Origin of the sequence: Streptomyces albiaxialis, assembly GCF_039530985.1 — a bacterium.
Lineage (GTDB): Bacteria > Actinomycetota > Actinomycetes > Streptomycetales > Streptomycetaceae > Streptomyces > Streptomyces albiaxialis.
Window position 1 is genome coordinate 171117 of sequence record NZ_BAAAPE010000013.1, and the last position, 57671, is coordinate 228787.

44 protein-coding genes and 1 pseudogene (2 of these 45 cut by a window edge) are annotated in these 57671 nt (G+C 73.7%); 22 read left to right on the top strand and 23 right to left on the bottom strand.

The window, feature by feature from the left end; translation table 11 throughout:
• Positions 1 to 404, top strand: partial view of an FMN reductase gene (locus ABD343_RS24380; protein ID WP_344531455.1) — the 3' portion only. 229 nt of this gene lie to the left of the window's left edge; only the last 404 of its 633 coding nucleotides appear in the window; the start codon falls outside the window, past its left edge; its stop codon occupies positions 402 to 404.
• A 94-nt stretch (positions 405 to 498) separates the two neighbouring features.
• On the opposite strand, the gene ABD343_RS24385 is transcribed toward ABD343_RS24380, so the two are convergent.
• Positions 499 to 1698: a S8 family peptidase gene (locus ABD343_RS24385; protein ID WP_344531456.1), complete on the bottom strand. Its 1200-nt coding sequence runs from the start codon at positions 1696 to 1698 to the stop codon at positions 499 to 501.
• A gap of 107 nt (positions 1699 to 1805) precedes the next feature.
• The gene (locus ABD343_RS24390) at positions 1806 to 2957 is read right to left on the bottom strand and encodes a helix-turn-helix transcriptional regulator (protein WP_344531457.1); all 1152 of its coding nucleotides are present in this window, start codon (positions 2955 to 2957) and stop codon (positions 1806 to 1808) included.
• A gap of 404 nt (positions 2958 to 3361) precedes the next feature.
• Between ABD343_RS24390 and ABD343_RS24395 the strand changes: the two genes are divergently transcribed.
• Together ABD343_RS24395 and ABD343_RS24400 are read left to right on the top strand one after the other, a co-directional pair.
• Complete coding sequence (locus ABD343_RS24395) at positions 3362 to 3781, top strand: DUF6153 family protein (protein ID WP_344531458.1); 420 nt, start codon at positions 3362 to 3364, stop codon at positions 3779 to 3781.
• Between the two features lie 55 nt (positions 3782 to 3836).
• The gene (locus ABD343_RS24400; RefSeq protein ID WP_344531459.1) at positions 3837 to 5426 is read left to right on the top strand and encodes a multicopper oxidase family protein; all 1590 of its coding nucleotides are present in this window, start codon (positions 3837 to 3839) and stop codon (positions 5424 to 5426) included.
• Here ABD343_RS24400 and ABD343_RS24405 read toward each other — a convergent pair.
• Positions 5414 to 8662 carry an AfsR/SARP family transcriptional regulator gene (locus ABD343_RS24405; RefSeq protein WP_344531460.1) on the bottom strand — a complete coding sequence of 1083 codons (3249 nt, stop codon included), beginning with the start codon at positions 8660 to 8662 and terminating at the stop codon, positions 5414 to 5416. The genes ABD343_RS24400 and ABD343_RS24405 overlap by 13 nt on opposite strands.
• Before the next feature lie 172 nt (positions 8663 to 8834).
• Between ABD343_RS24405 and ABD343_RS24410 the strand changes: the two genes are divergently transcribed.
• The 8 genes from ABD343_RS24410 to ABD343_RS24445 all read left to right on the top strand — a co-directional run bounded on the left by ABD343_RS24410 (position 8835) and on the right by ABD343_RS24445 (position 20302).
• The gene (locus ABD343_RS24410) at positions 8835 to 11408 is read left to right on the top strand and encodes an ABC transporter permease (RefSeq protein WP_344531461.1); all 2574 of its coding nucleotides are present in this window, start codon (positions 8835 to 8837) and stop codon (positions 11406 to 11408) included.
• Positions 11409 to 11546: 138 nt separating this feature from the next.
• Entirely contained in the window at positions 11547 to 12314 is a 768-nt protein-coding gene (locus tag ABD343_RS24415) for an ABC transporter ATP-binding protein (protein WP_344531462.1), read from the top strand.
• 1 nt (position 12315) lies between these two features.
• Complete coding sequence (locus ABD343_RS24420; protein WP_344531463.1) at positions 12316 to 14889, top strand: FtsX-like permease family protein; 2574 nt, start codon at positions 12316 to 12318, stop codon at positions 14887 to 14889.
• A gap of 126 nt (positions 14890 to 15015) precedes the next feature.
• A complete protein-coding gene (locus ABD343_RS24425; protein ID WP_344531464.1) occupies positions 15016 to 16119 on the top strand; it encodes a radical SAM protein in 1104 nt (367 codons plus the stop codon).
• Positions 16116 to 17093, top strand: a complete 978-nt coding sequence (locus ABD343_RS24430; protein ID WP_344531465.1) for a radical SAM protein — start codon at positions 16116 to 16118, stop codon at positions 17091 to 17093. The genes ABD343_RS24425 and ABD343_RS24430 overlap by 4 nt, the downstream gene beginning before the upstream one ends.
• A 178-nt stretch (positions 17094 to 17271) precedes the next feature.
• On the top strand, positions 17272 to 17967 hold the full coding sequence (locus ABD343_RS24435) for an iron-containing redox enzyme family protein (RefSeq protein WP_344531466.1): 696 nt from the start codon (positions 17272 to 17274) through the stop codon (positions 17965 to 17967).
• An 86-nt stretch (positions 17968 to 18053) separates the two neighbouring features.
• Positions 18054 to 18254: an aroma-sacti cluster domain-containing protein gene (locus ABD343_RS24440; protein WP_344531467.1), complete on the top strand. Its 201-nt coding sequence runs from the start codon at positions 18054 to 18056 to the stop codon at positions 18252 to 18254.
• A gap of 167 nt (positions 18255 to 18421) precedes the next feature.
• Entirely contained in the window at positions 18422 to 20302 is a 1881-nt protein-coding gene (locus ABD343_RS24445; RefSeq protein WP_344531468.1) for an AfsR/SARP family transcriptional regulator, read from the top strand.
• A gap of 145 nt (positions 20303 to 20447) precedes the next feature.
• Here the strand turns inward: ABD343_RS24445 and ABD343_RS24450 are convergent, their stop codons facing one another.
• From ABD343_RS24450 to ABD343_RS24475, 6 genes are read right to left on the bottom strand one after another with little or no spacing between them, the layout of a single operon-like run.
• Complete coding sequence (locus ABD343_RS24450; protein ID WP_344531469.1) at positions 20448 to 21095, bottom strand: GAF domain-containing protein; 648 nt, start codon at positions 21093 to 21095, stop codon at positions 20448 to 20450.
• The gene (locus tag ABD343_RS24455) at positions 21092 to 22003 is read right to left on the bottom strand and encodes a S8 family peptidase (RefSeq protein WP_425578257.1); all 912 of its coding nucleotides are present in this window, start codon (positions 22001 to 22003) and stop codon (positions 21092 to 21094) included. The genes ABD343_RS24450 and ABD343_RS24455 overlap by 4 nt, the downstream gene beginning before the upstream one ends.
• Positions 22000 to 25182 (bottom strand): adenylate/guanylate cyclase domain-containing protein, encoded by a 3183-nt coding sequence (locus ABD343_RS24460; protein ID WP_344531470.1) that lies wholly within the window; start codon positions 25180 to 25182, stop codon positions 22000 to 22002. Before ABD343_RS24460 ends, ABD343_RS24455 begins: the two co-directional genes overlap by 4 nt.
• Before the next feature lie 40 nt (positions 25183 to 25222).
• Positions 25223 to 26704, bottom strand: coding sequence for an MFS transporter (locus ABD343_RS24465; RefSeq protein ID WP_344531471.1), 1482 nt, complete (start codon positions 26702 to 26704; stop codon positions 25223 to 25225).
• Positions 26683 to 27438, bottom strand: a complete 756-nt coding sequence (locus ABD343_RS24470) for an iron-containing redox enzyme family protein (protein ID WP_344531472.1) — start codon at positions 27436 to 27438, stop codon at positions 26683 to 26685. Before ABD343_RS24470 ends, ABD343_RS24465 begins: the two co-directional genes overlap by 22 nt.
• Positions 27435 to 28565, bottom strand: coding sequence for a radical SAM protein (locus ABD343_RS24475; protein ID WP_344531473.1), 1131 nt, complete (start codon positions 28563 to 28565; stop codon positions 27435 to 27437). Before ABD343_RS24475 ends, ABD343_RS24470 begins: the two co-directional genes overlap by 4 nt.
• 198 nt (positions 28566 to 28763) lie before the next feature.
• Between ABD343_RS24475 and ABD343_RS24480 the strand changes: the two genes are divergently transcribed.
• Positions 28764 to 30515, top strand: a complete 1752-nt coding sequence (locus ABD343_RS24480; protein WP_344531474.1) for an NAD+ synthase — start codon at positions 28764 to 28766, stop codon at positions 30513 to 30515.
• A 257-nt stretch (positions 30516 to 30772) separates the two neighbouring features.
• Here ABD343_RS24480 and ABD343_RS24485 read toward each other — a convergent pair whose 3' ends face one another.
• From ABD343_RS24485 to ABD343_RS24500, 4 genes are all read right to left on the bottom strand, one after another.
• Positions 30773 to 31969 carry an MFS transporter gene (locus ABD343_RS24485; RefSeq protein WP_344531475.1) on the bottom strand — a complete coding sequence of 399 codons (1197 nt, stop codon included), beginning with the start codon at positions 31967 to 31969 and terminating at the stop codon, positions 30773 to 30775.
• Positions 31970 to 32120: 151 nt separating this feature from the next.
• Positions 32121 to 33074: an endonuclease/exonuclease/phosphatase family protein gene (locus ABD343_RS24490; RefSeq protein WP_425578291.1), complete on the bottom strand. Its 954-nt coding sequence runs from the start codon at positions 33072 to 33074 to the stop codon at positions 32121 to 32123.
• Positions 33075 to 33441: 367 nt separating this feature from the next.
• Positions 33442 to 34149 carry a TetR/AcrR family transcriptional regulator gene (locus ABD343_RS24495; protein ID WP_344531477.1) on the bottom strand — a complete coding sequence of 236 codons (708 nt, stop codon included), beginning with the start codon at positions 34147 to 34149 and terminating at the stop codon, positions 33442 to 33444.
• The gene (locus tag ABD343_RS24500) at positions 34146 to 35726 is read right to left on the bottom strand and encodes an MFS transporter (RefSeq protein WP_425578258.1); all 1581 of its coding nucleotides are present in this window, start codon (positions 35724 to 35726) and stop codon (positions 34146 to 34148) included. Before ABD343_RS24500 ends, ABD343_RS24495 begins: the two co-directional genes overlap by 4 nt.
• Positions 35727 to 35891: 165 nt before the next feature.
• Here ABD343_RS24500 and panB point away from each other — a divergent pair, with 165 nt between their 5' ends.
• Positions 35892 to 36806 (top strand): 3-methyl-2-oxobutanoate hydroxymethyltransferase, encoded by a 915-nt coding sequence (panB, locus tag ABD343_RS24505; RefSeq protein WP_344531478.1) that lies wholly within the window; start codon positions 35892 to 35894, stop codon positions 36804 to 36806.
• Between the two features lie 18 nt (positions 36807 to 36824).
• On the opposite strand, the gene ABD343_RS24510 is transcribed toward panB, so the two are convergent.
• On the bottom strand, positions 36825 to 37574 hold the full coding sequence (locus ABD343_RS24510; RefSeq protein WP_344531479.1) for an SDR family NAD(P)-dependent oxidoreductase: 750 nt from the start codon (positions 37572 to 37574) through the stop codon (positions 36825 to 36827).
• A gap of 477 nt (positions 37575 to 38051) precedes the next feature.
• On the opposite strand from ABD343_RS24510, the gene ABD343_RS24515 reads away from it, so the two are divergent.
• Complete coding sequence (locus tag ABD343_RS24515; RefSeq protein WP_344531480.1) at positions 38052 to 41483, top strand: AfsR/SARP family transcriptional regulator; 3432 nt, start codon at positions 38052 to 38054, stop codon at positions 41481 to 41483.
• Between the two features lie 23 nt (positions 41484 to 41506).
• Here ABD343_RS24515 and ABD343_RS24520 read toward each other — a convergent pair whose 3' ends face one another.
• The 3 genes from ABD343_RS24520 to ABD343_RS24530 all read right to left on the bottom strand — a co-directional run bounded on the left by ABD343_RS24520 (position 41507) and on the right by ABD343_RS24530 (position 44343).
• Positions 41507 to 42379, bottom strand: a complete 873-nt coding sequence (locus tag ABD343_RS24520; RefSeq protein ID WP_344531481.1) for an ABC transporter permease — start codon at positions 42377 to 42379, stop codon at positions 41507 to 41509.
• Entirely contained in the window at positions 42376 to 43380 is a 1005-nt protein-coding gene (locus tag ABD343_RS24525) for an ATP-binding cassette domain-containing protein (RefSeq protein WP_344531482.1), read from the bottom strand. Before ABD343_RS24525 ends, ABD343_RS24520 begins: the two co-directional genes overlap by 4 nt.
• 63 nt (positions 43381 to 43443) lie before the next feature.
• Positions 43444 to 44343: a LysR family transcriptional regulator gene (locus ABD343_RS24530; protein WP_344531483.1), complete on the bottom strand. Its 900-nt coding sequence runs from the start codon at positions 44341 to 44343 to the stop codon at positions 43444 to 43446.
• A gap of 211 nt (positions 44344 to 44554) precedes the next feature.
• On the opposite strand from ABD343_RS24530, the pseudogene ABD343_RS24535 reads away from it, so the two are divergent.
• Positions 44555 to 45526, top strand: a pseudogene (locus ABD343_RS24535) (EamA family transporter).
• 18 nt (positions 45527 to 45544) lie between these two features.
• Positions 45545 to 46348 carry a site-2 protease family protein gene (locus ABD343_RS24540; RefSeq protein WP_344531484.1) on the top strand — a complete coding sequence of 268 codons (804 nt, stop codon included), beginning with the start codon at positions 45545 to 45547 and terminating at the stop codon, positions 46346 to 46348.
• On the opposite strand, the gene ABD343_RS24545 is transcribed toward ABD343_RS24540, so the two are convergent.
• From ABD343_RS24545 to ABD343_RS24570, 6 genes are all read right to left on the bottom strand, one after another.
• Positions 46332 to 46574: a hypothetical protein gene (locus tag ABD343_RS24545; RefSeq protein WP_344531485.1), complete on the bottom strand. Its 243-nt coding sequence runs from the start codon at positions 46572 to 46574 to the stop codon at positions 46332 to 46334. The two genes, ABD343_RS24540 and ABD343_RS24545, sit on opposite strands and share 17 nt — an antisense overlap.
• A gap of 53 nt (positions 46575 to 46627) precedes the next feature.
• Positions 46628 to 48139, bottom strand: coding sequence for an MFS transporter (locus ABD343_RS24550; protein WP_344531486.1), 1512 nt, complete (start codon positions 48137 to 48139; stop codon positions 46628 to 46630).
• Between the two features lie 55 nt (positions 48140 to 48194).
• A complete protein-coding gene (npdG, locus tag ABD343_RS24555) occupies positions 48195 to 48920 on the bottom strand; it encodes an NADPH-dependent F420 reductase (RefSeq protein ID WP_344531487.1) in 726 nt (241 codons plus the stop codon).
• Between the two features lie 72 nt (positions 48921 to 48992).
• On the bottom strand, positions 48993 to 50480 hold the full coding sequence (locus ABD343_RS24560) for an MDR family MFS transporter (protein WP_344531488.1): 1488 nt from the start codon (positions 50478 to 50480) through the stop codon (positions 48993 to 48995).
• 199 nt (positions 50481 to 50679) lie between these two features.
• Positions 50680 to 51255: a Uma2 family endonuclease gene (locus ABD343_RS24565; RefSeq protein ID WP_344531489.1), complete on the bottom strand. Its 576-nt coding sequence runs from the start codon at positions 51253 to 51255 to the stop codon at positions 50680 to 50682.
• A gap of 298 nt (positions 51256 to 51553) precedes the next feature.
• Positions 51554 to 52171: a hypothetical protein gene (locus tag ABD343_RS24570; RefSeq protein ID WP_344531490.1), complete on the bottom strand. Its 618-nt coding sequence runs from the start codon at positions 52169 to 52171 to the stop codon at positions 51554 to 51556.
• A gap of 195 nt (positions 52172 to 52366) precedes the next feature.
• Here ABD343_RS24570 and ABD343_RS24575 point away from each other — a divergent pair, with 195 nt between their 5' ends.
• The 6 genes in view from ABD343_RS24575 to ABD343_RS24600 are tightly spaced (at most 43 nt apart) and all read left to right on the top strand, a layout consistent with a single transcriptional unit that may run on beyond the window.
• The gene (locus tag ABD343_RS24575) at positions 52367 to 53533 is read left to right on the top strand and encodes a sialidase family protein (RefSeq protein WP_344531491.1); all 1167 of its coding nucleotides are present in this window, start codon (positions 52367 to 52369) and stop codon (positions 53531 to 53533) included.
• Positions 53530 to 54873 (top strand): ABC transporter substrate-binding protein, encoded by a 1344-nt coding sequence (locus ABD343_RS24580; RefSeq protein WP_344531492.1) that lies wholly within the window; start codon positions 53530 to 53532, stop codon positions 54871 to 54873. Before ABD343_RS24575 ends, ABD343_RS24580 begins: the two co-directional genes overlap by 4 nt.
• A complete protein-coding gene (locus tag ABD343_RS24585; protein WP_344531493.1) occupies positions 54870 to 55850 on the top strand; it encodes a carbohydrate ABC transporter permease in 981 nt (326 codons plus the stop codon). The genes ABD343_RS24580 and ABD343_RS24585 overlap by 4 nt, the downstream gene beginning before the upstream one ends.
• Positions 55847 to 56710 (top strand): carbohydrate ABC transporter permease, encoded by an 864-nt coding sequence (locus ABD343_RS24590; protein WP_344531494.1) that lies wholly within the window; start codon positions 55847 to 55849, stop codon positions 56708 to 56710. The genes ABD343_RS24585 and ABD343_RS24590 overlap by 4 nt, the downstream gene beginning before the upstream one ends.
• Before the next feature lie 26 nt (positions 56711 to 56736).
• Entirely contained in the window at positions 56737 to 57534 is a 798-nt protein-coding gene (locus tag ABD343_RS24595) for a TrmH family RNA methyltransferase (protein WP_344531495.1), read from the top strand.
• A gap of 43 nt (positions 57535 to 57577) precedes the next feature.
• A protein-coding gene (locus tag ABD343_RS24600) for a substrate-binding domain-containing protein (protein ID WP_344531496.1) crosses the window boundary here: on the top strand, positions 57578 to 57671 show its 5' end (the start). It continues 980 nt past the right edge of the window; 94 of the gene's 1074 nt are visible here — the first part of the coding sequence; its start codon is at positions 57578 to 57580; its stop codon lies off the right edge, out of view.

A 57671-nucleotide genomic window follows, 5' to 3' on the forward strand; every position in this document is an offset into this window, starting at 1 on the left:
TGACGGAGGCGGACGGGCTGATCGCGGTGACGCCGGTCTTCACGGCGTCCTACAGCGGCCTGTTCAAGTCGTTCTTCGACGTCATGGAGAACGACGCGCTGGCCGCCAAGCCCGTGCTGCTCGCGGCGACCGGCGGCACCCCGCGCCACTCGCTCGTCCTGGAGCACGCGATGCGCCCGATGTTCGCGTATCTGCGGGCCCTGACCGCGCCCACGGCCGTGTACGCGGCCACGGACGACTGGGGCGCGGCGGACGACGGCGTGACGCCGTCCCTGCCGGGCCGTATCGCCCGCGCGGGGCGGGAGTTCGCGGGGCTGCTGGCGCCGTCCGGCATCCCGGCCGTACGGGACGCGGAGCTGGTGCCGTTCGAGCAGCAGTTGGCGGCGCTGCGTACCGAGGACTGAACGCCTGACAGCCGCGGTCCGCTGTGTGGGGCAACGGACCGCGGCTGCGGTTTTCAGGTGGTACGGATGACGCTACTGGGGAAGGCGCCGTCCGTTACTTGACGACGTTCAGCAGGAGGTTCGGCGAACCCTGGCCCGGGTTGCCGACGACGTCCTTGGACGCGCCGTCGGTCAGGGCCTTGGAGACCGCGTCCGGCTTGGCGTCCTTGTTCCCGGCGAGGTAGAGGGCCGCCACACCCGCCGCGTGCGGCGAGGCCATCGACGTGCCGGACATCGTCGCGTCGCCGCCGCCCATGCCCGCGCCGACGATGTCGACACCGGGGGCGTACAGGTCGAGGACGTCACCGTAGTTGGAGAAGTCCGCCTGGGCGTCCTTGTTGTCGGTCGCGCCGACCGTGATGGCCTCCTTCACGCGGGCCGGGGACTGGTTGTTGGCGTCCCCGCCGTCGTTGCCCGCCGCGAGGGCGTAGGTGATCCCCGCCGCGACGGAGTTCTGCACGGCCTTGTCCAGCGCCTCGTCCTGCGGGCCGCCGAGCGACATGTTGGCGACCGAGGGCGCCTTGGCGTTCTTGGTCACCCAGTCGATGCCGGCGACGACCTGCTCGGTGGTGCCCGAGCCGTTGTCGTCCAGCACGCGGACCGCGACGATGTCCGCCTTCTTGGCGACGCCGAACTTCTCGCCCGCGACGGTGGAGGCCACGTGCGTGCCGTGCCCCTGGCCGTCGGTGGCGTCGTCGTCGTTGTCGATGGTGTCCGTGCCGCTCTTGGCACGGCCGCCGAAGTCCTCGTGCTTCATGTCGACACCGGTGTCGATGATGTACGAGGTGACGCCCTCACCCGCGGTGTCCGGGTAGGTGTACTTCTTGTCCAGGTTCAGCTCGGGGGTGTCGATGCGGTCCAGACCCCAGGAGGGGGGGTCGGCCTGCTCGCCCGTCGCCTTGAACGTGTGGTTGGCGTAGACCTTGTCGACTGCCGGGTCGGCGGCCAGTTCCTTGGCCTCCTGCTCGGACATCTTGGCCGAGTAGCCGTTCAGGGCAGCGGTGAAGGTTCTCTTGACCGTGCCGCCGTGCTCGGAGATCACGGACTTGCCCTGTGCCGCGGACGACTTCACGTTCACGGCGGACTTCTTCATCGTGACGATGTAGCTGCCCTTGACGACCTTGCCCGAGTCGGCACCGACGATCTTGCCTTCGGCGGGCGCCGCGTTCGCGGGGAGCGCGGCGAACGAGCCGATGGCCGCGGCGGCCACGGCCGCCGATATCCCGACGGCAACCTTCTTGCGCGTCACTGCCATTGCGAGGGTTCCTCCTCGTCGTGGGGGGTGCGCTGTGGGGTGCGCGAGGGGAAGCTCAACACATTGACACGGGCAGGACAAGAGACCCCGGAACTCCGGCCATTGCCTTACGGCTGGACATTCAACGCGGTTCGACCACCGCCCGACTGACCGTTCGTACGGGGTTCGGCGCGGCCGTTCACGTCACCGTGCGCGTCGCCGTGCGTGCCGCCGTACGCCCCGCCGTACGGCCGCCCGTTGCCCGGCGGCTGGAGCACCCAGCCGAGGCTCGCCGCGCGCATCCCGAGCTGGAACCGGGTGGTGGCCCCGAGCCGCTCCATCAGCCCGTGCAGCCGGCGCTGGAACGTCCGGTAGCTGATGCCGAGCTGACGCGCCATCACCTGGTCCGTCATGCCCGTCGTCAGCAGCGCCAGCAGCCGCGCCTCGTCCGGCGAGGGGCCGTCGGAGGCGCCCGGCGGGCGGCCCGCGAGATAGTCCGAGATCGGCAGCGCGCGGGCCCACAGGACCTCGAAGAACGCGCACAGCACCTCCAGCAGCCCGGAGGGGTGCACGACCACGCTGCTGACCAGTTCATGCGGCGCCGCGCGCAGCGGGATGAGCGCGATACGGTCGTCCGCGATCAGCATCTTCGTCGGGGTGTCCGCCATCACCCGGGCGTCCTCGCCGAGTTCGGCGGCGGCCTCGATCTCGGTGTCCAGGCGGCGTACGGTCGCCAGCCCGGCGGTGTCGTAGATGGTGCGGTAGCCGATGCCGCGCCGCAGCATCTGCTGCTGGACCGGCATCATCCCGGTCTTCGGGTCGAGCCGGTCCGGGTCGCTGTTGGCGTACGGGGGCCGGTCGATGCCGCGTATCTCCCGGCGGGCGCTGCGCTGCAACTGGTCGACCTGGCGGATCACCGCCGCCCTGCCCGTCACGATCTCCACGAGGTCGAGCGGGTCGCGGCCCGCGGCGTTCGCCCGGAACCGGGCGGCGAGGAGCTGGATGTGGCGGCGCGTACGGTGGATCTCCTCCTCCCTCGCGAGCAGCAGCGACTCGAACGCGACCTCCGGCGCCACCGGCAGGTAGCGCTCCTCGCTCCGGCCCTGCTCGGCGGCGAACCGCCCCACGAGATTGAGCTGTTCGAGCGCCGCCAGCGCGGCCCGCACCCGGGCCGCGCTCAGCGCGAGCCCCGAGCGCAACTCGGAGACGGTGACGGCGCCGTCGACCAGCGCCTCATAGACCTGTTGCTGGACAGGGTCGAGATCCAGGGCCTCCAACATGGTGCGCATCCTGAGCGCGGTGGCGAGTTCACGTCAATGACCGAACCGTGCCAAGGGTGTGATGAGACCGGACAGTGCTTGTCCGGTGACGCGCAGTGACGGCATCTACCGGGCCGAGCAGGGGGTGCCCCCTCAGGGGCGCGAGGAACTGCGCGACAAGCCACGACGCGGGCGCAGCCCGCGAAGCACAACCCGGGGCAGCCCGTACCCGGCCCTCGTACGCGCGCACCCGGCGAAGTGGGCTGCGCTTGCCAGCCCTGCGCCTCCGCGCAGACCTCCCAAGCTTCGCGGAAGGGAGGAGCGGGGCTTGCCCCGTCAGGGGCGCGACGCAGCCTGCGGGGCAGTTCGTGCCCGGCGGAGAGGGGGGCGGATACCCCCGGCGGGCATGCCGTTAGGGTGGCGGCGTGGATGTACGGCCGTGGCGTGTGGCGAGGTGGGGCGGCAGAGCGCTCCTGCTCGCGGCTCTGCTGCTCGGCATCGTCACGATGCACACGCTCGGGCACCCGTCGCCGGACAGCGGCACCTCCGCGCCGCCGAGTCACGCCGCACCCCTGTCCGCCGCCCCCTCCGGAGAGCACGGCGGGGGTCACGGCGACAGCGGTCGGCACGACACCGGCATGGACCCGATGTCCGTGTGTCTCGCCGTGCTCGGCGTGTGGTCGGCGGCGGTCCTGCTGGGCGTCGCCGTGCTGCTGGTCGTACGGCACCGGCGTGCCGTCGACTTCCTCGCCGCCGTCCGCGCGCGGATACTCCTCGCGCTGCGGCCCCTCCCCCCGCCGCCCACGGCGGACCGTCTCGCCGCGCTGTCGGTCCTGCGGATCTAGAAGCACCTCTTTCTCGCTCCCGACACACATCACCAGCGACAAGAGGTGCTTCAGCATGCGCAATTCCTCCCTGCGATCCTCCCTTCCCTCACGCCGCGGCGTGCTCACGGCGGGCGCCGCGCTCGCGGGCGGCGGGCTGCTCGCCGCCTGTTCGGACGACGCCGGAAGCGGCTCCGCCAAGAGCGGCGGCAAGGACGGCAAGGGCTACGTCTCCCCCTCCGGCAAGGAGGTGCAGGCCGCCGAGGACAAGCGCGCGGCCGGGCGGACCGAGACCAGGAAGCTCACCGCCACCCGCGCCCGGCTCGACCTCGGCGACGGCACGACCGTCCCGACATGGGCGTACGGCGGCGAGCTGCCCGGCAAGGAGGTCCGCGTCACCGCGGGCAACACCCTCGCGCTCACCCTCGCCAACAATCTCCCCCAGGCCACGTCCCTCCACTGGCACGGGCTCGCTCTGCGCAACGACATGGACGGCGTGCCCGAGCTGACCCAGCGCGCGATCCGGCCCGGCGCGGACTTCACGTACCGCTTCCGGCTCGCGCACCCCGGCACGTACTGGTTCCACCCGCACTCCGGCGTCCAGCAGGACCGCGGGCTCTACGCGCCGCTGATCGTGGAGGACCCGAAGGAGCCGCTGGAGTACGACGAGGAGTGGGTCGTCGTCCTCGACGACTGGGTCGACGGTGTGGACGGCTCGACCCCGGACGCCGTCCTCGCCGAACTCAGCAAGGGCATGGGCGGCATGGACCACGGTGGCGGCCATGACATGCATGGGATGGGTGGTCGCACCGAGCCGAAGGACGGCAAGGGCGACGGGCCGTCCCGGATGATGATGGGCGCCACCAGCGAGCTGCTCGGCGGCGACGCGGGCGACGTGAAGTACCCGCACTACCTCGTCAACGGCCGTACGACCGCCGCCCCGCGCACCTTCCGGGCCAAGCCCGGCGACCGTATCCGCATCCGTCTCGTCAACGCGGGCGGCGACACCGCGTTCCGCGTGGCGCTCGGCGGTCACCGGATGACGGTGACGCACACGGACGGCTTCCCCGTCACCCACACGGAGACGGACGCGCTGCTGCTCGGCATGGGCGAGCGCTACGACGTCCTGGTCACCGCCAAGGACGGCGTCTTCCCGCTCACCGCCCTGGCCGAGGGCAAGAAGGAGACGGCCCGCGCCCTCCTCCGTACGGGCGGCGGCGGGGCGCCCTCCGCGAAGGCGCGCCCGAAGGAGCTGGACGGCAAGCTGGTCACGGCCGACAAGCTCCGGGCGCACGAGTCGGTACGGCTCGAACGGGCCCGTCCCGACCGCACGCTCACGCTCAAGCTGACCGGGGGCATGCAGAAGTACGACTGGGCCGTCAACGGCAAGAAGTACTCACCGGACCAGCGTTACCCGGTCCGCGCGGGCGAGCGCGTACGGCTGCGGTTCGTGAACACGACCACCATGTGGCACCCGATGCATCTGCACGGGCACACCTTCGCCCTGCCGGGCGGCGGGCCCCGCAAGGACACCGCGATCGTCCTCCCGGGCAAGAGCCTCGACGTCGACTTCGACGCCGACAACCCGGGCCTGTGGATGCTCCACTGCCACAACGTCTACCACGGCGAGGCGGGCATGATGACGGTCCTCGGCTACCGCGCCTGACCCTCCGGTACGGCCAGGTGGAAGGGGCACTCGGTGGTACGGCACGCCGAGGCGTCCCGCTGCGCGGCCGCCAGCCGGTCGCGCAGCTCCGCCGCGCCCTCGTCGTCGTGCCGCGCCTCGCGGAGCGCGACGAGGGCGCGCAGGGGCCGGATCTCGGCGTAGCGGCGGCCCGAACGGCGCGCCGTGTCCAGCGCGTTCTCCCAGCGGACCTGCGCGAGCACCTCCTCGCCGCGCTCGGCCGCGAGGGTGCCGAGCCGGGTGAGGTCGTGGGCCGCGCACTCGGGCCGGTTGGCGGCCTCGTAGCGCTCGGCGGAGCGGGCGAGGAGGGCCTCGGCGCGCTCGGGCGCGCCCCGCGCGTGCGCGATGAGGGCCCGTACGGTCTCGGCCTTGGCGAGGAAGTAGCGCTCGGTGCTCTCCCGGGCGTGGTCCTCCAGCGCGTCGGCGTGCGCCGCGGCGCCCTCCCAGTCGGCGTCGCCGACGGCGGCGCAGGCGAGGACGGCCTGGAGGTAGGCGGCCTCGTGTTCGGAGCCCAGGGCGCGCAGTTCGTCGTGCGCGGCGTGGAACGCGCGCAGGGACAGGGCGCGTTCGCCCAGCCGCTCGTAGGCCATGCCGACCATGGTCCCGGCGGTGGCCGCGGAGTGCGGGTCGAGCGGGGCCAGCAGTTCGCGCGCGGTGAGGGCCGAGGTCAGCGCCGGGGCGTGGGCGCCCTCGGCGACGAGGAGTTCGCTGTGGAAGAGCCGCCAGATGCCGGTCTCCCAGCGGTGGGCGCGCCCGTCGAGCGCGGGCCCGGTCCGCCGGGCGACGTCGCGGGCCTCGGCGAGCCGCTCCTGGCGCACGTGCGCCGTCAGGGCGAGGGCGCCGACGAGCGTCACGACCGCCGGGTCGCCCGTCTTGTCCGCGGCGGGCACGGCCCGGCGCAGCAGTTCGGCGGCCTCCTCCTCGTCCTGGCGGATGTTGACTGCGAGCCAGCCGCACCAGGCGAGGGCCTCGGGGAACCAGTCCTCGTCCCCGGCCGCGTCCTCCAGCGCCCGGCCCAGCCGCTGGTGGCCCTCCTCGCCCTGCCCCGCGGCCGACCAGTACAGCGCGAGGCGGGTGGCGGTCCGCCCGGCGAGGGCGCGGGCCGCGGCGGCGTCGGCCGGGGTCGCGGCCCCGCCGCCGTCCTGGAGCCAGTCGAGGCAGGCGGAGATCTCGGCGGACGCGGCGTCGGTCTCGGCGAACGCCGCGGCATATCCACCGGTGCGCCACGCGGCGGCGGAGCGCTCGGCGAGCGCGGCCACCCAGGAGGCGTGCCGGTGCCGCACCGGGGCCTCCTCGCCCCGCGCGGCCAGCTCGGCACGGGCGTACTGGCGCAGCGGCACGAGCATGCGGTACCGGGGCCCGGATCCTCTCGCGGGGCCCTGGGGCCGCCCCGGGTCGTAGACGACCAGCGACTTCTCGGCGAGCCGGGGCAGCGCGGCGGCGGCCGCAGGGCCCGCCACGGCCTCCGCCGCGCCCTGCGGGAAGGGCGCGGAGAAGACCGACAGGGCGCGCAGGACGGCCCGTTCCCCGTCGGTGAGCAGCCCGTAGCTCCAGTCGATGGCGGCGCGCAGCGTCAGGTGCCGGGCGTCGGCGGAGCGCAGCGGCGCGTCCAGCAGGCCGCGCTGCGAGCGGAGTTGGGCGCCGATCGCGGGCAGCGGCGCCGAGGCGGCCTTGGGCGCGACGAGTTCGATGCCGAGCGGCATCCGTCCGACCGCCTCGCAGACCTCGCGTACGTCGTCCGAGGCCGCGGCCCGCTCCGCGTCGGGGGCGAGACGCAGGAGGCGGTCGCGGAAGAGCCGTTCGGCGTCGTCGGGGCTCAGCTCGGCGAGCGGGAGGCGGGACTCGTCGGTCACGCCGAGGCTCTCCCTGCTGGTGGCCAGGATCCGCAGCCCGGGGCAGTCGGCCAGCAGCCCGACGACCAGCTCACCGACGGCGGCCACCACGTGCTCGCAGTTGTCGAGCAGCAGCAGGGGCGAGGCGGAGCGCTCGACGACCGCGCGCATCCGCTCCCGGGCCGCCTCCCCGGGGCGTACGGGTCCCGCTGAGGGGATGCGCAGCCGGGCGGCCACGGCCTCCGGTACGTCCTCGGGCGCACCGGGCGCGCAGGGCACCAGGTCGACGCGCCACACGGTCGCGCCCGCCGCCTGTGCCCGCGCGGCGGCGACGCACGCGAGCCGGGTCTTGCCGATGCCCGCGGCGCCGACCACGGTGACCAGCCTGCTCTGCTCCAACCGTGCGGAGATGTCGGCCAGTTCCGCTGACCTGCCGACGAAACTCCCGGTACGGACGTCGAGTCCGTCCGGCGGTACGGCGAGGACTTCGGGGGCGGCGGTGCGGGTCTCCGGTGCCATGTGGAGTTCCACGGCCGGGTACGGGGCGGCCGGAGGCTGGGCCGGGGGCCGCTCTGGGGACTGGGCCGGGGACTGGGCCGGTGCTGGGATCGGGGCCCGGTGCGGGCCGGTCTCCGGGCCGGTGAGGCCGTGCAGGACCGCGCGCTGGGCCTCGCGGAGTTCGGGGCCCGGCTCGATGCCCAGCCGTCCGCGCAGATACGCCCGCGCCGCCCCGTACACCTCCAGGGCCTCGGCCTGCCGTCCGCACCGGTGGAGCGCCCGGATGAGCAGCGCCTGGAGCCGTTCGCGCTGCGGCCGGGCGGCAGCGGCGGCGCGCACCGTCTCCACGAGCGCCGAGAGGTCGGCGCCCGGCGTGGGCCCCGCGGTCAGTTCCGCCTCGGCCCGGTCCTCCAGCGCGGCCAGCCAGAGGGCTTCGAGCCGGGCCCGCTCCGCCTGGACGAAGGGCAGCGCGGGGAGCCCGGCCAGCGGCTCCCCGGTCCACCGGGCGAGCGCCCCGCGCAGCAGCGCGGCGCGCTGCCCGGGGTCGGCGGTGGTACGGGCCCGCGCCACCCCCGCCTCGAACTCGTGGACGTCGAGGGTGTGCCCCTCCAGGTTCAGCCGGTATCCGGCGGGCGCGGTGACGACGAGGCCGGGGGCGTGCGGCTGGAGCGTACGGCGCAGCTTGGCCACGGTGGTGTGCAGCGCGGCCGGCGGGTTCTTGGCGGGCGCCCCCGACCACAGGTCGTCCAGGATCCGGCGGGAGCTGACCGCCGTGGGCGCGTGCAGCAACAGGAGCGCGAGGAGCAGCCGGGGCCGGGTGCCGGCGATCACGAGCGACCGGCCCGTGCCGTCCCGGACCGCCAGATCGTCCAGTAACTGAAACTCCATGGGACCAGACCACCATGTCCCGGTCGGGAATGTCTCGTTCCCGCGGCGGTCCGCCGCCCGGCCGGACAGCGCACGGACAGGATTCGGACAGCGGGGTGGGTAACGCTGGGGTGGTCGACACGCACCCGGCACACGCCGGTTCACCTCCACAGGATCAGGATGAGGAGCATCCGTGCTGCGCCTCGCATTCAGCACCCTGCGCACGCGACGTTCCCTCTTCGCGGGGTCGCTCGCGGCCGTCGTGCTCGCGCTGACGCTGCTCTCGTCCGCGGGAGTGCTGCTGGAGTCGGCGCTGCGCGGGCAGGGCGAACCGAACCGCTTCGACGCGGCCTCGCTCGTCGTCACGGGCAGCTCCGACGCGGGACTCGACGGGCGGACGCACGAGCCCGGGTTCGGGGACGTCGAGGCGCCGCTGGTGCCGCGACCGCCCGTTCCCGCGCGGCTGGTGGACCGCGTCCGCGACGTCGACGGGGTCCGTACGGCCGTGCCGGACCTGAGCTTCTACGCCCAGGCGACGGACGGCGAAGGGCGGCCCCTCGGCCCCCGCGAGGGCGAGCGCTCCTACGGCCACTCGTGGGAGAGCGCCAAGGTCACCCCGTTCGCACTGCGCGAGGGCGAACGTCCGCGCGCACGGGGCGACGTGGTGCTGGACTCCCGGACGGCCGACGAGGGCGGGCTGCGCGTGGGCGCGCGGGTGACGGTGGTCACCGGCACCGAGGGGCCTCGCACGTACCGGGTGAGCGGGATCGCGGCGGGGCCGCGCGAGGAGCTGACGAAGGACCAGGCCGCGCTGTTCTTCAGCCCGGCGACGGCCGCCGCGCTCGCCCCGCGCGGCGGCCTGGTGCACGCGGTCGCGGTGACCCTCGACAAGGGCGCGGACCGGGACGCGGTCGCCGGGCGGGTGCGGGACGCCGTGGGCCCCGACCCGACGGTGCGGGTGCTGACGGACACGTCCGAGGCCGAAGTGTCCTCCAGCGACGTGCTGTTCATCGAGACGCTGGTGTTCGTGGTGACGATGGGGTCGCTGGCCGTCTTCGTCGCGCTGTTCGCGATGGCCGGCGGATTCGCCTTCGCGATCCTCCAGCGGCACCGCGAGATCGCGCTGCTGCGGGTGGTGGGCGCGACGCCCCGCCAGGTCAAGCGGATGCTCGGCTGGGAGACGCTGCTGATCGCCGTCCTCGGCGGCGCCGTGGCGATCCCGGCGGGCGCCGCGCTGGCCGGGCCGCTGGCCGACGGCCTGGTGGGGCTCGGCGTCGCGCCGGAGGAGCTGGAGGTCACGGTCGGGCCGTGGCCGCTGTGGGGCACCGCGGCGGCGGGGATCGTCATCACCCGGCTCGCCGTGTGGTCCGCGGCGCGGCGCGCCGCGCGGGTGCGGCCCGAGGAGGCGCTGCGCGAGTCCGAGGCGCCCGCGCCCCGGATGCCGCTGCCGCGCACGGTGTCCGGGCTGTCGTTCCTCGTCTTCACCGGTCTCTTCGCGGCGTTCGGCATCGCCCAGGGCGGGGTCGAGGGGGCCGGGCTCGCGTTCGGCGGTGTGCTGACGCTGCTGATCGCCGTGGGGCTGCTGGCGCCCGCCCTCGTCCGTCCGCTCGTGCCGCCGCTGGGCGCGCTCGTACGGGCCTTCGTCCGGCGCACCGGCCCGCTGGCCGTGGCGAACAGCCTCACCGGGGCACGCCGCGTCGGCGCGGCGGCCGTGCCGATCGTCCTGATGGTCGGCTTCTCGGTCTCGGCGCTGTTCCTCCAGACGACACAGCAGTCGGTGGCGTCCGACTGGGCGGGCGAGCGGCTGACGGCCGGTCATGTGCTGCTGCCCGCGGGCGCGGAGGGGCTGCCGCCGGGCGTGGAGCGGAGGGCGGCCGAGGTGCCGGGCGTGGCCGCCGTCGCCTCCACGAGCACGTCCTGGGTGCGCGCCTCGGTGCGTAGCGACGAGGCGGAGAGCGTGACGCAGAAGGCGCTGGCCGTCACCCCGTCGGTGACCCGCGCGCTGGACATCCCCGTCGCGGACGGGAACCTGCGGGGGCTGCGGACGGGCAAGGCCGTCGCGGTGAGCGAGGAGCGGGCCGCGGAGTACGGCTGGAAGGTCGGCGGGAAGATCAGGATGCGGCTGCCGGACGGCACCCGCACCGAACTGAAGGTCGGCGCGCGGTTCGAGAAGTCGCTGGGCTTCGCCGACCTGGTGGTGCCCGCCTCCGTCGCGCGGCGGCACACCCCGGACCCGCTGCTGGACGCCGTCTACGTCGTGCCGGAACAGGGCGCCGACCGGGGCGGCCTGGAACGGGAACTGGCGAAGTTCTCGGAGGGCTGGCCCACCGCGCAGGTCGCGGCCCGCGACGCGGTCGAGGAGGCCGGCCGCGACGCCGCCGTCTCCGAGACCTGGCCCGTCTATCTGTTCACCGCGCTGATCTCCGCGTTCGCCGCGCTGGCGCTCGTCAACACGCTGGTCATGGCGACGCTGGTGCGCTCGGGGGAGTTCGCCGCGCTGCGGCTGATCGGCGCCACCCGGGGGAACGTGCTGGCGCTCGTCGCGGCGGAGTCCGCGGTGGTGGCCGGGTGCGGGCTGGTGCTGGGCGGCGCCGTGGCGGCGGTGGTGCTCTCCGCGACGAGCGCCGCGCTGACCGGGGGGATCCAGATGTCCGGCCCCCTCGTGTTCGTCCTGGGCGCGGTCGCGGCGGCGCTGGCACTGGCGCTGCTGGCAGCCGTGATCCCGGCCTGGCACATGCTGCGTTCCCGTAGGGAGAGCGCGCGATGAGTACGGGCCGACTTCGGGGCTTGCCCCGGCAGGGGCGCGGGGAACTGCGCGACCGGCCACGAAGCACCCGCAGCCCGCAACGCACCGCCAGTGGCAGCCCCTTGGCAGCCCGCCGATAACGAGGGAGAACACGGGACCATGACGCTGCCCGAGCAGCAGACGCGATCGGCTCAGGACAGCGCGCACAGCGCGCTGCGGCTGGAAGAAGTCACCCGGCGCTACGGCCGCGGCGGCGGCACCGTGCACGCCCTGCGCGGCGTCTCCGTGACGCTGCGCACCGGCTCCTTCACGTCCGTGATGGGCCCCTCCGGGTCCGGCAAGAGCACCTTCCTGCGCTGCGCCGCCGGGCTGGACCAGCCGACGTCCGGCGAGGTGCACCTCGGGGACACCCGCATCAGCGGGATGCGCGAGAAGAGGCTGACGCTGCTGCGGCGCGAGCGCGTCGGCTTCGTCTTCCAGACCTTCAACCTGGTGCCCTCGCTCACCGCGAAGGAGAACATCCTGCTGCCGTTCCGGCTCGCGGGCCGCCGTCCCGACCGCGGCTGGGTGCGGGACGTGGTGGAGCGTACGGGCCTCACCGACCGGCTGGGGCACCGTCCCGCCGAGCTGTCCGGCGGCCAGCAGCAGCGCGTCGCCGTGGCGCGGGCGCTGGCCACCAGGCCCGATGTGATCTTCGCCGACGAGCCGACCGGGGCGCTGGACCTGACGTCCGGCCAGGAGGTGCTGGCGCTGCTGCGCGAGGTGGTCTCCGTGGCGGGTCAGACGCTGGTGATGGTCACGCACGACCCGAACGCGGCCTCGTACGCGGACCATGTGCTCTTCCTCGCCGACGGCGCCATCGTGGACACGATGAGCGGGCCGACCACGGCGCGCGTGACCGAGCGCATGTCCCGGCTGGGGAGCTGACGTGCTGCGGCTGGCGCTGGGCGGGATACGGCACCACCGGTTCGGCTTCATCGGGGCGCTGACCGCCTCCGCGCTGGCCGCCGCGCTGCTCGCCGCGTGCGCGGTCCTGATCGAGTCGGGCCTGCGCGCGGCGCCGGAGACCGACCGGTTCGGGGCCACGGCCGCGGCCGTACGGATGGATCCCGACCTGGTCGTACGGACCGGGTCGGGGCAGAACGTGGACCACGAGCGCTACCCGCTGGACCAGCCGCCGCGGCTGTCGGCCGCCGCCGTCGGGAAGGTGCGGGCGGTCGAGGGCGTGGGCCGGGTCGTCACCGACACCCCGTTCTACGCGCAGGCCGTGGACAAGGACGGTGTGCCGCTCGCGGCGCCGGGCGAGGGAACGGCGCACGGGCACGCGTGGCGGGCGGCGGCGCTGACGCCGTTCACGCTGCGCTCGGGGCATCCGCCGCGGACGCCCGGCGAGGTCGTCACCGACGCCTCCGTCGCCGAGCGGGGCGGCTACCGGACCGGCGACACCCTGCGGGTGGTCACGGCCTCGGGCACCAGGACGTTCACGGTCTCCGGGATCGCCGCGCCGCGCGGCGGGAGCGAACTGCCCGACCAGTCCTCGCTGTTCTTCTCCGGGGCGACGGCCGCGAAGCTGTCCGGGACCGACGGCCGCGAGGCCGCGGTGGCCGGGGTGTTCCCGGACGAGGGCGTGCGGGACGGGGCGCTGGCCGCGCGGCTCGCCGGGGAGCTGAAGGTGAAGCGCGCCGAGGTCCTCACCGGCGACGACCGCGCCGAGGCCGGGGCTCCCGACACCGCGCGGCAACTGGAGGACGCCACGCTGCTGTTCGGGCCGATGGCCGGGATCGGGGGCTTCCTCGCGATCCTGGTGCTGGGCGGCACCGTCGCGCTCGGGGTGCTCCAGCGCACCCAGGAGATCGCGCTGCTGCGGGCCGTGGGCTCGACGCCCTGGCAGGTCCGCCGGACGGTCGCCTGGGAGACGCTGCTGGCCGCGCTCGCGGGGCTGGTGCCCGGCTGCGCGCTGGCCGTACCGCTGGCGGGGGCGGTGCTGGGGGCGCTGCGTTCGCGGGACGCGGTGCCCGCCGCGTACGAACTCGCGGTCGGGCCGCTGCCGTTCCTGCTGGCGATCGCCGCCACCCTGCTGCTGGCACTGGTGGCGGCGCTGTCCGCCGCCGCGCGGATCTCCCGGATCCGCGCGGCCGAGGCGCTGCGGGAGGCGGCCGCGCCGCGCAGGCTGATGGGCGTGACGCGCTCGGTCCTCGCGGTGCTGCTGCTCGGCGGCGGGCTGGCGCTGTTCTTCGCCACACAACGCATCGGCGGCGAGGTCGGTGTGGCCTTCCAGTACCTCGTCGTGATGCTGCTGATGGGCGCGGCCGTGCTGCTCGGCCCGCTGCTGACCCGGCTGCTGGAGCCGCCGCTGGGCTCGCTGCTCGCCTGGCTGGGCGGGGTGACGGGACGGCTGGCGCACGCCAACTCCCGTACGTCGGTGCGCCGGGTCGCCTCGGTGTCCTCGGCGCTGATGCTGACCACGACCATGGCCTGCACGGTGATCCTGGTGACCGGCTCGCTCAACCGGGTCACCGCCGAGCAGACGGAGGACCGTACGCGCGCGGATGTGGTGCTGGTCCCCCGGGAGGCGCCGGGGCTGCCGCCGGACGTGGCGCGCCAGGCGCGGAAGCTGCCGGACGCCGAGGCCGTCGCCTCGGTGCGCCCGGCCACCTTCGTGTCGTACGCGCTGGGCACGCCCGACGTGCTGGACGCGGGGGCGCTCGATCCGAAGGCCGCGGCCCGGACGCTCGACCTGGGGGTGCGGGAGGGTTCGCTGGCGAGCCTGGAGCGGGACGGCACGGTGGCGGTCAGCAGGACCCACGCCCGGGAGCGGGACGTGGAGGTCGGCGACCGGCTGCCGGGATGGCTCGGCGACGGCACCCGCGTGAAACTCACCGTGGGCGCGGTGTTCGACAGGCCGCTGGGGCTGGGCGACGTCCTGTTCTCGCAGCGGTATCTGGCGCCCCACACGCAGGAGACGCTCGACGAGACGGTGCTGCTGAAGGCCGGGCCCGGCGGCGAGGAGCGGCTGCGGAAGGCCGCGGCGGCGCTCACCCGGGACAATCCCACGGCGGGCGCGGCCGATGTCCGGGAGTACGCGGAGGACACGCGCACCGCGCTGGCGCGGAACACGACCGGAACCTATCTCGCGCTCTTCGTGCTGGTGATGTTCACGGCGGTGTCCGTGGTGAACGGCCTTCTCATGGGGACCGCGGAACGCGGGCGCGAGTTCTCGCTGCTGAGGCTGGTCGGCGCGAGCCGGGGACAAATCACGCGCATGCTCTATCTGGAGACTTTCCTGGCCGTTCTCATCGGCTGTGCGACCGGCACCGGGATTGCGTGCGCCGGGCTCGCGGGAGCCAACGGCGCGCTCACCGGATCCATGGAATTCGCAATTCCACCGCTGGACTACGGACTGGTGCTCGCCGGAGTGACCGTACTCGCCCTGCTCTCCACGGCCATTCCGGCGGCACTGGCGCTGCGCCGGCGCGCGGACGGGGCAATTCCGGCCGCGTGAATACGAAATTGCGTGACCAGAAAACCAGTTCACAACCGGGCGCAAAGTTCAAGACAAGGGCGGTCCTTCACACTGGAAGCACAAACCCGATGAGACGGCGCAGGAGGGGGATTCCTGGTGCACCTCATGGAGATCCTGCAGAGGCGGCCGATTCCGGCGGCGGCGGTATTCTTCGGAATCACCCGCCGGTGCCCGCTGACCTGCCGGCACTGCTCGACCAGCTCCCTCATGGACAGCGAGGAGTATCCGGAGGAACTCTTCCGGAAATTCGCCGCCACCCTCACTCCTGACAACCGGCCCGATTTCGTCCTCATGTCCGGCGGCGAGGCCCTGCTGAGGCCCCGGCTGGTCGAGGACATCGCGGAGCTGGCCCGTGCGGCGGGCGCCAGGTCGCAGGTGCTGTCCGGGCTCTTCTTCGCCGCCAGGCACGAGCGCGCGCACCGCATTCCGCCCCCGCTGCGGCGGGCGATCGACGCGGTCGACCACTTCTCGGCCAGCCTCGACGTCTTCCACGAGGAGGAGGTGCCCCGCGCGGCGGTCTTCCGGGTGCTGCACGAGGTGCTGGACACCGGCAAGGACGTCAGCCTCCAGATCACCGGGCTCGGCGACGACGACCCGTACCTCGCGGACCTCACGGCCGACGTGCTGGGGGAGTTCGGGGACCGGGTGCCCATGCTCGTCGTGCCGGTCAGCCCGCTGGGGCGCGCGCACAGTTGGCTGGTGCGCGAGGCGCCGCTGCCGAAGTCGGCCGTCGCGCCCGCGCCCTGCGCGGTGGCGGCCTGGCCGGTGATCGGCTTCAACGGCCAGGTGACGGCGTGCGGCAACCAGGACGTGATGGACGGCAAGGTGCCGCTCCCGGCCCATCTCTACATGGGGCACATCGCCCGGGACGACTGGTCCACCATCCGCGGGCGCGTGCTGGAGAGCCCGATGGTGCGGGCGATCCGCGCGACCGGGCCCGAGTACCTGCGGGAGCGCTACGGGACCGCGAACGGCTGCGGCAGCCCCGGATACTGCGAGTCCTGCTACGTGCTCTCCAAGGACCCCGCCCTGCCCAGGGCGGTCGCCGAGGCGGGCGCGCTGCCCACCACGCGGCTGATCGAGCGGCAGACCGAGAACCTGCTGGCCGACGCCGGTGCCGTCAGCTTCGCACGGGAGTACGGGCTCGCCTCGTACGCCGGACTGGTCGCCCTCGGCCACGCGCAGCAGCCCGCGAGGAGCGGCACATGACCCGGCTCACGCACCAGGACATCCTCGGCATCCGCCGCACCCGGGGCGCCTCCGTGCTGCTCTTCGTCACCGACCGCTGCCCGGTGGGCTGCGCGCACTGCTCGGTGGACTCACGCCCGGACAGCCCCCGCATCACCGACTTCCGGCTCTTCGAGGGGATCGTGGAGGGGATCGCCGGACTGCCCGACACCACCATGGTGGGCATCTCCGGCGGCGAACCCTTCGTGGAGCGCCGCGGGCTGGGCCTGGCGGTGCGGGGGCTGACCGAGGCGGGCAAGGACGTGGTGATCTACACCAGCGGCTTCTGGGCCCGCACCGCGCAGGCGCCGCCGTGGATCGACGAGGTGCTGGAGCGGTGCGCGGCGATCTACCTGAGCACCGACGCGCACCATGTGGCGGGCCAGGGCCCCGAGCGGTTCGGCAACGCGGCCCGCGTGATCGCCGGACACGGGATCCCGATCGTCGTGCAGGCCATCGACGAGGGCGACACCCTGGAGCGGGCCCGCGAGGCGCTGGCCGCCGCGCTGGGACCCCGCTGGGAACGCCACGCCGAACTGGTGCCCACCCACGGCGTCGCCCACGGCCGGGGTGCGCGGCTCTACGGCCCGGGCGGGAGGCTGGCCGGACGCGAGTTCGGGCCGTGCGACATCGTGGACGCCACCGTGATCCGCTACGACGGCCGCGTGACCGTCTGCTGCAACGAGTCCGTGATCATGGGCGCGGGGCCTCCGGGACTGAGCCGGAACTGCGCCGACGCGGCCGAGGTCCGCCAGGCCGTCGAGGACTTCCGGGCCGACGACTTCTTCCGGCTCCTCGGGTCCGTCGGCCCCGGGGCGCTCACCTCGCTCCCGGAGTACCAGGACCTCGCGGACCGCCGGTTCTCCTCGATCTGCGGGCTGTGCTGGGAGATGACGAAGCGGAGGGCCCCGGGGCGCGATCCGAGGCTGGCCGCGCTGGCCGCCCTCACCTCCTGAGCCCCGCCCGCCCGGGCGCCGCGCCGCCCGTGTCTCTGCCCGGAGCGACGCCCGTACGACGCCCGTACGACGCCCGTGGCGACGACGCCCCGTAGCGCCGCCCGTGACGCCGCCGCCCGGGCCGCCGATGCCGCGGCCCGGACCGCCACCCGTACCTGCCGAAACGGAGAGACCGCAGATGACCCGCCACAGCGAGGTGTTACGCAGCAAGATCGATCTGCTGCTCCCCCAGCTCACGGCGACAGCGCGAAGGCTGTGGAGCTCCCCCCGCCTCGACGAGCTGTATCCCGAGTACCTCTGCATGATGCACACCGCCATCCGCTCCACCGTGCCGCTGATGGAGTGCGCGCTCGAACGGTCGCGGCAGCTCGCGGGGCACGACCCGGTGGCGCCCGCCCTCGTCACCTACCTCGCCCGGCACATCCGCGAGGAGGCGGGCCACGACGAGTGGCTGCGGCAGGACCTGGCGGCGCTCGGCCGCGACCCGGACGAACCGCTGCGGCGGCTCCCGGACGGGGCCGTGGCGAACCTGGTCGGCGCCCAGTACTACTGGATCCGGCATTACCACCCGGTCTGCCTGCTCGGCCACGTCGCGGTGCTGGAGGGAAATCCGCCGTCCCGCGAACTGCCCGCCGAAATCATGCGGCGCACCGGATTCCCGCAGGCCGCGTTCCGGACGCTGGAACGCCATGCCGCGCTGGACGTCCGCCACCGCGACGAACTCATGCGGACCATCGACGACCTCCCGCTCACCCCGCAACTGAACACGGCGATGGGACTGAGCGCGCTGCATTCCGTCGACGCCGCCAACCGCGCACTCACCGCGGTCATAGACGCCCGGCACATTCCGGTCCCGGCCACCGCCGAAGCATGACGACCGGAGAGCCGGCGACACCACAACCGCATGGCCCAACAGAACACCGGAACGGTACCCACCGCACGAAACAGAGGGGAAAAGTCATGTCATTCGACGCAGTCCGTGAACTCGCCGCGGCAGGCCACAACTTCAAGGGCGCCTCGCCCCAGCAGCTCAACGCCATTTCCTCGCTGAGCGAGGAGGAAGTACGGCTGCTGAATTCCGTCAAGCAGCGGCTCGACGCGGCCGAGGAAGTCACCCCGCACAGCACCGACTCGGCGCTCGGCGGCGGCTTCGTCTGGTAAACGAACTGGCTGCGCAGTTGAGGGCCCAGGCGACACACTGCCTGGGCCCTGTCCCACGTTGCACGTCATGATCAATCACGCGGTTCAGCAGCGGAGAGGAATACGGGGAAATGCAGTTCGGAGTGCTCGGCCCACTCACTGCCACGACATCCGCAGGGGACGTTCCCTTGGGCCCCTACAAGCAACAGCTCCTGCTCGCCACGCTCCTGTGCAGGCCGGACACGGTGGTCTCGGTGGACCACCTCATCGACACCCTGTGGAACGACGACCCGCCCAAGAAGGCGGCGAAGAACCTCCAGGTGCACGTCCACCACCTGCGCCGCGCCCTGAAGGCGGGCGGGGGCGGCGCGCGCGTCCTGTACCAGCGGCCCGGCTACCGGCTGGCGGTCGCCCCCGAGCAGATCGACATGGTCTGCTTCGAGCAGCACGTCGACCACGCCCGCCGCGCAACCCTCTGCAACGAGCACGAGCAGGTCGACCGGCTGGCCCGGCAGGCCGTGGTGCTGTGGCGGGGACGGCCGTTCACCGGGTTCGAGGGCGCCGCGCCGCTGGAGAAGGAGGCCGACCGGCTGGAGGAACGGCGGCTGTCCGTACTGGAGATGTGGTTCTCCGCCCGGCTGGAGCTGGGGCTGTACCACGAGGTCGTGGACGAGGTGGAGCCGCTGGTCACGGCCCACCCGTACCGGGAACTGCTGCGCGCGCAGTACATGCGGGCACTCGTCGGCATCGGCCGCCAGATCGACGCGCTGAACGTCTTCGACGAGACCCGCAGGCTGTTCGCGCTCGAACTCGGGCTGGAGCCCGGCACCGTGCTCCAGCAGGTCCAGCAGTCGATCCTGGCCGGGGAGGGCTCCCGGCCGCCCGCGCCGCGCGACCCCGAGCCGGTCTGCGAGCTGGTCGCCGAGCCCGTACGGGAGCGGGCGCCGGAACCGGTACGGGACCGGGCGCCGGAACCGGTGTCCGGGGAGGGTTCCGGGGGCGGTTCCGGGGAGGACGCGGGCCCCGCTCCCGGGCGTACGGCCGAACGTACGGCGGGCCAGGCGCACCGCCCCGTCCAACTTCCCCCGGGCATCCCCGACTTCACCGGCCGCCGGCACGCCCTCGCGGCCGTCCTGCCCGGCGCCGGCACGCGCCCGGGACCGGCCGGGCCCTGGCAGCTCACCGTCGTCACCGGCCGACCCGGAGTGGGCAAGTCGGCCCTCGCCGTCGCCGCGGCGCACGCCGCCGAATCCCTCTTCCCCGGCGGCCGGTACTCCGTGGACCTGCTCGACGAGCGGGGCCGCCCCAAGCTGCCCGCCGTGGCGCTCGCCGAGCTGCTCCAGGAACTCGGCCACCCCCTGCCCTCCTCGGGCGGGCTCTCGTCCCTCGTATGGGAGTACCGGGCGCGGATGGCCGCCTCCGAGCCGGTCCTGGTGCTGCTCGACAACGCCTCCGCCGAGTCCCAGGTACGCCCCCTGCTGCCGAGCGACCCGGGGTGCACGACGCTGGTCACCAGCAACTCCCGGCTGTCCGGGCTCGCGGGGGCACGCGTGCTGGAGCTGGAGCCGCTCACCACCCAGGAGTCGGTGCTGCTGCTGGGGCGGATCGTGGGCGAGGAGCGGGTCGCCGCCGAACCCGGCGCCGCCCTGCGGATCGCGGCGGCCTGCGACGGGCTGCCCCTCGCGCTGCGCGTCGTGGGCGCCCGGCTGGCCGCGCGCCGGACCTGGCCCCTGTCCAGGGAGGCGGCGGCGCTGGAGTCGCAGGACCGGCTGGAGGAGCTGACCGCGGGCGACGTGGACCTGCGCGAGCGGCTGCTGCGCGGCTATACGGGCGTGAGCGACGCGGACTGGTCGGCGGTCCGACTCCTCGACCAGGACGGCGAGTTCACGTTCGAGGTCGCCCGGCGGCTGCTGGGCACGGACGACACCGAGACCCGCCGCACCCTGGACCGGCTCGCGGACACGCACTTGCTCGACTGCACGCCCCGCGCCGGTTTCCGGCTGCCCGGACTGGTGCGGGGCCTGGCGAGGGAACGGGGCCCGGCGAGCGTGGCGGCCCTGACGCTGTGAGCCCGCGCCCGCAGGGCGCTTGAGGGGCGCGGGGAACTGCGCGACCGGCCACGGCGAACACCGCAGCCTTGGGGGTACCTCCCTGCTCGAAGAGCTTGGGGGAACACGGCGAGGGGCAACCCCCTTGGCAGCACCCCCGACGGACTCAAGGGCGCAGCAGCTCCTCCAGCGCGCCCACGAGGCGCACCCCGGCACGCCGCCGTTCCCCCCGCAACTCCGAGAGCGCCTCCACGAGCCCCGCCGCCCCGTCGTACGGCTCCGCCGTACGGCGCCGGCGTCGGCGCCGGACCACGCTCAGCGCCGCCGCGGCCTGGCCGCTGAAGAGCGCCAGCAGATCCATCGCGGCCAGCTCGGTCCGCAGCTCCTTGCTCCGGTCGAGCACCTCCAGGGCGCCGAGCACCTCCTCGCCGTGCAGCAGCGGCGCGGCCATCAGCGCCCGGGGGACGTAGCGCGTGGACTGGGCGAGGTCGCGGGCGAACCGGGCGTCCTCGTCCACGTCGTCCACCTCCAGCGGCTGGCGGGACTGGATCACCCAGCCCGCGAGGCCCCGCGCGGCGGGGAAGCGGCGGCCGACGAGCTGGTCCTCGCCCTCTCCCGAGACCGCCTCGAAGACCAGCTCGCCGCGCTCCTCGTCCAGCAGGAAGATGGAGCTGGCCCGCGCGTCGAAGATCGCCCGCGCGGTCTCCACGACGGACTGGAGCAGGCGGCGGTCCTCGCTCTCCGACTCCGTCGGGCCCGGAACCGCCGGACCCGCGCCGCTGCCACCGTCGTTGCCGTTGTCGTTGCCGTTCATGCTGGGCCTCCTGGAGTTGCGGGCGCCGCGCTGACGTTGGCCGAGGCGAGGAACAGCGCCTGCTTGACCTGGAACGGCGTCATCGACGGGTGCTTGGCGAGGATCCGCGCGCACAGCCCGGCCACGTGCGGGGTCGCGAAGCTGTTGCCCGTGCACCGGCGGGTGCCGCCGCCCGGCCAGGCCGAGGGCACCCGCACGCCCCGCGCGAAGAACTCGACCGGCGGGTGCGGGTTGTAGAGCAGCAGCTCGGAGTCGGCCTCCTCGTGGCTGCCGACCGAGATCACCGAGGAGAACCGCCACGGGTAGCTCTCCACCGGCATGTTGTGCGCGGAGGCGACCAGCAGGCTGCGGCCGAAGTAGGCGTGGTCGGCGATCTCGTGCAGGGTGTGGGCGAACTGGCGGCGGGTCGTCGAGAGGCTCAGGTTGATCACGTCGTACCCCTCCGCCACGGCCCAGCGGATCCCCTCGATGAGCACGTCGCCGGTGCCGGGCACCCCGGCGCGCAGCACCTGCACGCTCTCCACCGCGCAGTCGGGGGCCATCCGCCGGATGATCGAGGCGCAGGCGGTGCCGTGCCCGCACTCGTCGCCGCCCGGGACCTCCACCACGGCGCAGCCGTCCGCGCCGCCCGCGTCAGCCGCGCCGGACGCGCCGGACGCGCCGTCGGCGGCCCGGGCCCGGACCTCGTACGAGGCGGCCACCGGGCCCACGGACGGGTGGTCCGGTTCCACGCCGCTGTCGAGCACGCACACCCGCACGCCCCGTCCGGTGGACCCGCCCCAGGCCCAGTCGGCACCGGCGGGCCCCGGCCAGTCCGTGCCGATCTCGATCTCGGCGCGGTCGCGCCCGAGCAGGTTCCAGGTGAGGCGCTGCCGCCCGGCCCCCGACGGGCGCGCCGGGGCGCTCAACGGTCCCCCTCCGGCAGCAGCGCGGCGGCGCGCCGCACCCCGACCAGATGGCCCTTGGCGGCGAAGTGCCGCCGCGCGGCGGACGCGGCGCCGGTCATGGCCACGGGGTCGCCGAGCGCGGCGGCGGCGAGGGCCCGGTCCAGCTCCACACCCGCCACGGCCACCGGCGAGTCGGTGGCGGACGCCGCGTCGAGCGCCGCCGCCAGGTGCCGGGCCGCCGCGGACGCGTCGCCCCCGGCCGCCGCCAGCCGGGCACGGATGCCGCCTACGTCGGCGAAGGCGGCGGGCATGGCCCTCAGCCGCGCTTCCGGGAGGCCGTCGACCAGGCGCAGCGCCTCCGCCGCGGCCTCCGGGGCGATCCGCGCGACGGTCTCCGGGCCCGTGTCCATGTCCCCCTCGTCATCCTCGTCGTCCTGCGGTCTGGTGATCAGCAGGCGTGCGAGCCCCCGGGTGGCGGTTTCGAGCAACTGCCCGTCGCCCAGCTCCGTCAGGTCCGCCACGGCGCCGCGCAGCAGGAGTTCGGCCTCCTCCCAGTGGTCCGCCAGCTCCTCCACGGCGGCCTGGAAGAGGTGGACGGCGGGCAGCGCGAAGAGGTGGCCGAGGTCCGTGAGCGTCGCGGCGGCCTCCGCGAGCAGTTCCCCGGCCTCGGCGTGCTCGCCGCGCATCGCCAGCAGTACGGCCGTGGAGGAGGACACCGTCGCACGTGCCATCCGGCGGTCCGCCAGCTCCGCACGGATACGGCCGCAGCGCAGCAGCGCCTCGGGCGCGGGCTCGGGGCCGAGCCACAGCGAGACGGCCAGCGCGCCCAGGATGGAGGCGCGTTCCAGGTGAGCGCCCGCGCGGACGGCCTCCTCCTGGGCCCGCACCAGATACCGGGTGGCCTCGCCGTGGAGGCTGCGGCTCTGCCGTTCCTGCCCCATCGCCAGCCAGGCCCGCGCCAGCCCCAGCGCGTCGTCCGCCTCGGTGAAGACGGGCACAGCGGCCCGGGCGGCTTCCAGGGTGGCCGCGAATCCGGTCTCGCCGGGCTCCAGATAGGCCAGTTGCAGCCGCACCCGGGCCTCGATGCGGGCCTCCCCCGAGACACGGGCCTCGGACAGGATCCGCCGCAGCTCGGTCACGGCCTCGCCCGCCTCCCCGGAGGCGAGCCGCGCCTCCGCGAGCGCCGTGCGTACGGCCAGCGAGGTGGCGTCCTGGGGCTCGCTTTCGAGGAGGGCGAGCGTGCGGCGCAGTACGTCCACGGCCCAGCGCACGTCGCCGCGGCCCAGCGCCCCGGTGCCCGCCGCCGCCAGGTGCTCGACGGCGCGGGCCCGGGTGGCGCGGGCCTCGTCGTCGAGGGGGCCGAGTTCGCGGCGCAGCCGGCAGGCCCGTTCCAGATGGGTGCCGATGGCGTGGTGGTCGTCGGGGGTGCGCTCGGCCAGGTGCGCGGCGCGGCGCTCGTGCTGCCGGGCACGCAGCAGCTTGGACATGCCCTGGTAGACCTCGTCGCGGATCAACTGGCTGGTGAACCGCCAGCGTTCGGCCCCGGCCCGCCCCACCTCGATCAGCCGGCGGCGGGCCAGGACCCGCACGACGTCCTGGGGCCGGGACGCCGCGTCCGGCGGCGCGGGGAGCAGCGTGGACAGGTCCTCGGCGCCGAACTCGGAGCCGATGACCGCCCCGCACTCCAGCACCCGGCGCTCCCGCACCGCCAGCCGGTCCAGCCGGGCCGCGACGACGGCCCGCACGGAGGGCGGTACGGCGCAGGGGTCGGCGCCCTCGACGGCCATCTCGACGAGCTGTTCGCAGAACAGGGGGTTCCCCTCGGAACGGCCCACCAACTGGTCGACGAACCCGTTGGGTACGGCCTCACCACCCGTGTCGTGCGGCACGACCTCGACGCCCTCCCCCGGCCCCGGCCCCGGACCCGGCCCCGGCTCCGGCAGCCGCCCGGACAGCCGCAGCACCAGCTCGCGGCAGTCGTCGGGGGCGAGCGGCGGGACCACCAGCGCGGTGGCGCTGAGCTTGCCGCTGCCCCACTGGGCGTGCCGCTCCAGCAGGTCGAGCCGCGCCGCGCACAGGAGCAGCACGGCGGAGCCCTGTGTCCAGTCGGCCAGGTGGTCGAGCACGCCCAGCAGGTCCTCGTGCGCCCAGTGGAGATCGTCCAGCAGCACCACGAGCGGGCGTTCGGCCCCCAGCACCGCGCACAGCCGGTGCAGCGCCCACCGCGTCTCCTCGAACGGCGCCGGGGACACCCCGGTGCGGACCAGCTCCAGCAGGGTGCTCGCGGCGGACCGCTCGGCCACGCCCGTGCCGAGCAGCGCGGCCAGCCGCTCCCGGGGGTCGTCGCCCAGCATCTGGCGCAGGAGCCCGGCCAGCGGCGCCAGGGAGCTGACGCTGCCGTAGGGCGGGCAGTGGGTGGCGGCCACCAGGGCCCCGTCCTCCGCCGCCTCCTCGGCGAACGTACGGGCGAGCCTGCTCTTGCCCACCCCGGGGTCGCCGTAGAGGGTCAGCAGGTGGCAGGTGTGGTCGCGCACGGCGCGGGCGAAGACCATCCGCATCTGGGCGAGTTCGTCCCCCCGGTCGACCAGCGGCCCCTCCGGACCCCGCCAGGGCTCCTCCTCGACGGGTCTGATGCCGGTCAGCCGCCAGGCCGGTACGGGCTCGGACTTGCCCTTGACGGTCAGCGGCTCCACGGGCTCCGTACCGGCGTGCGCGGCGATCAGCCGGTGGGTGGCGGAGCCGATGAGGATCTGCCCGGCGGCGGCGTGCTGCTCCAGGCGCGCCGCGACGTTCACGGGCTCCCCCGACACCAGCGTGTGGCCCGCGTCCACCGGGCCCGAGGTGACCACCTCCCCGGTGTGGACGCCGATCCGCACGGCGACCCCGGTGCCCACGTCGCGCTCGGTCCCGGCGGCGAAGCCCTCGACCGCTTCGAGGATCTCCAGCGCGGCGCGGGCCGCGCGCAGCGCGTCGTCCTCGTGCACCACGGGGATGCCGAAGACGGCCATCACCGCGTCGCCGATGAACTTCTCGACGGTCCCGCCGTGCCGCTCCAGGCACTCGCGGAGCAGCGCGTAGTAGCGCAGCAGGAGGTGGCGCAGCGCCTCGGCGTCGAGCCGTTCACTGAGCGCGGTGGAGCCGACCATGTCGCAGAACACGACGGTGATGGTCTTGCGGCTGGTGCCGTTCGTGCCGTCCACACGCGCTCCCTCCCGTGCGGCCACAGGGTCCGGGACGGCCTCAGAAGAGGACCCCGCCGATGATGGGCTCCGTGCTGTGGGCCTCGACCTCCGGCACCGCCTCGTCCAGGCGCCGCCGCACGGCGAGCAGGACCTCCATCTCGTCGTCCGCCAGGCCCGAGAGGACGTCGAGCTGTTCGCCGGTGAGGGCGTCGACCTCGAAGCCCGCAGCGCGCAGGTCCTCCAGACGCTTGTCATCCGGCATGCTGTCGCCCCTTCCAGTCGTTGGTTCCCGGCGCTCCCCGCGCTCTCTCGCGGCCGAGCGCCGCCCGAACAGCCATACGGCCAGGCCCAGCACCGCCAGCGCGGGTCCGGCGGTGAGGAAGACGAAGCCGACGCCGTACCGGTCGGCGAGCAGCGCCCCCAGGGGCGGCGCGGCGAGCTGCATCAGCACCGGGAACGTGTTCGCGGTCGCCGTGACCCGGCCGATCAGCTCCTGGGGGGTCTCCCGGTGCAGCACGTAGGGGAAGACCACCATGATTCCGGCGGCGGCGAAGCCGACGCCCAGCGCCACCAACATCCACAGCCACGCGAAGCCGCGGACGTCGAGGGCGAGTCCGACACCGATGCCACAGACCATCGCCCCGGCGGCCAACTGGGCCATGCCCAGCACCCGGAACGGCCCCGACTTCATGCCCCACTGACTGATCATCAGCGTGCCGGCCGCCGCGCCGAGCCCGACGCACGCGACCACGTAGCCCAGCGTCGACTCGCCGAGGCCGAGTTCGCGCATCGCCAGCGGCGAGAGCGTGTCGTAGGCCAGGACCAGGAACAGCGCGGCGGCCAGGCTGCCGATCACCACGACGAGCGCGGGCGTACGGACGACGAACCGCAGCCCCTCGACGATGTCGGCCCGCATCCGGGAGCGCTCCGCGCGCGCCGACGGCGCCCGGTCGGCCTCCCGCGCGGGCAGATCCATGGCGGCCAGCAGCACCGCCGACACGAGGAAGGTCGCGGCGTCGGCCACGAACGCCACCTCGACGCTCCACCAGGCGACGATCAGCCCGCTCAGCGCCGGACCGGCCACCTTCGCCGCCTGGTTGGTGAAGACCGTCAGCGAGGTGGCCGACAGCAGGTCCTTCTCGGGCACCACGGCCCGCAGCGTGCTCTGTTGCACGGGCATGAACAGCGCCCCGAACGCGCCCTTGAGCATGACCAGGACGAGCAGCACGGGCAGTCCGGGCGCGACCAGATAGCCGAGCACGAGCCCGGCGCGCGCCAGGTCGCAGGCGATCAGCACCCGTTTGCGGTCCGCGATCCGGTCCGCGAGCGCCCCCGCGACCGGGGCGAAGAGCACCAGCGGCACCGCCACCGCGATGCTGAGCGCCGCGAGCGCCTCCGGGCCGCGCTCCCAGGTGTAGGTGATCAGGACGACCACGGCGAGGTAGTCGAGCCAGTCGCCGACGCTGGAGACGGCCTGGCCGCCGTAGAGCAGCCGGAACCGCCGGTGCCTGAGCGAGGTCAGCAGGACGAGCCGGGGCACGCCGCCTCCTTCCGGCCGCCCCCGCCCCGGCACGGGGGCGCGGGCGTGTGCGCGCGGGTGAGCGCGTCGAAGACGGTCACGAGCATCCGTACGGTGTGCAGGGCCGACAGGTGCACGCCGCGCAGCATCCGCGCGGTCAGCGGCAGCCCGTCGAGGAACGCGCGCAGCTCCTCGCCGTGGGCGGGGTCCAGCTCCGCGTGCCGCCGCAGGGTGCGGAAGCCTTCGTACGGCAGGCCGGTGCGGGCGCTGAGCACCCGGGCCACGTCCGCGCGCGGCGGGCTGCCCTCCAGCACCGCCACATAGCCGAGCAGGCATACGGGGTGCACGTGCGCGATCCAGAAGTACTGCGTGCCGACGAGCGCCGCCACCGCCGCCGAGGGGACGCGCCGCCACACCTCGTCGGGGTCGCGGCCGATGGCGGCGAGGTCCTCGCGCAGCCAGGTGTCGTGCCCCGCCTCCTCCGCGATGTGCCGCCGCCAGTACGGCACGAGCGCCGCGGCCACCGGGTCCCCCGCCTCCAGCTCCCGGCAGCGCTCCAGGGCCGTCTCCATCAGCGGTACGGAGGCGCGGATCGTCTGGTGGGTCACGCACAGGTAGTCGGGGTAGAGCCGGGCGGGCGCGGGGACCGCCCAGATCCGGTCCAGCGCGGCGCGGAACTCCGGCAGCAGCAGCCCGATCCGCGCGTCCAGCCCGGCCCCGGCGGCCCGGGCGGCCCGAGCGGTCCCGGCGCTCACCGGGCGCCGCCCTGGGCCTCCGGCACCCCCGGCGCCCCCGGCACACGTGCGGGCGGGGCGCCGAGGTGGGCGAGGGGGCGGTACCGCTCGGTCACGTGACGGCGCAGGAACGCCTCGGCGCCGCCCGCCTCCACGAGCTGCCCCAGGGCCCGTTCCATCGCGCGGGTGCGCGGCCGGCGCAGCGACGCCTCGGCCTCCTCGGCCACGGGTCCGGCCGCGAGCGCGTGCACACAGGTGTCGCAGGGGCCACGGCCCCGCGCGGCCCCGCCCGCCAGGTGGACGGGGCCGAAGGCCCTGATGCCGCGCAGCACCGGGCGGCCGAGCTGCCGCTCGCGGACCGTGGCCCAGTCGTCGGTGGCGATATGGCCCAGCGTCAGGTGCGCGGGCGGCCCGCCGCCGCGCCCGTCGACCACGTCCTGGTTGCAGCAGGCCACGACCGTCCCGTCGAAGGCGACGACGGGCCAGGCGGCCATCGAGCACGGGTCGGGCAGGGAGTGCCCCGGGGCGGCCGGGGCGGCGTCCCCGCCCGTGCCGGACAGCAGCTCCCGGGCGCGGCCCGCCGGACGTACGAGCGTCACCAGCACCGGCACCCGGTCCTCCAGCTCCCGCCGGATGTCGTCGGTGACCTCCCGCAGATACGGGTCGTCGGCGGCGAACCCCGTGACCTGCACGCTGAGGTCCTTCCCCGCGTCGAGGAGGCCCCGCAGCACGCGCAGCACGGCGCCGCGCGGCACCTCCCGCTCGTGGAAGGCGTCCACGCTGGCCGCGACATGGTCGACGGCGTCGAGCGCGCGGGCGACCGGCCCGGGGACGCCGCCCCGCGCGGCGAAGAACATCCCCGACGTCACCTGGGTACGGCAGCCGGCCGCGCGGGCCCGCAGGGCGAGCCGCCGGACGAGTCCGGGGCGCAGCAGGGGCTCGCCGCCGGTGAGCAGCAGGAAGTCCGGCCGGTCGCCGGGCGTGAAGGTCGCCACGAACTCCTCCAGGAGCGCCGCGTCGAGCTGCTCGGCGTCCATGGTGGAGGCGGTGGAGCAGTGCGCGCAGGACAGCGGGCAGCGCCGGGTGAGGGCCATGTGCAGCGCCGCCGCCGGGCGGGCGCGGGCCGCGAGCAGATCGAGCAGATGCACGATGTCCTCCCCCCTGACCCCCTGGACCTTGGCCCCTGGCTCCCTGGTCCCCGTGGGCCTGGAGCCAGCATCCCGCCGGGCGCTTGGCACGCGGTTGCCGGGCGGTTGCCCGCCTCTTGTCCCGGGCCTGGGCCGGGGGCCGGAGACCGGGGCCGCCCATCGTGTCAGTGCGACGATTACCCCCGTACACTCGACAGCGTGGCTCAACTACGTCTCGCCCTGAATCAGATCGACTCCACCGTCGGTGACCTGGAGGGGAATGCCGAGTCCGTCCTGCGCTGGACGCGGCACTCCGTCGAGCAGGGGGCGCATCTCGTCGCGTTCCCCGAGATGATGCTGACCGGGTATCCGGTCGAGGACCTGGCGCTGCGGGCGTCCTTCGTGGAGGCGAGCCGTGCGTCGCTGCGGTCGCTGGCGGGGCGGCTCGCGGAGGAGGGCTTCGGCGAGGTGCCCGTCGTCGTCGGCTATCTGGACCGCTGCGAGCAGGCCCAGCCGCGTTACGGACAGCCCGCGGGCGCCCCGCAGAACGCGGCGGCGGTGCTGCACCGCGGCGAGGTCGTGCTGACCTTCGCCAAGCACCACCTGCCGAACTACGGCGTGTTCGACGAGTTCCGCTATTTCGTCCCGGGCGACACCATGCCCGTGATCCGCGTCCACGGCGTCGATGTCGCGCTCGCGATCTGCGAGGACCTGTGGCAGGACGGCGGCCGGGTCCCGGCGGCGCGCAGCGCGGGCGCGGGCCTGCTGCTGAGCATCAACGCCTCGCCGTACGAGCGGGACAAGGACGACACCCGCCTCGACCTCGTCCGCAAGCGGGCCCAGGAGGCGGGCTGCACCACCGCGTATCTGGCGATGATCGGCGGCCAGGACGAGCTGGTCTTCGACGGCGACTCGATCGTCGTCGACCGCGACGGCGGCGTGATCGCCCGCGCCCCGCAGTTCGAGCAGGGCTGCGTCGTCCTCGACCTGGACCTCCCCGCCGCTGCCGCCGAGCCGGTCACCGGCGTGGTGGACGACGGCCTGCGGATCGAGCGCCGGGTCGTCTCCGCCGAGCCCCTCGCCCCGTACGAGCCGGAGGTCACCGGCAGCGAGGCGCCCCGTCTGGAGGACGACGAGGAGATCTACACCGCGCTCGTCGTCGGCCTGCGGGCCTACGCCGCGAAGAACGGTTTCCGCTCGGTCCTCATCGGCCTCTCCGGCGGCATCGACTCGGCCCTCACCGCGGCCCTGGCCTGCGACGCGCTCGGCGCGGAGAACGTGTACGGCATCTCGATGCCGTCCCGGTACTCCTCCGAGCACTCCAAGGACGACGCCGCCGAGCTGGCCGTGCGCACGGGCCTGCATCTGCGCAGCGTGCCGATCGGCCCGATGTTCGACGCGTACATGGAGTCACTCGGCCTGACCGGGCTCGCCGAGGAGAACCTCCAGTCCCGGCTGCGCGGCACGCTGCTGATGGCCGTCTCCAACCAGGAGGGCCACATCGTCCTCGCGCCGGGCAACAAGTCCGAGCTGGCGGTGGGCTACTCGACGCTGTACGGCGACTCGGTCGGCGCGTACGGCCCGATCAAGGACGTCTACAAGACGTACGTGTTCCGCCTCGCGAAGTGGCGCAACCGCGCCGCCGCCGAGCGCGGCCACACCCCGCCCATCCCGGAGAGCTCGATCACCAAGCCGCCGAGCGCCGAGCTGCGGCCCGGCCAGGTCGACACGGACTCCCTGCCGGACTACGACGTGCTGGACCGCGTCCTGAAGCGGTACGTCGACCGCGACCTCGGGGCCGCGGAGATCATCGCCGAGGGCTTCGACGCGGCGACCGTCCACCGCATCCTCGCGATGACGGACCGCGCGGAGTACAAGCGCCGCCAGTACCCGCCGGGCACGAAGATCTCCCCCAAGGGCTTCGGCAAGGACCGCCGCCTCCCGATCACCAGCGCCTGGCGCGAGAGCTGATCGCTGCGCTTCGCCGGCGCCCGATATCGGTTCTGCCCCTCACGGGGCATCACGTGAGCGCCCCTGAAGCGCCCCGAAGGGGCTGCTTCAGGGGCGCGGGGAACTGCGCGCCGAGCCGGGGCCAGAGCCGCGGACGGCCCGGCACCGGACGGGGCAGCCCGGACCCGGCGGCCGGGAAGGGGCTGCCCCGTCCCGCGCGTCGCGGGGTGCCGCCCGCGTCGGGGCCGGTCGCGCAGTTCCCCGCGCCCCTGAACGGCTCAGCTCGACATCGGCGCGTCCGCCTTCATGGTGGACCTCGCGACAACGCGGGACTCGGCCTTCTCGGCGCGTCCCGCCAGTACGGCGATCAAGAGGCCCAGTAGGGCCAGGCCCGCGCCCACCAGCGTCGGCGACGTCCAGCCCCAGCCGGCGGCGATCACGACGCCGCCGATCCACGCGCCGCCCGCGTTCGCGAGGTTGAACGCCGACTGGTTGGAGGCCGAGGCGAGGGTCGGCGCGTGCGAGGCGGCCCGCATCACCAGCATCTGGATCGGCGTGGTGATGAGGAACCCGGTCGCGCCGAGGACGACGACCATCACGAGCGAGGCCCACTTCGCCTGGGCCGCGAAGTGGAAGAGGACCAGCATCACGGCGAGCCCGCCGAGGCCGCCGTAGAGCGTGTAGCGCGGGGCCCGGTCGGTCAGCGGCCCGGCGAGGAGTGTGCCCAGCGTCATGCCGACGCCGAAGAGCGCGAGGACGATCGTGACCGAGGACTCCGAGAAGCCGGTGACCTTGGTCATCATCGAGGCGAGGTAGCTGTAGACCGCGAAGATCCCGGCGAAGCCGAAGACGGCGGTGAGCAGCCCGAGCAGGACCTGCCGGTTGCCGAGGGCCCGGATCTCGTGGCGTACGCCCGCCTGCCCCTCGGCGGGGACCTGCGGGATCAGCGCCGCGAGCGAGGCGATGGCGACCAGCCCGATGCCGGTCACGACGAGGAACGTGGCGCGCCAGCCGAGCTGCTGCCCGAGCGCGGTGGCCGCCGGTACGCCCACGACGTTGGCGACGGTCAGGCCGAGGAACATCGTGGCGACGGCCCGGGCCGAGCGGCCCTCCTTCACGAGCCGGGTGGCGACGACGGCGCCGACGCCGAAGAACGCGCCGTGCGGCAGCCCCGCGAGCACGCGCCCGACGAGCAGCGTGCCGAAGCCGGGGGCGAGGGCCGTGGCGAGGTTGCCGACGGTGAAGAGGCCCATCAGCAGCAGGAGCATCCGCTTGCGCGGGACGCGGGCGCCGAAGGCGGTGAGCAGCGGGGCGCCGATGACGACGCCGAGGGCGTAGGCGGAGACGAGGTAGCCGGCGGTCGGCACGGAGGTGCCGAGGTCGTCGGCGACGTTGGGGAGGAGCCCCATCATCACGAACTCCGTGGTGCCGATGCCGAACGCGCTGACGGCCAGGGCGAGCAGGGCTATGGGCATGGGGCAGCGTGGACCTTTCCGCGTACGGGAGGGAGGGCAGAGGAGAGGAGAGGCGAGGCGCGAGGCGACGGTGCCTCAGCGATAAGTTCTCAACGAGAACAAAGTCTCGCAGCCCTCTGTTCCCCCACGCAAAAGGAAAAGCTCAGCGGGCTCAGAGGTCCAGCGAGGCGGCGACCGGCAGGTGGTCGCTGCCCGTGGAGGAGAGGGTCCAGGCCGAGACGGGGTCGGCGTTCTTGGTCATGATCTGGTCGATCCGCGCCATGGGCGACGAGGCGGGCCAACTGAAGCCGAAGCCGTCGCCCGCCGCGCCCTGCGCCGAGCGCATCTGGGAGGTGATGGGCGCGAGCGCGCGGTCGTTCATGGTCCCGTTGAGGTCGCCGAGGAGGATCACCTTGCCGGTCCTGTCGCGCGAGATGGCCTCGCCGAGGGCCTGCGCGCTGCCGTCGCGCTGCTCGGCCGTGAAGCCCGCGCGGAACTGGACGCGGACGGACGGCAGGTGCGCGGCGTAGACGGCGACATCGCCCTTGGGCGTCTCGACGGTGGCCCGCATGGCGCGCGGCCAGCCCATCTTGATGTCGACGGGCCGCACGTCCTTCATCGGGTACTTGCTCCAGATCCCGACCGTGCCGGTGACCTTGTGGTGCGGGTGCGAGGCGTCGAGCCCCTTCTCGTACGTCGCCTTCTGCTCCCCCGCGACCTCCTCCAGCGCGATGATGTCGGCGCCGCTCCCGGCCAGGTCGCGGGCGGTGCCGGCGGGGTCCGGGTTCTCCGCGTTGACGTTGTGCGTGACGACGGTGAGGTCGCCGTTCCCGCCGGTCTTGTCGGTGAGCAGCCCGCCGAAGAGGTTGACCCAGACCAGGGCGGGGAGCAGCAGCGCGATCAGCGCCGTGGCGGAGCGCCGCAGCACGGCCAGGACGAGCAGGACGACGACGAGGACGCCGCCCCAGGGGAGGAAGGTCTCCCAGAGCGAGCCGAGGTTGCCGATGGAGTTGGGGATCTCCGCGTGCAGCAGGAAGGCCAGCGCGAGGAGCACCGCGCACCCGGCGAGCACCCAGCCCCGGCGCCACATCCCCTCGCCGCCCCAGCGGCCGAAGACCCCGCGCATCCGGCCGCCGGAGCGCCTCGACAGGAGGCCTCCCCGCTCCCGGTCGCCGGCGTCCGCCGAGTGGTGGGCCTCCGGGGTGTACACGCGCGCCATCCGCCGTCCTCACTTGCCTGTGCTGGTGCCCGTTGAACGATAGGCGACAGCGGGGGATATCAGGAAAAACCGGTCACGAGAGATGACGGAATCGCCGAGCCGTGCCCCGCTCGTCTGGAATCGTTCGGGTGTGCTGCGGTTCGCAGTGAACCCGTACGGGATGTGGGACGTGCGAGGAGCCGTGCCAGGTTCCGGCTGGTGGGGGTCGGATTTCCGGTCACCGCCGGTTCCCGGGAGAGGCGTAGGCCTTCTCACACCGGGCGCGCATCCGACGTCACTCCCGGCGCCGTACGCCCTCCAGCACCCCGTCCACCAGCTCGCGGGGCAGCTCCTCGGGGACGTCCTCCCAGGGGCGCAGCACGATACGGACGAGCAGCGGCCCGGTGATCAGGTCGGCGAGCACGGAGAGGTCGAGGTCGTCCCGCAGCTCGCCGGACTCCACGCCGCGCCGCAGCACGGCCTGGAGCATCTCGCGGCGGGCCTTGACCACGGTGTCGTGGTACTGCTCCCACAGCCGGGGGTGGCTCTTGATGTGGCCGGTCATCGCGCGCAGCAGCGCCGACTCGTGCTTGGCGAGGGACATCCGGCGCTGCCATTCCAGGACGGCGACGAGGATCTCGCGTACGGGCCCGTCGGTGGGCCCGTCGAACGGGGGTTCCTCCAGCTCGCGCAGCACCCCCAGCAGCAGCTCGTCCTTGCCGGACCAGCGGCGGTAGACGGCGGCCTTGCCGACGCCCGCGGTACGCGCGATGCCCTCGACGGTGAGCGCGTCGAGGGAGGCGCCCTCCTCCAGGAGGTGCAGCACGGCGTCGACGATGGCGCGCTCCACGGCCTCGCTGCGCGGCCGCCCCCGCCGCGCGGGCGCCTCCTGACCCCGCCGCCCGCCCGGGCCCGCGTCCTCGCCCGGGGCCAGGTCCTCGCCCGGGCCCGGGCCCGCGTCCGTACCCGGGTCCTCGTTCTGCGTCGTGCCGGTTCCGGTCACCGCCGTGCTCCCACTTCTTCCTCGTCCTCGTCGCTCACCTCCCGGGTCTCCTCCGGGGCGGCGGCGGGCCTGCCGGGCAGCCAGACGGCGACGACGGCCGCGCCCATGAGGGCGATTGTGCCCGCCGCGAGGACGGTGACGTGCATGGCGTCGACGAACGCGGCCTTCGCCGGGTCCACGAGGGCCCGCCCGGCGGGGCCGAGCCGTTGGGCCGCGCCGAGCGTGGCCTCGATCGACTCCCCCGCCGCGTGCCGCGCACTCTCGGGCAGCACGGCGAGGTCGTCCTCGACGCCCGCGCGGTAGCGGGCCGAGAGCAGCGAGCCCAGGACGGCCACCCCGAGGGCGCTGCCGACCTGCCGGAACGTGTTGTTGACGGCCGAGCCCGAGCCCGCCTTCTCGACGGGCAGGGACTGCATGACCGAGACGGTGGCGGGCGGCATGACGTGCGCCATCGCCGTGCCCTGCACGAAGAAGATGACCTCCAGCACCCACAACGGCGTCGTCTCGTCGAGCAGTACCACGGCCCACATCCCGACGGCGACCCCCGCCAGGCCCGTCGCGCAGACGGCCCTGGCACCGAAGCGGGCCACCACCCGCCGCGCGCGCGGCGCGAAGATCATCTGCGCGACGGCCAGCGGCACCATCAGCAGCCCCGTCTCCAGCGGCGAGCAGCCGCGCACGCTCTGGAGGTAGAAGGCGGAGAAGAAGGTCGCGCCCATCAGCGCGAAGAAGACGAACGCGATGGCGGCGACGGCGGCGGAGAAGGCCGGATTCCGGAACCACCGCGTGTCCAGGGCCGGGGCCGCGGCGCGGCGCTCGTAGAGCACGAACGCGGTGAGGACCAGCGCCCCGCCGCCCGCCGTCGCGACCACCTCGGGGTCGGTGAAGTCGGCGAGCCGCCCGCCCTCGATGATCCCGTAGACGAGCAGCACGAGCCCGGCGAAGGAGAGCGGCACGCCGACCGGGTCGAGCCGCCCGGGCGAGGGGTCGCGCGAGTCCGGGACCAGCACCGTCACGGCGACGAGGGCGACGAGCGCGAGGGGCACGTTGACGAGGAAGACCGAGCCCCACCAGAAGTGCTGGAGCAGCAGGCCGCCGGTGATGGGCCCGGCAGCGACGGCGAGCCCGACGCCGCCCGCCCAGATGCCGATGGCCCTGGGCTGCTCCTCGCGCGGGAAGACGTTCATCACGACGGCGAGCGTCGCGGGCATCACGAACGCGCCGCCGACGCCCATCAGGGCACGCCAGGCGATGAGTTCGCCGGGCCCGGAGGAGGCCGCGGCGAGCGCCGACCCGGCGCCGAAGACGAGGAGCCCGGCCAGCAGCGCCTTCTTGCGGCCGAACCGGTCGCCGAGCAGTCCGGCGGTGAACAGGAGCCCGGCGAAGACGAGCGTGTAGGAGTTCACGGCCCACTCCAGCTCGCCCTGGGTGGCCCCCAGCCCGGTGGGCGCGGGCCGGGACATCACCCTCATGGCGACGTTCAGGATCGAGTTGTCCAGCACGACGATCATCACGCCGAGCATCAGCGCGGCGAGTATCGGCCGGCGGCGGGGATGTCCCGAGGTACTCATGGTCATGCCGGGGAGCGTAGCCGACTTTCGATACGGCACCGTTCCGTATCGAATAAAGAATCCCCAAAGCCCTGCGGCCCTACCGCGCGCCAGGGCGACGTGCCAGCATGGGCCATGGATCCGGAGACGCCATCAGGGCGCTTCGAGACGTGACAACAGGAGCATTCCGCTATGCAGCAGCAGTCGCGGCAGCATGCCCAGAATCAGACCGGCCCCCAGGAGCCCCAGGGCTCCCAGCCGTCGGAGCAGGACCAGAAGCAGCCCCTCGCCCTCTACGGCGGGAAACGCAACCGCCGGGTGACGGTGCGCGATCTCGCACGGGCCAAGGAGCGCGGCGAGAAGTGGCCCATGCTCACCGCCTACGACGCCATGACCGCCTCCGTCTTCGACGAGTCCGGCATCCCCGTGCTCCTCGTCGGCGACTCGATGGGCAACTGCCACCTCGGCTACGAGACGACGGTCCCCGTCACCATGGACGAGATCACGATGCTCACGGCCGCCGTCGTACGGGGCACCAAGCGCTCCCTCGTCGTCGCCGACCTGCCCTTCGGCTCGTACCAGGAGGGCGCCGTGCAGGCCCTCCGCAGCTCCACCCGGCTCGTGAAGGAGGCCGGGGCGGGGGCCGTGAAGCTGGAGGGCGGCGAGCGCTCGGCCGACCAGATCGACCTGCTCGTACGGTCGGGCATCCCCGTCATGGCCCACATCGGCCTGACCCCGCAGTCCGTGCACGCGATGGGCTACCGGGTGCAGGGCCGGGGCGAGGAGGCCGCGCACCAGCTCCTGCGGGACGCCAAGGCCGTCCAGGACGCGGGCGCCTTCGCGGTGGTCCTCGAACTGGTGCCGGGCGAGGTCGCCGCCGAGGTCACCCGCTCCCTGCACATCCCCACGGTCGGCATCGGCGCGGGCGCCGGGTGCGACGCGCAGGTCCTCGTCTGGACGGACATGGCGGGGCTCACGCCGGGCAAGCTGCCCCGCTTCGTCAAGCAGTACGCGAACCTGCGCGCGTCCCTCTCCGAGGCGGCGAGCGCGTTCGCGGACGAGGTCGTGGGCGGCACGTTCCCGGCGCCGGAGCACACCGTCAACTGACGGCCGGCTGTCCCGGGTTCACTGGGCCAGATAGCCCCCGTCCACGGGCAGCACGGCACCCGTGACGAACGACGCGGCGTCCGACGCCAGGAACGCGATGGCCCGGGCCACCTCCTCCGGCTCGCCCAGCCGGCCCATGGGGTGCGCCCCGGCCATCGTCTCCAGGTACTCCGCGCCGCCGGGCTCGTCGCGCAGCGCGGCCACGCGCTCGGTACGGATCGTGCCGGGCGCGACCGCGTTGACGCGGATGCCGTGCGCCGCCCACTCGACGGCCAGGTGCTTGGTGAGGCCCGTCGCGACGAACTTCGCGGGCCCGTACGCCGCCTGGCGGGACTGGCCCGCGAGCCCCGAGATCGACGACAGACACACCACGGACCCGCCCTTCCCGTTCCGGGTCATCTCCTCGATGGCGTACTTGCAGGTCAGGAACATGCCGCGGCCGTCGATCCCCATGACCTCGTCCCAGGCCTCGGGGGTGGTCTCGCGGACGTCCCCGAGCGGGATGATGCCCGCGTTGGCCACGAGCACGTCCAGTCCGCCGCCGTGTTCGGTGCCCGCCTCGATCATGCGGCGGGCGTCGTCGGCGTCGGACACGTCGCCCACTACGGTCGCGACGCCGTGCCCCGCCACCACGGCTGCCGCCAGCTTTGCGCCGTCCCTGTCGGCGGCCGTCACGCGTGCGCCGAGCCGCACGAACAACTCCACGGTCGCCCGCCCGATCCCACTGGCCGCGCCCGTGACCACACACGACTTCCCCTCAAGCTCCATCCCAAGATCGTAGATCCCCCCGAGCGCGCCGGTTCAAGACTTCGGGGCTTGCCCCCTCAGGGGCGCGGGCCTGTCTTCGATCTGCGGCTCCGCCGCGCGGGCGCGACCGGTCACAACACACCGGGGCTTGCCCCTCAGGGGCGCGGGGAACTGCGCGAGCGGCCACGGCGCAGCCGCAGCCTGCGAAGCACGGCACGGGGCACCCCGTACCCAGCCCTCCTCGCGGGGCACCCGGCGAAAGGGGCTGCGCTTGCCAGCCCTGCTCCCCCAAGCTCTTCGAGCAGGGGGCGCCCCCACGCGCAGACCTCCCAAGCGAAGCGGGGAGAAGCAGGGGCCTGCCCCCTGCCGGGGCGTGCGGGCCTTCCATGCGTAGCGGGAGGGAGAGGCAGGGGCCTGCTCCGTTGGGGGCGCGGGCCCTCCGAGGGGCCGGGGGAAAGGGACGGCGGTGCCTCCCGGAGGGGCTGGCAAGATGAGGGGGTGGGGTATCGATATCGCGTTCTGGGAGCCACGCGGGTCACCCGCGAGGACGGCACCGCCGTACCCGTCGGCGGCGCCCGCCTGCGCGCCCTCCTGACGGCCCTCGCGGCCGCGGGCGGCCGTACCGTCGGCACCGGCGAACTGGCCGCCCAGGTGTGGGCGGACGGGGACGTGCCCGCCGACGAGACCGCGGCGGTCCAGGCGCTGGTGGGCCGGCTGCGCCGGGCCCTCGGCAAGGAGGCCGTCACCTCGCACGACGGCGGGGGCTACCAACTGGCCGCCGACCCCGACGACATCGACCTCTTCCGCTTCGAGCGGCTCGCCGACGAGGGCGCGCACGCGCTCGCCGACGGCGACCCGGAGAAGGCCGCGGCGCTGCTCGACGACGCGCTCGCGCTGTGGCGGGGCCCCGCGCTGAGCGACCTGCCGGACAGCGGCGGCGCCACGGCCGTACGCACCGGGGCCCGGCACCTGGCCGCGCGCCGCGACCGGTTCGACGCGGCGCTCGCGCTGGGCCGAGCGGAGTCGGTGCTCCCGGCCGTACGGGCGCTCGCGGCCGAGCATCCGCTGGACGAGCCGCTCCAGGAGCTGCGGCTGCGGGCGCTGCGCGACGCGGGGCGCCCGGCCGAGGCGCTCGCCGCGTACGAGGAGGTCCGGGCCCTGGTGGCCGACCGTCTCGGGGTCGATCCCGGGCCCCGGCTGCGCGCCCTGCACACGGAGCTGCTGCGCGCCGACGACCCGCGACCACCGGCGCCGGAGCCCGCGGCTCCGGCGCCGTCGGCTCGCGCCCGCGGCAACCTGCGGGGGCGGCTGACCTCGTTCGTCGGGCGCGGCGAGGAGATCGCGGCGCTCGGCCGCGCGCTGGGCGACGCCCGGCTCGTCACGCTGACCGGCCCCGGCGGCACCGGGAAGACGCGGCTCTCGCAGGAGGCCGCCGACCGGGCCCAGTCGGGCGGCGACCGCTGGAGCGACGGCGTGTGGGTCGCCGAACTCGCGCCCGTACGGGCGGCCGAGCACACCGCCGAGGCCGTGCTGACCGCGCTCGGCGGCCGGGAGACCGTGATCCGCTCGTCCGCCGCCGAGGAGCTGCAGGCCGCCACCGATCCGCACGCGCACGACCCGCTCGCGCAGTTGGCCGAGCGCTGTGCCGCGCGCGACATGCTGATCGTCCTCGACAACTGCGAGCACCTCATCGAGGAGGCCGCGCGGGTCGCGGAGACGCTGCTCCTGGAGTGCCCCGGCGTGACCGTGCTCGCGACCAGCCGCGAGCCGCTGGGCGTGCCCGGCGAGGTCGTGCGCCCCGTGGAGCCGCTGCCGGACCCGATGGCGCTGCGGCTGCTCGCGGACCGCGGGGCCTCGGCCAGGCCCGGGTTCCGCGTCGAGGACGACCCGGAGGCGTGCGCGGAGATCTGCCGCCGCCTCGACGGGCTGCCGCTCGCGATCGAGCTGGCGGCGGCCCGGCTGCGCTCACTGACACCGCGCCAGCTCGCCGACCGGCTCGACGACCGTTTCCGGCTGCTGACCAGCGGGAGCCGCACCGTGCTGCCGCGCCAGCAGACACTGCACGCGGTCGTGGACTGGTCCTGGGAGCTGCTGGACGAGGGCGAACGGGCGGTGCTGCGGCGGCTGTCGGTGTTCTCCGGCGGCTGCGAGCTGGAGCAGGCCGAGGAGGTGTGCGCCGGCCTCCCCGCCGCACGGCCCCACCCACAGTCCGGCGACCAGCCCGGCACGCAGCCCGGCGCTCTCCCCGGGGACACCGCGGCCCTGTTGGGGTCACTTGTCGACAAGTCGCTCGTCGTGGCCGTACCCGAGGACGACCCGGCGGACCCGGCCGGCGGGGCGCGCGTGATGCGCTACCGGCTGCTGGAGACCGTCGGGGAGTACGCGTCGGAGAAGCTGGACGCCGTGCCCGGCGAGCGGGAGGCCGCCGAGCGGGCGCACCTCGTGGCGTACCGCGAACTCGCCCGTGCCGCCGACCCGTTGCTGCGCGGCCCCCGGCAGTCCGAGTGGCTGGAGCGGCTGGAGCGGGAGCACGACAACATCCGTACGGCCCTGCGCCGCGCCGTCGCCGCGGGCGAGGAGCAGGAAGCGCTCTGCATGACGCTGTGCATGGGCTGGTTCTGGCACCTGCGCGACCACAGGGCGGACGCGCGGGCCTGGGCGGACGCCGTCTCCGCGCTGGGCCCCGAGCCGTTCGCCTCGCCCGTGACGCCCGCGCCGCCCGTGTACGAGCACCACGCGGACGCGCCGCCGCCGATGAGCGAGGAACTGCTGGCCGAGGCCCGGCGCGGGGTGCGGCTGATGGGGCTGGCCGACAACTTCGAGGGCTCCGCGCTCGGGTCGTTCGACAAGCGCGACGAACTGCGCAACGTCACGGAGGTCTACACCCCGGGCATGCCCCAGACCTGCCGCCTTCCCGGCTGTATGTGGACCTTCGCGTGGATGATGGACGGCCGCTTCGAGAAGCTGACGGAGCTGACCGACGCGATGGTCGAGGGCTGCCGCTCGCTGGGCTACGAGTGGGAGCTGGCGTTCGCCCTCCAGCTCCGGTCCAAGATCACCAGCGACCGCCCGGAGAGCCGGGAGCAGTCGGGCCGGGACGCGGAGGAGGCGCTGGAGCTGTTCGTACGGCTCGGTGACGCCTGGGGCGAGAGCGAGGCGCTGGGCAGCCGGGCCGAGGCGTACTGCGCGAGCGGGGAGTACGAGCGCGCGGCGGAGGACTACCGGCGGGCCATCACGCTCGCCGAGCGGCTCGGGGCGCACGCCCAGGTGTGGATGCTCAAGTCCCGGCTGGGCGGCGTGCTGGTGGAGACGGACGACCCGGAGCAGGGCGCCGAGGGCGACCGGCTGCTGTGGGAGTCCTTCGAGCAGTCCGAGCGCGCGGGCGGCGACGGGCTCAACTTCGCCGCGTTCCATCTCGCGATGCGCCTCGGCCGCCAGGGCAGGACGCGGCGGGCGCGGGAGCTTCTGGAGCCGCTGGAGCAGGACTTCGAGCAGCGGGCGCCCGAGCTGTTCGCGGGCATGTTCCAGGGCGTGATCGCCTGGACGTACTGCCTGGACGGGACGTGGGAGGAGGCGCTGTGGCGGGTGCGTGAGGCGCTCGGCAAGAGCGGCAACGTCCTCACGGAGGCCATCGCGCCGCATCTCGTCCTCGCCCAGATCCTCACGGCCGTACGGTCGCTGGCGCCCCTCGGGGACGGCCCGACGGCGGCCCGGCTGCTGGGCGCCTACGACGGACTGACCCCGCTGCCGGAGGGGCACTTCCCGCATCCCGTCGAGCGCGAGTCCCGGACGGCCGCCGAGGAGGGCGTGCGGGCGGTATTGAGCGAGGAGGAGTTCGCACGGGCGTACGCCGAGGGCGGCGGCCTCTCTCTCGAAGAGGCCGTCGCCCTGGTGACGGGACAGACGCGGCGGGAGTCACGGGAGTCCTGAGGACGCCGACGACGCGGGGCCCGTCAGGTCTTCTTGCGGAACTTCGCGATGGCGAGCGGCGCCGTGGCGAGCGTGAGGCCCACGGCCCACACCACGGTCCACATGACCGGCCGGCCGACCGAGCCCTCGCCGAGCATCAGCCCCCGGGCCGAGTCCGCCACGTGCGTCAGCGGATTGACCTTCGTGAACGCCTCCAGCCAGCCCGGCATGGTGCCCGTCGGCACGAAGACCGAGGAGCCGAACTGCATCGGCATCAGCACCAGGAACGAGACGCCCTGGACGGCCTGGGCCGTGCGCATCGTGAGGCCGAGCAGGATGAAGATCCACAGCAGCGAGGCGCCGAAGAGCGCGGTCAGGCCGATGGCGCCGAGCATGCCCATCCAGTGACCGTTGATGTCGAAGCCGACCAGGAAGCCCACGGTCAGCAGCACGATCACGGCGACGAGCATCCGGGCGACCTCGACCACGGACTTGGCGACCAGCACGGACGAGCGCGCGATGGGCATCGACCGGAAGCGGTCCATGACGCCCTTGCGGAAGTCCTCGTTGATCCCGGTGCCGACGGCCATGGCGATGGACATGCCCATCATGCCCATCATGCCGGGGATCAGGTACTGGATGTACTGGTCGCGGGACGCGCTGCTGCCGGAGCCGCCGATGGCGCCGCCGAAGACGAACACGAACAGCAGCGTGAAGATGATGGGCATCAGCAGCGCGTCCATCATCGACTCGGGGTCCTGCTTGATCTGCAGCGCGTTGCGGCGCACGAGGGCGCCTATGTGCCGCAGGTTCGCGCGGAGCCCTATCCGTCCCTCGTCCGCGCCGGGCTTGACCGGCGCCGCGCCCTGGCCGGACTCCGCCGGGGACGGGGGCGCCGTAGCGGTGGTGGTGCTCACGCGGCGACCTCCTCGATCTCGTTCTCGTCGTCCTGGTGGGTGGCCTTCTGGCCGGTCAGGGCCAGGAACACCTCGTCCAGGCTGGGCAGGTGGGTGGCGATGTCGGCGATCTTGAAGCCGCGCTCGCCGAGCAGCGCCACGACGGCGGTGAGCTGCTCGTCGCTGACGATCGGGACGCTCACCACGCCCGCGTCCTCGCTCGCCGTCGCCCCCGCGACGCCGTCGAGCCCGGCCTGCGCGATGGCGCCGACCATGCGGGTCAGCTCGCCCGGGTCCTGGGGGCGGATCTCCAGCGTCCGCCCGCCGACCTTCGCCTTCAGCTCGGGCACCCGGCCCTCGGCGATGATGCGGCCCCGGTCGATCACCGTCAGCTCGCTGGCGAGCTGCTCGGCCTCCTCCATGTACTGCGTGGTGAGCAGCACCGTGTTGCCGTCCGCCACGATGTTCTGCACCTCGTCCCACACCTCGTTGCGGGTGCGGGGGTCGAGGCCCGTCGTCGGCTCGTCCAGATACAGCACCCGGGGGCGGCCGATCATGGAGGCGGCGAGGTCCAGACGGCGGCGCATACCGCCGCTGTACTGGCTCGCGGGCTTCTTGGCGGCCTCGGTCAGCGAGAACCGCTCCAGCAGCTCGTCGGCCCGCTTGCGGGACTCGGCGCGGGAGAGGTCGAGCAGCCGCCCGATCATGTACAGGTTCTCGAAACCGGACAGCTTCTCGTCCACCGAGGCGTACTGCCCGGTGAGGCCTATGGTGCGGCGGAGCTGACGGGGCTGGCGCACCACGTCGTACCCCGCGACCGTCGCGGTGCCCGCGTCGGGCACCAGGAGCGTGGAGAGCATCCGGACCAGCGTCGTCTTGCCCGCCCCGTTCGGCCCGAGGACACCCATCACGGTGCCCTCGCGCACATCGAGGTCGATCCCGTCGACGGCCTTGGTCTCGCCGAAGTGCTTGACCAGTCCGCGGACCTCCACGGCGTTCGTGGTCGTCTTCTGTCGCGTCATGTCCCCAAGGTTCGCAGGCCCCACCGACAAACGGCCTACAGACCGCCGACAAGACCGTTGTTCTCAGGGCCGCGCGGCCTCGCGGAGGACCTCGACGGCCTCGACGATCGCGGGGCGGCGGGACGCCTCGCCGCGCCACACGGCGTACAGCCGGCGGACCGGCGCGGGCGTCAGCGGGCGCAGCACGACGCCCTCGGGCAGCACGCCCCGGCCCAGCCGCGGCAGCAGCGCGACGCCCAGTCCGGCCGCGACGAGGGCGACCTGCGTCTGGTACTCGCCGACGTGGAAGCCGATGTCCGGCTCCTGCCCGGCGGCGCGCAGCGTGCTCAGCAGCCACCCGTGGCAGACCGATCCCGGCGGCTGGCACACCCAGCGCGCAGCGCCCAGGTCCTCCCGTACGAGCGGCCGGTCGGGCTCCGTCAGCGGGTGGCCCTCGGGCAGGAGCATGTCGCACACGTCCTCGCCCAGCGGCGTGCGGCGCAGGCCCTCCGGGGACGGCAGCGGCACCGTGTCCCAGTCGTGCGTCACGGCGAGATCGACCTCGCCCCGGGCGACCATCCCCACGGACAGGTGCGGGTCCACCTCCGTCATCCGCAGGTCGAGCTGCGGATGCTCGGCGGCGATCCGCGCCAGCACCCCCGGCAGCAGGCCGCGCGCCGCGCTGGGGAAGGCGGCGACGGTGAGCCGCCCGGCGGGCCGCCCGCGCCGCTCCTCCAGCGCGATCTCGGCCTGCTCGGCGAGGGAGAGCATCTGCTCGGCGGCCCGCACGAGCATCAGCGCGGCGTCCGTCAGGGCCACGCCGCGCCCGCGCCGCTCCAGGAGCGTCGTGCCGGTCTCCCGCTCCAGCTTGGCGACCTGCTGGGAGATCGCGGAGGGCGTGAAGCCGAGGGCCTCGGCCGCGGCGCCGACCGAGCCGTGGGTGCCGACGGCGTGCAGGGCCCTGAGCCGGGCGAGATCGAGCATGGGGGACTCCCGTTCTTCAGCCCGGATTCTCCGGTGATGTTGCGTTCGCTCAGGGCTTCCTCGCGCTGCCCTCCCGGACGCGCCGCCAGACCTGCTTGTCCGGCCGGGGGTCCGGGGGTCGTCCCCCGAAGAAACACAGTAGCGTTGCTGCATCCAATGATGCAGAAATCATCGCTGGTGCTGAACGGTCGGGGGCGGTGATGATCGCCGCATGCGTCCAGCCCACGTCCTGCTCGCCCTCGCCGTCGCCGCCGTCTGGGGCGTCAACTTCGTCGTCGTCGAGATCGGACTGCGCCACTTCCCGCCCCTCCTCTTCTCCGCGCTGCGCTTCCTCGCCGCCGCGCTGCCCGCCGTGTTCTTCGTACGGCGCCCGCGGGTCGCGCTCCGCTGGGTCGTCGCGGTCGGACTGGTGCTGGGCGTCGGCAAGTTCGGGCTGCTGTTCATCGGCATGCGGCAGGGGATGCCCGCCGGACTGTCGTCGCTGGTCCTCCAGGTGCAGGCCGTCTTCACGGCCGTACTCGCCGCGACGCTGCTGCGCGAGCGGCTCGGCGGCGTACGGATCGCGGGCATGGCCGTCGCGCTCGCGGGCATCGCCGTGGCCGCCGCCGGGCAGGGCACGACGGGCCCGCTCGGCGCCTTCGCGCTGGTCGTCGGCGCGGCCGTGCTGTGGGGCGTCTCCAACGTGCTGACCCGCAAGGCCGCGCCGCCGGACGCGCTGAGCTGGATGATGGGGGTGCCCCCTGGTCGAGCGTAGCCGAGACCTTGGGGGAGGGTGAGCCTCGTGCCGCCGCTGCCGCTGCTCGCGCTCTCGCTGCTGTTCGAGGGCCCGTCGACGGACCTCGACGCGCTGCGCTCCCTCGACCTGGGCGGCCTCGGCACGATCCTCTACGTCGCCTGGGTCACCACCCTCTTCGGCTTCGGCGCCTGGGGCTGGCTGCTGCGCCGTCACGACGCCTCGTCCGTGGCCCCGTTCTCGCTGCTGGTCCCGGTGTTCGGGATGTCGTCGGCGGCGCTGCTGCTCGGCGAGGGGATCACGCCGCTGGACGGGGCGGCCGCCGCGCTGCTCATCGGCGGCGTGACGCTCGTCTCGCTGGCGGGCCGCTTCACCAGGAAGCGGATACCCGAGGAGCCCGCCGCCGAGCTGCCGCGCACAGCCCCGGAGTTCGCGAGGCAGCCCCGCTAGCCGGTACGGTCAGGCGGCATGACCAGGACTTCCCCCCACCCGGAGCACCATCGCATCAGTCCGGTTTTCCTCGGACTCGTCGCGCTGATGGGGATCTCGGGGTGGGCCGTCTGGTCCGGCTGGGCCGAAGTCACGGGCATCGCCGTCTTCTTCTTCGTCGTCTCCGGCTGGATCGTCTCGCTCTGCCTTCACGAGTACGCGCACGCGCGCACGGCGCTGCGCGCGGGTGACATCTCCGTCGGCGCCAAGGGCTATCTGACCCTCAACCCGCTGAAGTACACGCACGCGCTGCTCTCGATCGTGCTGCCCGTGATCTTCGTCATCATGGGCGGCATCGGACTGCCGGGCGGCGCCGTCTACATCGAGCACGGCCGGATCCACGGCCGCTGGAAGCACAGCCTGATCTCGGCCTCGGGCCCGCTGACCAACGCGCTGTTCGCGGCCCTGCTCACCGCCCCGTTCTGGCTCGACGCGATGGGCGACGTGCCGGTCGCGTTCCGCTGCGCCCTCGCGTTCCTCGCGCTGCTCCAGGTGACGGCCGCGATCCTCAACTTCCTGCCCGTGCCCGGGCTCGACGGCTACGGGGTGATCGAGCCGTGGCTCTCCCCCGCGCTGCGCCGCCAGGCCGAACCGCTCGCCCCCTTCGGGCTGCTGCTGGTCTTCGGCATCCTGTGGATCCCGTCGGTCAACGGGGTCTTCTGGGACGTCATCGACGCGATCCTGCGCGTCATGGACGTCTCGGACCTGGAGACCTACTGGGGCCAGGAGTACTTCCGCTTCTGGCAGGGCGAGCCGCAGAACGTGTTCATTCCGGGGAGCTGAGGCGGGCGATCCGGGACTTCTTCAGGTAGTACCAGGCCATGTTCGAGGTCAGGCCCGCGAGCAGGATCCAGACGACGCCCAGCCAGCTCCCGTGCAGGAACGAGACGACCGCGGCGACCACGGCGAGCACACAGACGATCAGCGCGTAGAGCGCGAGGCCCCGGGGGCCGCGCGGCGCGCGGGAGGGGGCGGCGGGGGCCGGGGAGGAAGAGGGCTCGGCGGACATGGCGGCGGGTTCTCCAGTCGGACGTACGGGGAAGCGTCGCCCCCCATTCTCGCTCACCGCCTCGCGCGCTCCCCGGCGCCCACCCTCCCCGAGCCGCTGCCCGGTCCGCCCTCGGGCCCGCTCCCGGCCCGCGTACGCCGCTCGTACGCCACGTCCACCAGCGCGACCAGCAGCGCGGCGACGACGAAGCCCAGGGCCGTGAGCAGGCCGTAGTCGAGCGCCACCGACCAGTCGCGGGTGCTGGCCACCCAGGCGAAGAAGACCGCGCCGACCGCCGCGATCCCCGCCGCCGAGCCGACCCGCTGCCCGGTCTGGAGCACACCGCCCGCCGTGCCGCCCTGCGCGACGGGCACGTGCTGGAGGGCGAGCGTCTGGTTCGGGGCGATCACCAGGCCGGAGCCGACCCCCGCCACCAGCAGCGGCGCCAGCAGCGCCCAGCCCACACCGGGCCCCTCGACGGCCCGTACGACGAGGAACGTCGCCGCGAGACCCAGCGTGACCAGCACGAGGCCCGCCGCGATGACGGGGCGGCCGACGCGGGTGACGTACCGGCCCCCGACTGCGGCGGAGGCGGCCGAGCCGACGGCGAACGGGGTGAGCGCCAGCCCGGCCTGCAGGGCGCTGTAGCCCATGCCGTTCTGGAGGAAGAGGGTGTAGATGAAGAAGATCGTGGTGAACCCGGCGAAGTAGAGCAGGCCCAGCAGGGCGCCCAGCGAGTACGCGCGGTTGCGGAAGAGCGCGAGGTCCACCAGGGGCGCCCGCCCGCGCCGCGTGTACGCCCGCTCCCAGGCCAGGAACAGCACGACGAGCAGCGCGCCCGCCGGGACCAGCAGCCACTTGGCCGCGCCCTGCCACTGGCGCTCCTCGACCAGCGGCAGCATCACCGCGAGCACCCCGGCGCCGAGCAGCAGCACCCCCACGGGGTCGAGGGACTGGCGGTGCGCGGTGTCGCGCGCGGCGCAGGTCGCGGGGACGAGGCGCAGCGCGAGGAGGAAGGCGAGGACGCCGATCGGCAGGTTCACGAAGAACACCCACCGCCAGCCCTCCGCGGGGCCGAACGCCTGGATCAGCAGACCGCCGGTGAGCGGCCCGACGGCGGTCGAGATGCCGATGACGGTGCCGAGCAGCCCGAACGCCTTGCCGCGCTCGTGGCCCCGGAAGAGCTGCTGGATCATGCCGGAGATCTGCGGGTTCAGCAGCCCGCCCGCCGCGCCCTGCACGAGCCGCGCGGCGACCAGCCACCCCGGGCTCCGCGCCACGCCGCAGGCCGCCGACGCCACGGTGAACAGGATGAGCCCGGCGAGGAACGCGGTGCGCCGCCCGTACGCGTCGCCGAGCCGCCCGGAGGGGACGAGGACGAGGCCGAACGTCAGCGCGTATCCGGAGACGACCCAGGAGAGCGCCGACTCGGAGGCGCCGAGGCCCTTCTCGATGGAGGGGAGGGCGACGTTCACGATCGAGACGTCCAGAAGCGCCATGAAGCCGACGACGAGGCAGACCGTCAGCGCCTTCCACCGCTTCGGATCGGGCACATACCCGTCCCCCGCCGTGCCGCCGTCACCCATGGGACCTCCCGGCGGCCCGTGGCCCCGTGGCCCGGACCGCCCTCCCATGATGGGTTCAGATGTCGGTGAGCCGCACCCCGGCGTGTGCCTTGTAGCGGCGGTTGACGGAGATCAGGTTGGCGACGAGGGACTCGACCTGGTGCGCGTTGCGCAGCCGCCCCGCGAAGACGCCGCGCATCCCCGGGATACGGGCGGCCAGCGCCTGCACGATCTCGCAGTCGGCCCGCACCTCGCCGAGCACCATCACGTCGGTCTCGATCTCCTCGACCCCGGGGTCGGAGAGCAGCACCGCGGACAGGTGGTGGAAGGCGGCGGTCACCCGCGACTCGGGCAGCAGCGCGGCGGCCTGCTCGGCGGCGCTCCCCTCCTCGGGCTTGAGCGCGTACGCGCCCTTCTTGTCGAAGCCGAGCGGATTCACGCAGTCCACGACGAGCTTGCCCCGCAGCTCCTCGCGGAGGGCCTCGACGGTCTTGGCGTGCCCCTCCCACGGAACGGCGATGATCACGACGTCCGCGCGCCGCGCGCACTCCGCGTTCTCGGCGCCCTCGACCCCGTGCCCGATCTCCGCGGCGGCCTGCTCGGCACGCTCGGCGGCCCGCGAGCCGATGATCACCTTCTGCCCGGCCCGCGCGAGCCGGTACGCCAGCCCCCGCCCCTGGTCACCGGTGCCCCCGAGCACCCCGACGACCAGCCCGGACACATCGGGCAGGTCCCACGGATCCTTCTTGGCGGCCTTCTGATTCTGCGGAGCAGCGGGTTCGGGAGCAGCAGGAGAAGTCATGCCAGCATCCTGCCACCGGGCCCTGCGGGCGGCCCGGGCGGCCGGGGGTGAAGGCGATCACCCCCGGTGCTCTCAGGACGTGCCGCCGACGGCGACGGGCCCGTCGACGTCAATGGGGGCGTGGTCCTGGGGAGCGGCGGGGGCGAGGCGGTTCGGGAGCCTCACCGCCACGGCGATCGTGACCACGGCCAGCGCCGCCGCGACGACGAAGGCCAGCTTCAGCCCGCTCACCTGCGCGGCCGCGGCGGCGACGCCTTCGTCGGCCAGGTGCGTGGTGCGCGCGGACATCACGGTCACCATCAGCGCGGTACCGAACGCCGCGGCGACCTGCTGCAGCGTCCCGAGCATCGAGCTGCCGTGCGAGTAGAGGTGCGGGGGAAGCGCGCCCATCCCGAGGGTGAAGATCGGGGTGAACGTCGCCGCCAGGCTCACCATGAGCAGCGCGTGCAGCCCCAGCACCTGCCAGTACGGCATCGTCATCGAGATCTGCGTGAAACCGGCAAGAGCGAGGGCTATCCCGAATGTGCCGGGCACCACCAGCGGCCTGCTGCCGAAGCGGTCGCAGAGCTTGCCGACGGTCGGTCCCAGCAGCCCCATCGCCAGGCCGCCCGGCATGAGCAGCAGGCCGGTCTCCAGCGGGCTGAGACCGCGCAGGTTCTGCAGATAGAGCGGCAGCAGGATCATCGACCCGAGCATGGTGAGGAACCCGATGGACATGACCGCCAGCGACAGGGCATAGGTGCGGTGGGCGAGGGTGCGCAGGTCCATCAGAGGCGTACCGCCCCGCTGCAGCGTGAGCTGGCGGAGCACGAAGACGGCGATGGCCGCGACCCCGGCAGCGGTGATCCCGATGCCGAGCCCGGCGCTGCCGTCGCTCTCGCCGAACAGGCTCAGGCCGTAGACCAGTCCGCCGAAGCCGAGAGCGGCCGCGCCGACGCTGAACCAGTCGATGGAGCTCACCTGCGGCTCGGCGGTGTTCTCCACCTTGCGCAGCCCGATCAGCGTGACCAGGGCCGCGATCGGCAGGACGACGACGAACAGCAGCCGCCAGGAGCCGAGTTGCAGGATCAGCCCCGATACAGCAGGGCCGAGCGCGGGCGCCACAGAGATCGCGAGGGTGACGTTCCCCATCACCCGGCCGCGGTCCTGCTCGGGCACCACGACCATCAGCGTGGTCATGAGCAGGGGCATCATCACGGCGGTGCCCACAGCCTGCACGGCGCGCCCCGCCAGCAGCACCGCAAAGGACGGCGCGACGGCCGAGAGGACGGTCCCCGCGAGGAAGACCCCCATGGCTATCGCATACGCCTGCCGGGTGGTGACCCGCTGCAGGAACCAGCCGGTGACCGGGATCACAGCGGCCATCGTGAGCATGAACACCGTGGACACCCACTGCGCCGACTGCTCGGTGATGTGCAGCGATTCCATCAGCCGCGGAATCGCGTTGACCATGATGGTCTCGTTGAGGATCACCACGAACGTGGCCAGCACCAGCAGGCGCACCACCATGGGGGTGCGGCCCGCAGGCACGGCCATGGAATCCGGAATGGCAGGTGACATGACAGCTCCTCGCTGGGGTCCTGGCCGCGGTCGCCTCGCGGCCAAGGGCCTTCGGCGCGGACGTCGGCTTGCTTACTCACATGCAGACCGACGCTCCTGGCAGAACTCATCGGCCGGCCGGATACCGCCTCATCCGCCCGCTGATCTCACGAGTCTTCGCCGCCACGCGGCGAGAGTCCGCGCCACACCCCGGCGGACCTCACCCCTCTTCGGGATACGTGCGCAGCTCGCTGGTGTCGATCGTCCAGCCCCCGATGGTCACGACGTCCCCGAACGCGTAGTCGCTGCGCGTCCGGTAGCGCGGCCCATCGCCACCCGGCGCCGGGCCGGGATCGGTCAGCGCGGCGAGCGTGCCCTTGCGGGGGTCGATCAGCAGGTAGCAGGGGATACCCATGGCCGGGTAGTCGGCCATCTTCTCCACGTAGTCGGTGGAGTGGTTCGACGGCGACACGATCTCCGCGACCAGCGCCACGTCGTGAGGATGAAACGGCGCCATCGTCTGTTCGGCGAAGACGGCGTCAGGAACGACGATCACATCAGGGCGACGGAGCTTCCCGAGCGTCGGGTCCTCCACCTCTCCACCGGTGTGCGCGACGAGTTCGGGGGGCAGTTGGCGATCGAGCTGCTGGCGGATCCGGAGGGCGATGAACTCGTGGGGGCGAGATGGCGACATCATCATCACGATCTCGTCGCCGCTGATCTCGTACCCCCGGAACGGGTCGGGAGCGTGTTCGGCGAGCTGCTCCGCGATCTCCTTGATCCTCCCGTACTCCACAGCTTCGCTCCCTCATGTGTCCCTACCAGGTGACACCGCCAGGCTATCGAGAAACGGCTCTCCGACCTCCTCCGAGCGTCGCTCCTCGGCGAGCCGCTGACCCCGCTGCCGGCGATACGGTGCGCGTTGCGCAGGGGGAATGCTGAGCCCGAGGTACAGCGGACGGTCGTCCTCGTCCGCCCCTTCGATCAGTTCCTCGGGGCAGGTGAGAATCTCACGCCCGTGAGCAAGCTGCCGCTCCTCGATCTCGTCAGCCTGCTGACCACTCCCCCGCCATCGCCCCAGCGGGTGCCCGCCCTCACCACCGCGAAGCCGGCGGTGCCGTCAAGTGGTCCGCCAGGCGGGAGAGGCGGTCGCGGAGGCGGGGGCGGGGGGCCGAGGGGGCGGGGCGGGGGGTGGGGGTCTCGCCGGCCGCCGCGCTCACCAGGTGCTGGACCGTGTCGAGGTCGAGGACGTCGTCCGCGCACAGCGCGTCGTGGGCGAGGTCCTCCACCGGCTCCAGGGACGCCTCGCCCGAGGCGAGGCTCAGCAGGGTGGCGCCCGAGCGGCGGGCGTCGGCGAGCCGTTCCAGCAGGGCGTCCCCGGGGTCGCCGTCCCCGTTGACGACGAGGAGGGTCTCCCCGCGGCCCGCGCCCTCGATACGGCCGAGGCCGACGGAGAGGTGGGCGGGGGCCGTGCGGGGCACCCGGTGGCGGACGAGGGTGGGGGACAGCTCGGGGAGGCCGGACCACGCGGCCTCGTCGTCGAGGTGGGCCGCGAGGTGCCACGGCTCGTACGTCTCCGTGCCCACCAGCAGCAGGCCGCCGCCCTGTGTGCTCACCGAGGAACGCAGGGCGCCCCCGAACCGCCGGGCCTCGCGCAGCCACTCGCTCCCCGCGAGCACCTCGCGGATCGTCGCCACCTGTACGGCATCCATGGCCGGATTGTCACCCCGCGCCACGCCCCGCCCACGGCTCTCCCCCGTCACGTCCCCCGAAAGGGGGTCCACACGGGAGTTCACAGGCGGCGCGGTTACGCGTTCATGTTCCGTTCCTTGACGGCCCGTTGCCCTCTGCCTACCGTTCGCGACAGGACAAGGGACGTCCTACGTCTGGCAGTTGGGGGTTGCTCCATGCCGCACGACAGACACGAATCCGCCGCCGCCCCGGGCTCCGGGACCCTCGCCGACTCCGTGCCGTTCCGGGCCGGGAGCGAGGGGTACGCCAGCTTCCGCATCCCCGCCTGCGTCGGCCTGCCCGACGGGTCGGTGCTCGCGTTCGCGGAGGGGCGGGTCGACTCGTCGGCCGACAGCGGGAACATCGACATCGTCCAGAAGAGATCCTTCGACGGGGGCGCGACCTGGGGCCCCCTGAAGGTCACCGCCGAGAACGGGACCGGCACCGCCGGGAATCCCGCGCCCGTCGTCCTCGACGGCGGGCGGCTGCTGCTCGTGTACGTGCACAACGCCGCGGCGGCGACCGAGGACCGCATCCGGCGCGGCCTCGTGACCGCCGCCGACGGGCGCCGCGTGTGGGTGCGGCACAGCGACGACTGCGGCGAGACGTGGAGCCCGCCGCGCGAGATCACGGACAGCGTCAAGGACCCCGCCTGGCGCTGGTACGCGACGACGCCGGGCCACGCCATCCAGCTCGCCGCCCCGCCGCACACCGGCCGGATCGTGGTGCCCGGCAACCACTCCACGCCGCCCACCGAGGAGGGCGACAACGGCACCGAGGGCCGCTACAACGGCGGCCACGACCTGCTCTCCGACGACGGCGGCGAGACCTGGCGGCTCGGCTATCTCGACGACAACCCCGACGGCTGGGTCAACGTCAACGAGACGACCGCCGCCGAACTCCCCGACGGCCGCGTCTACTTCAACACCCGCAACGACGCCGACGCGCCCGGCAACCGCGCCGACGCGTACTCCGAGGACGGCGGCGCCACCCTCGTCGCCCCCTTCCAGCCCAGGCCCGAGCTGGTCACGCCCGTCGTCGAGGGCTGCGTGCTCCAGCTCCGCGACCCCGACGTGCTGCTCTTCTCCGCCCCGGGCCACCCCGAGACCCGGCACCGGATGACCGTACGGGCGAGCACCGACGGGGGCGTGACCTGGCGGGACGCGCACGTCGTGGACGAGCGCCGGGCCGCCTACTCCGATCTGGTCCGCGTGGACGACGCGACGGTGGGACTGCTCTACGAGACGGGCGACTCCAGCGCGTACACCACGATCACCTTCCGGCGCATCCCGGTGTCGGAGCTGGTGCCCCCGGAGGAGATCCCCCCGGAGGAGGCCCCATGAGCGGCATCGGCACGGGCGGCGTCAGGAGGCGCGCCCTGCTCGGCGGCGCGGCCGCCGCCGGTCTCTCCGGCCTCGCCCTCACCGGGTGCGGGGACGACGGGGACGACGGCGGCGGGGGCAAGGGCCGCAAGAAGGGCGAGAGGATCAGCCTCACCTTCTGGACCTGGGTCCCCGGCATCGAGAAGGCCGTGGACCTGTGGAACGAGAAGCACCCCGAGGTCCAGGTCAAGGTCGAGAAGGTCTCCCCCGTGGACGGCGCGCAGTACGCGAAGATGCACGCCGCGATCAAGGCGGGCAACCCTCCCGACCTGGGCCAGATCGAGTACCCCAACGTCCCCGGGTTCCTGCTCGACAACGGCCTGCTCGATCTCGCGGAGCACGGCGTGAAGGAGTCGGAGGGCAGGTTCACCGGCTGGCAGTGGAAGCAGTCCGTGTTCGAGGACTCCGTCTTCGCCGTCCCGCAGGCGTCGGGGCCGATGGGCCTCTTCGTCCGCGAGGACCTGTTCGACAAGTGGGGGATCGACGTCCCGGAGACCTGGGACGCGTACGAGGCCGCCGCCCGGAAGATACGGGACGAGGGCGCTTACATCGAGACGTTCGCGCCCACCAACGGCAACCGCTTCGCGGGCTACGCCTGGCAGGCCGGGGCCCAGTGGTTCCGGGTCGAGGGCGACACCTGGACGGTCACCCTGGACGACGGCCCGACGCGGAAGGTCGCCGACTACTGGGAGCACCTGGTCAGGGAGGGGCTGGTGCTGACCGACCCCGACCGGCAGAACGCCTGGTACAAGAACGTCCAGACCGGGAAGATCGCCGCCTGGCTCGGCGCGAGCTGGGGCGACGCGCTGCTCGTCGGCAACGCGCCCAAGACCAAGGGAAAGTGGCGCGTCGCACCGCTCCCGCAGTGGAAGAAGGGCGGCAACGTCCACGTCAACTGGGGCGGTTCGACGACGGCCGTCTTCAAGAAGACCGAGTATCCCGAGGACGCCCGGGAGTTCGCCGTCTGGCTCAACTCCGACCCCGGCTCCGTGCAGCTCCTCATCAAGGGCGGCGCGGGCTGGCCCGCCGCGAAAAGCGGCTGGAAGCCGGCCGACACGGAGAGCGCCCGCGACTTCTTCGGCGGCCAGCACTACAGCGAGGTCTTCGCCGCCGCCGACAAGGCCGTCGACACGAGCTGGCAGTGGGGCCCCCTGATGGACACCTGCTACCAGCGCCTCGGTGACGCCTTCACCGACGCCGTCTCGGAGAAGGGCATCTCCTTCCGCGACGTCCTGAAGAAGGTCCAGCGCCAGACGGTGGACGACCTCAAGGGCAAGGGACTGAAGGTCAGGTCGGGATGAGAGAGCGCCCCGAAGGGGCGCGGGGAACCGCGCGACGAGCCACGAAGCGCCCGAGGACGCCGACGCGCAGAAGCCCCCGAGCCCGACGCGACCTCTTCTCCGCGGCAGGCTTTCTGCTGCCCTTCGCCGCGCTGTTCCTCCTCACCTTCGTCGCGCCGATCGCGTACGCCGTGTACCAGTCGCTGCTGAAGCCGACCCGCTCCGGCCCGCTCGGCCTGGGCGGCTCGGGGACGGCGTTCGCCGGGCTCGACAACTACCGGCACGCACTGGAGGACGACCGCTTCCTGGCGGGCTTCGGGCGCGTCCTGCTGTTCGCGGCCGTGCAGATCCCGCTGATGCTCCTGCTCGCCACGGCCCTCGCGCTCCTCCTGGAGGCCGCCTCCGCCCGCGGCGTCGGCTTCTTCCGCACCGCGTACTTCCTGCCGTACGGCGTGCCCGGGGTGATCGCCTCGATCCTGTGGGGGTTCCTCTACGTGCCGGGGATCAGCCCCCTCGTGGAGCTGGCGCACGGCGTGGGCTGGGACGTGAACTTCCTGTCGCGCGGCACTGTGCTGTGGTCGATCGCGAACATCGTGACCTGGCAGTTCACGGGCTACAACATGCTCGTCCTGATCGCGCAGCTCAAGGCCATCCCGACCGACCTGTACGAGGCGGCCCGTATCGACGGGGCCTCCGCCTGGCAGACCGCGCGCCACATCAAGCTCGCGCTGATCCGCCCCGCGCTGGTCCTCACCACGGTCTTCAGCATCATCGGCACGATCCAGCTCTTCGCCGAGCCGATGGTCCTCAAGCCGCTGGCCTCGGCCGTCGACTCGGGCTACACCCCGAACCTGCACGCCTACCACGAGGCGTTCAAGGGCAATAATCAGTACGTCGCCGCCGCCGAGGCCGTGCTGATCGCGGCGGTCGCGTGCGTCCTGTCGTTCGGCTTCCTGCGGCTGGTGGGGCGGCAGCGGGAGAGGGACGGCGCCCGGTGAGGGGGCCGGGAAGCGTCCACGACGTACCGGTGCGGTACCGCGTCCTCACCCTCTCCCTCCTCGCGGTCGCCGCTCTCTACTTCCTGCTGCCCGTCTACTGGCTGGTGGTCTCCTCGACCAAGTCGAGCGGCGACCTCTTCGGCACGTTCGGGCTCTGGTTCGCGGACCCGCGCCCGTTCGAACGCCTCGGGGACATGCTGGAGTTCAACGACGGGATCTTCCTGCGCTGGACCCTCAACAGCCTGCTCTACGCGGGCGGCGGCGCCCTCGCCGCGACCCTCTTCTCGGCCGCCGCCGGATACGCCCTCGCCATCTACCGCTTCCGGGGCCGCGAGGCCGTCTTCAACGTCGTGCTGGCCGGGGTGCTGCTCCCGCACACGGTGCTGGCCCTGCCCCTCTATCTCCTCTTCAGCGAGATGAGCCTGGTCAACACGTACTGGGCGGTCCTCGTCCCCAGCATGGTCAGCCCCTTCGGGGTCTACCTCTGCCGGATCTACGCGGCGGCCGCCGTCCCCGTCTCGCTGCTGGAGGCGGCGCGGATCGACGGCGCGAACGAGCTGCGGATCTTCCGTACGCTCTCGCTGCGGCTCATGACCCCGGCGCTGGTCACGGTCTTCCTCTTCCAGTTCGTGCACATCTGGAACAGCTTCTTCCTGCCGCTGGTGATGCTGTCCGACTCCGACCTCTATCCGATCCAGCTCGGCCTGACGACCTGGCAGGGCTACGCGGACCGGCAGCCGGAGCTGTACCAGTACACGGTCGGCGGGGCGCTGCTCTCCGTCGTGCCGCTGATGATCCTGATCGGCGCCCTCCAGCGGTACTGGCGCACGGGCCTGACCGAGGGCAGCGTCAAGAACTGACCCGGGGCGCCGCGTAGGCTCGCCCCGTGAAGATCTCCACCCGAAACGCCCGCTTCCAGCAGTGGCAGTCCCTGCTCACCAACCGCAACAAGCGGCAGCGGGCGGGCGAGTTCCTGGTCCAGGGCGTCCGCCCGATCACGCTGGCCCTGGAGCACGGCTGGCCGGTGCGTGCCCTGTTGCACGCCGACGGGGCCCGGCTCTCGCGCTGGGCCGCCGAGACCCTGGACGCCGCGCCGCGCGGCACCGAGCGGGTGGCGATGGCCCCGGAGCTGCTCGCCGAGCTGAGCGAGCGGGACGAGGCCGACGCGGAGCTGGTCGCGGTGGTGGAGACGCCGCCGGACGACCTGGACCGGCTCGACGTGCCCGGCGACTTCCTGGGCGTCCTGCTGGACCGGCCCACCAGCCCCGGCAACGTCGGCTCGATCATCCGGTCCGCCGACGCCTTCGGCGCGCACGGCGTCCTGGTCACCGGCCACGCGGCGGACGTCTACGACCCCAAGTCCGTGCGCGCGAGCACCGGTTCGCTCTTCGCCCTGCCCGCCGTCCGCGTGGGCTCCCCGCGCGAGGTGACGGCCTGGCTGGAGGCCCGCCCCGGGGTGCGGGTCCTCGGCACCGACGAGAACGGCGCCACCCGCCTCCAGGACGCCGACCTGACGGGCCCCGCGCTGCTCCTCGTCGGCAACGAGACGACGGGCCTCAGCTCCTTCTGGCGCGAGCGCGCCGACGACATGCTCAGCATCCCCATCCGCGGCGCCGCCAGCTCCCTGAACGCGGCGAACGCGGCGACGACCGTCCTGTACGAGGCGGCCCGGCAGCGCGGCTGATCGGTAGGATCCCGGAGAACGGTCAAACGAAAGTGGGGCGGGGATGCGCGAGTCGGCTGCCGTACGGCGCGAGCGGATAGTCGGGGCCGTGCGGGCGCGCGGCGAGGTCCGGGTCAGCGACCTCGCCGCCGAGCTGG

Bases quoted from the DNA above. Each gene is read 5' to 3' on its own strand.
- ABD343_RS24540 (WP_344531484.1), top strand. From the start codon at position 45,545: ATGACCAGGACTTCCCCCCACCCGGAGCACCATCGCATCAGTCCGGTT.
- ABD343_RS24500 (WP_425578258.1), bottom strand. From the start codon at position 35,726: ATGACCATGAGTACCTCGGGACATCCCCGCCGCCGGCCGATACTCGCC.
- ABD343_RS24575 (WP_344531491.1), top strand. From the start codon at position 52,367: ATGCCGCACGACAGACACGAATCCGCCGCCGCCCCGGGCTCCGGGACC.
- ABD343_RS24530 (WP_344531483.1), bottom strand. From the start codon at position 44,343: ATGCTCGATCTCGCCCGGCTCAGGGCCCTGCACGCCGTCGGCACCCAC.
- ABD343_RS24415 (WP_344531462.1), top strand. From the start codon at position 11,547: ATGACGCTGCCCGAGCAGCAGACGCGATCGGCTCAGGACAGCGCGCAC.
- ABD343_RS24585 (WP_344531493.1), top strand. From the start codon at position 54,870: ATGAGAGAGCGCCCCGAAGGGGCGCGGGGAACCGCGCGACGAGCCACG.
- ABD343_RS24405 (WP_344531460.1), bottom strand. From the start codon at position 8,662: ATGGAGTTTCAGTTACTGGACGATCTGGCGGTCCGGGACGGCACGGGC.
- ABD343_RS24425 (WP_344531464.1), top strand. From the start codon at position 15,016: ATGGAGATCCTGCAGAGGCGGCCGATTCCGGCGGCGGCGGTATTCTTC.
- panB (WP_344531478.1), top strand. From the start codon at position 35,892: ATGCAGCAGCAGTCGCGGCAGCATGCCCAGAATCAGACCGGCCCCCAG.
- ABD343_RS24435 (WP_344531466.1), top strand. From the start codon at position 17,272: ATGACCCGCCACAGCGAGGTGTTACGCAGCAAGATCGATCTGCTGCTC.
- ABD343_RS24525 (WP_344531482.1), bottom strand. From the start codon at position 43,380: ATGACGCGACAGAAGACGACCACGAACGCCGTGGAGGTCCGCGGACTG.
- ABD343_RS24390 (WP_344531457.1), bottom strand. From the start codon at position 2,957: ATGTTGGAGGCCCTGGATCTCGACCCTGTCCAGCAACAGGTCTATGAG.
- ABD343_RS24490 (WP_425578291.1), bottom strand. From the start codon at position 33,074: ATGCGCGGGGTCTTCGGCCGCTGGGGCGGCGAGGGGATGTGGCGCCGG.
- ABD343_RS24580 (WP_344531492.1), top strand. From the start codon at position 53,530: ATGAGCGGCATCGGCACGGGCGGCGTCAGGAGGCGCGCCCTGCTCGGC.
- ABD343_RS24400 (WP_344531459.1), top strand. From the start codon at position 3,837: ATGCGCAATTCCTCCCTGCGATCCTCCCTTCCCTCACGCCGCGGCGTG.
- ABD343_RS24430 (WP_344531465.1), top strand. From the start codon at position 16,116: ATGACCCGGCTCACGCACCAGGACATCCTCGGCATCCGCCGCACCCGG.
- ABD343_RS24570 (WP_344531490.1), bottom strand. From the start codon at position 52,171: ATGGATGCCGTACAGGTGGCGACGATCCGCGAGGTGCTCGCGGGGAGC.
- ABD343_RS24545 (WP_344531485.1), bottom strand. From the start codon at position 46,574: ATGTCCGCCGAGCCCTCTTCCTCCCCGGCCCCCGCCGCCCCCTCCCGC.
- ABD343_RS24440 (WP_344531467.1), top strand. From the start codon at position 18,054: ATGTCATTCGACGCAGTCCGTGAACTCGCCGCGGCAGGCCACAACTTC.
- ABD343_RS24550 (WP_344531486.1), bottom strand. From the start codon at position 48,139: ATGGGTGACGGCGGCACGGCGGGGGACGGGTATGTGCCCGATCCGAAG.
- ABD343_RS24450 (WP_344531469.1), bottom strand. From the start codon at position 21,095: ATGAACGGCAACGACAACGGCAACGACGGTGGCAGCGGCGCGGGTCCG.
- ABD343_RS24510 (WP_344531479.1), bottom strand. From the start codon at position 37,574: ATGGAGCTTGAGGGGAAGTCGTGTGTGGTCACGGGCGCGGCCAGTGGG.
- npdG (WP_344531487.1), bottom strand. From the start codon at position 48,920: ATGACTTCTCCTGCTGCTCCCGAACCCGCTGCTCCGCAGAATCAGAAG.
- ABD343_RS24560 (WP_344531488.1), bottom strand. From the start codon at position 50,480: ATGTCACCTGCCATTCCGGATTCCATGGCCGTGCCTGCGGGCCGCACC.
- ABD343_RS24485 (WP_344531475.1), bottom strand. From the start codon at position 31,969: ATGCCCATAGCCCTGCTCGCCCTGGCCGTCAGCGCGTTCGGCATCGGC.
- ABD343_RS24385 (WP_344531456.1), bottom strand. From the start codon at position 1,698: ATGGCAGTGACGCGCAAGAAGGTTGCCGTCGGGATATCGGCGGCCGTG.